The sequence below is a fragment of the Seonamhaeicola algicola genome, assembly GCF_007997385.1.
GTDB lineage: Bacteria > Bacteroidota > Bacteroidia > Flavobacteriales > Flavobacteriaceae > Seonamhaeicola > Seonamhaeicola algicola.
The window spans coordinates 2484-60154 of sequence record NZ_VOSC01000028.1; the positions used below are offsets into that span (position 1 = coordinate 2484).

The 57671-nt window shown below is 30.9% G+C and carries 50 protein-coding genes and 5 tRNA genes (1 of these 55 only partly in view); 16 read left to right on the top strand and 39 right to left on the bottom strand.

What is annotated here, in order from left to right; translation table 11 throughout:
• Nucleotides 1-2112: DUF11 domain-containing protein (locus FUA26_RS12015; RefSeq protein WP_186826915.1), on the bottom strand; the 2112-nt coding region annotated here is incomplete at its 3' end.
• Between the two features lie 593 nt (nt 2113-2705).
• Between FUA26_RS12015 and FUA26_RS12020 the strand changes: the two genes are divergently transcribed.
• Nucleotides 2706-4295, top strand: a complete 1590-nt coding sequence (locus FUA26_RS12020) for a peptide chain release factor 3 (RefSeq protein ID WP_147136379.1) — start codon at nt 2706-2708, stop codon at nt 4293-4295.
• A 102-nt stretch (nt 4296-4397) separates the two neighbouring features.
• Nucleotides 4398-4631 carry a (4Fe-4S)-binding protein gene (locus FUA26_RS12025; RefSeq protein ID WP_147136382.1) on the top strand — a complete coding sequence of 78 codons (234 nt, stop codon included), beginning with the start codon at nt 4398-4400 and terminating at the stop codon, nt 4629-4631.
• A 208-nt stretch (nt 4632-4839) separates the two neighbouring features.
• Here the strand turns inward: FUA26_RS12025 and FUA26_RS12030 are convergent, their stop codons facing one another.
• The 24 genes from FUA26_RS12030 to FUA26_RS12145 form a co-directional block, all read right to left on the bottom strand.
• On the bottom strand, nt 4840-5157 hold the full coding sequence (locus FUA26_RS12030) for a DUF3467 domain-containing protein (protein WP_147136385.1): 318 nt from the start codon (nt 5155-5157) through the stop codon (nt 4840-4842).
• Nucleotides 5158-5294: 137 nt separating this feature from the next.
• Nucleotides 5295-9596 (bottom strand): DNA-directed RNA polymerase subunit beta', encoded by a 4302-nt coding sequence (gene rpoC, locus FUA26_RS12035; RefSeq protein ID WP_147136388.1) that lies wholly within the window; start codon nt 9594-9596, stop codon nt 5295-5297.
• A gap of 84 nt (nt 9597-9680) precedes the next feature.
• Entirely contained in the window at nt 9681-13493 is a 3813-nt protein-coding gene (rpoB, locus tag FUA26_RS12040) for a DNA-directed RNA polymerase subunit beta (protein WP_147136391.1), read from the bottom strand.
• A 125-nt stretch (nt 13494-13618) separates the two neighbouring features.
• Nucleotides 13619-13999 (bottom strand): 50S ribosomal protein L7/L12, encoded by a 381-nt coding sequence (rplL, locus tag FUA26_RS12045; RefSeq protein WP_147136394.1) that lies wholly within the window; start codon nt 13997-13999, stop codon nt 13619-13621.
• 63 nt (nt 14000-14062) lie between these two features.
• On the bottom strand, nt 14063-14584 hold the full coding sequence (gene rplJ / locus FUA26_RS12050; protein ID WP_147136397.1) for a 50S ribosomal protein L10: 522 nt from the start codon (nt 14582-14584) through the stop codon (nt 14063-14065).
• 21 nt (nt 14585-14605) lie between these two features.
• Nucleotides 14606-15295 (bottom strand): 50S ribosomal protein L1, encoded by a 690-nt coding sequence (gene rplA / locus FUA26_RS12055; RefSeq protein WP_147136400.1) that lies wholly within the window; start codon nt 15293-15295, stop codon nt 14606-14608.
• 17 nt (nt 15296-15312) lie between these two features.
• Entirely contained in the window at nt 15313-15750 is a 438-nt protein-coding gene (gene rplK / locus FUA26_RS12060; protein ID WP_147136403.1) for a 50S ribosomal protein L11, read from the bottom strand.
• Between the two features lie 77 nt (nt 15751-15827).
• Entirely contained in the window at nt 15828-16382 is a 555-nt protein-coding gene (gene nusG, locus FUA26_RS12065) for a transcription termination/antitermination protein NusG (RefSeq protein WP_147136406.1), read from the bottom strand.
• A gap of 17 nt (nt 16383-16399) precedes the next feature.
• Entirely contained in the window at nt 16400-16594 is a 195-nt protein-coding gene (secE, locus tag FUA26_RS12070; protein WP_147136409.1) for a preprotein translocase subunit SecE, read from the bottom strand.
• A 15-nt stretch (nt 16595-16609) separates the two neighbouring features.
• A tRNA-Trp gene (locus FUA26_RS12075) sits at nt 16610-16682 on the bottom strand.
• 59 nt (nt 16683-16741) lie between these two features.
• Nucleotides 16742-17929 (bottom strand): elongation factor Tu, encoded by a 1188-nt coding sequence (tuf, locus tag FUA26_RS12080; protein WP_147136412.1) that lies wholly within the window; start codon nt 17927-17929, stop codon nt 16742-16744.
• 66 nt (nt 17930-17995) lie between these two features.
• Nucleotides 17996-18067, bottom strand: a tRNA-Thr gene (locus FUA26_RS12085).
• Between the two features lie 69 nt (nt 18068-18136).
• A tRNA-Gly gene (locus FUA26_RS12090) sits at nt 18137-18209 on the bottom strand.
• 88 nt (nt 18210-18297) lie between these two features.
• Nucleotides 18298-18380: transfer RNA gene (locus FUA26_RS12095), tRNA-Tyr, on the bottom strand.
• A 43-nt stretch (nt 18381-18423) separates the two neighbouring features.
• Nucleotides 18424-18497, bottom strand: a tRNA-Thr gene (locus FUA26_RS12100).
• Between the two features lie 114 nt (nt 18498-18611).
• Nucleotides 18612-18914: a ribosome hibernation-promoting factor, HPF/YfiA family gene (gene hpf, locus FUA26_RS12105; protein ID WP_147136415.1), complete on the bottom strand. Its 303-nt coding sequence runs from the start codon at nt 18912-18914 to the stop codon at nt 18612-18614.
• Nucleotides 18915-18950: 36 nt separating this feature from the next.
• Complete coding sequence (locus tag FUA26_RS12110) at nt 18951-19841, bottom strand: tyrosine-type recombinase/integrase (protein ID WP_147136418.1); 891 nt, start codon at nt 19839-19841, stop codon at nt 18951-18953.
• 103 nt (nt 19842-19944) lie between these two features.
• Nucleotides 19945-20139, bottom strand: coding sequence for a 30S ribosomal protein S21 (gene rpsU / locus FUA26_RS12115; RefSeq protein ID WP_147136421.1), 195 nt, complete (start codon nt 20137-20139; stop codon nt 19945-19947).
• Between the two features lie 99 nt (nt 20140-20238).
• Nucleotides 20239-21405 carry an acyl-CoA dehydrogenase family protein gene (locus FUA26_RS12120; RefSeq protein WP_147136424.1) on the bottom strand — a complete coding sequence of 389 codons (1167 nt, stop codon included), beginning with the start codon at nt 21403-21405 and terminating at the stop codon, nt 20239-20241.
• A gap of 11 nt (nt 21406-21416) precedes the next feature.
• The gene (locus FUA26_RS12125) at nt 21417-22283 is read right to left on the bottom strand and encodes a ComEA family DNA-binding protein (RefSeq protein WP_147136427.1); all 867 of its coding nucleotides are present in this window, start codon (nt 22281-22283) and stop codon (nt 21417-21419) included.
• A 21-nt stretch (nt 22284-22304) separates the two neighbouring features.
• On the bottom strand, nt 22305-23927 hold the full coding sequence (locus tag FUA26_RS12130) for an alanine/glycine:cation symporter family protein (protein ID WP_147136430.1): 1623 nt from the start codon (nt 23925-23927) through the stop codon (nt 22305-22307).
• Between the two features lie 95 nt (nt 23928-24022).
• The gene (locus FUA26_RS12135; protein ID WP_147136532.1) at nt 24023-25054 is read right to left on the bottom strand and encodes a potassium channel family protein; all 1032 of its coding nucleotides are present in this window, start codon (nt 25052-25054) and stop codon (nt 24023-24025) included.
• Nucleotides 25055-25058: 4 nt separating this feature from the next.
• Nucleotides 25059-25283, bottom strand: coding sequence for a PspC domain-containing protein (locus FUA26_RS12140; protein WP_147136433.1), 225 nt, complete (start codon nt 25281-25283; stop codon nt 25059-25061).
• Between the two features lie 36 nt (nt 25284-25319).
• Nucleotides 25320-26591 (bottom strand): DUF2851 family protein, encoded by a 1272-nt coding sequence (locus FUA26_RS12145; RefSeq protein ID WP_147136435.1) that lies wholly within the window; start codon nt 26589-26591, stop codon nt 25320-25322.
• A gap of 122 nt (nt 26592-26713) precedes the next feature.
• Here FUA26_RS12145 and FUA26_RS12150 point away from each other — a divergent pair, with 122 nt between their 5' ends.
• The 4 genes from FUA26_RS12150 to FUA26_RS12165 all read left to right on the top strand — a co-directional run bounded on the left by FUA26_RS12150 (nt 26714) and on the right by FUA26_RS12165 (nt 31887).
• Nucleotides 26714-27016, top strand: a complete 303-nt coding sequence (locus tag FUA26_RS12150) for a hypothetical protein (RefSeq protein WP_147136438.1) — start codon at nt 26714-26716, stop codon at nt 27014-27016.
• Between the two features lie 118 nt (nt 27017-27134).
• Complete coding sequence (locus FUA26_RS12155; RefSeq protein WP_147136441.1) at nt 27135-27530, top strand: DUF2721 domain-containing protein; 396 nt, start codon at nt 27135-27137, stop codon at nt 27528-27530.
• A gap of 12 nt (nt 27531-27542) precedes the next feature.
• The gene (locus tag FUA26_RS12160) at nt 27543-27905 is read left to right on the top strand and encodes a DUF2200 domain-containing protein (RefSeq protein ID WP_147136444.1); all 363 of its coding nucleotides are present in this window, start codon (nt 27543-27545) and stop codon (nt 27903-27905) included.
• A 112-nt stretch (nt 27906-28017) separates the two neighbouring features.
• A complete protein-coding gene (locus FUA26_RS12165; RefSeq protein WP_147136446.1) occupies nt 28018-31887 on the top strand; it encodes a PAS domain S-box protein in 3870 nt (1289 codons plus the stop codon).
• On the opposite strand, the gene FUA26_RS12170 is transcribed toward FUA26_RS12165, so the two are convergent.
• Nucleotides 31884-33119 carry an ABC transporter permease gene (locus tag FUA26_RS12170; RefSeq protein WP_147136449.1) on the bottom strand — a complete coding sequence of 412 codons (1236 nt, stop codon included), beginning with the start codon at nt 33117-33119 and terminating at the stop codon, nt 31884-31886. The two genes, FUA26_RS12165 and FUA26_RS12170, sit on opposite strands and share 4 nt — an antisense overlap.
• 6 nt (nt 33120-33125) lie before the next feature.
• Here FUA26_RS12170 and FUA26_RS12175 point away from each other — a divergent pair, with 6 nt between their 5' ends.
• On the top strand, nt 33126-34394 hold the full coding sequence (locus FUA26_RS12175) for an exo-beta-N-acetylmuramidase NamZ family protein (RefSeq protein WP_147136452.1): 1269 nt from the start codon (nt 33126-33128) through the stop codon (nt 34392-34394).
• 5 nt (nt 34395-34399) lie between these two features.
• Here FUA26_RS12175 and FUA26_RS12180 read toward each other — a convergent pair whose 3' ends face one another.
• Together FUA26_RS12180 and FUA26_RS12185 are read right to left on the bottom strand one after the other, a co-directional pair.
• Nucleotides 34400-35230 carry a sterol desaturase family protein gene (locus tag FUA26_RS12180; RefSeq protein ID WP_147136455.1) on the bottom strand — a complete coding sequence of 277 codons (831 nt, stop codon included), beginning with the start codon at nt 35228-35230 and terminating at the stop codon, nt 34400-34402.
• 56 nt (nt 35231-35286) lie between these two features.
• Complete coding sequence (locus FUA26_RS12185) at nt 35287-35778, bottom strand: YkgJ family cysteine cluster protein (protein WP_147136458.1); 492 nt, start codon at nt 35776-35778, stop codon at nt 35287-35289.
• A 163-nt stretch (nt 35779-35941) separates the two neighbouring features.
• Between FUA26_RS12185 and FUA26_RS12190 the strand changes: the two genes are divergently transcribed.
• A complete protein-coding gene (locus FUA26_RS12190; RefSeq protein ID WP_147136461.1) occupies nt 35942-36637 on the top strand; it encodes a class I SAM-dependent methyltransferase in 696 nt (231 codons plus the stop codon).
• 19 nt (nt 36638-36656) lie between these two features.
• Here the strand turns inward: FUA26_RS12190 and FUA26_RS12195 are convergent, their stop codons facing one another.
• The 4 genes from FUA26_RS12195 to FUA26_RS12210 all read right to left on the bottom strand — a co-directional run bounded on the left by FUA26_RS12195 (nt 36657) and on the right by FUA26_RS12210 (nt 42770).
• Complete coding sequence (locus FUA26_RS12195; RefSeq protein WP_147136464.1) at nt 36657-37238, bottom strand: DUF1287 domain-containing protein; 582 nt, start codon at nt 37236-37238, stop codon at nt 36657-36659.
• Nucleotides 37239-37263: 25 nt separating this feature from the next.
• Nucleotides 37264-37728: a hypothetical protein gene (locus FUA26_RS12200; protein ID WP_147136467.1), complete on the bottom strand. Its 465-nt coding sequence runs from the start codon at nt 37726-37728 to the stop codon at nt 37264-37266.
• A gap of 72 nt (nt 37729-37800) precedes the next feature.
• Nucleotides 37801-39531, bottom strand: coding sequence for a TonB-dependent receptor (locus tag FUA26_RS12205; RefSeq protein ID WP_147136470.1), 1731 nt, complete (start codon nt 39529-39531; stop codon nt 37801-37803).
• Nucleotides 39532-39740: 209 nt separating this feature from the next.
• Nucleotides 39741-42770 (bottom strand): tetratricopeptide repeat protein, encoded by a 3030-nt coding sequence (locus FUA26_RS12210; RefSeq protein ID WP_147136473.1) that lies wholly within the window; start codon nt 42768-42770, stop codon nt 39741-39743.
• A 267-nt stretch (nt 42771-43037) separates the two neighbouring features.
• On the opposite strand from FUA26_RS12210, the gene FUA26_RS12215 reads away from it, so the two are divergent.
• Entirely contained in the window at nt 43038-43721 is a 684-nt protein-coding gene (locus tag FUA26_RS12215; RefSeq protein WP_147136476.1) for a cell division ATP-binding protein FtsE, read from the top strand.
• Here the strand turns inward: FUA26_RS12215 and FUA26_RS12220 are convergent.
• Nucleotides 43718-44827, bottom strand: coding sequence for a glycosyltransferase (locus FUA26_RS12220; RefSeq protein WP_147136479.1), 1110 nt, complete (start codon nt 44825-44827; stop codon nt 43718-43720). The two genes, FUA26_RS12215 and FUA26_RS12220, sit on opposite strands and share 4 nt — an antisense overlap.
• Nucleotides 44828-44905: 78 nt before the next feature.
• Between FUA26_RS12220 and FUA26_RS12225 the strand changes: the two genes are divergently transcribed.
• Complete coding sequence (locus FUA26_RS12225) at nt 44906-45817, top strand: glycosyltransferase family 2 protein (protein ID WP_147136482.1); 912 nt, start codon at nt 44906-44908, stop codon at nt 45815-45817.
• On the opposite strand, the gene FUA26_RS12230 is transcribed toward FUA26_RS12225, so the two are convergent.
• From FUA26_RS12230 to FUA26_RS12245, 4 genes are read right to left on the bottom strand one after another with little or no spacing between them, the layout of a single operon-like run.
• Nucleotides 45787-46851 carry a glycosyltransferase gene (locus FUA26_RS12230; RefSeq protein WP_147136485.1) on the bottom strand — a complete coding sequence of 355 codons (1065 nt, stop codon included), beginning with the start codon at nt 46849-46851 and terminating at the stop codon, nt 45787-45789. The genes FUA26_RS12225 and FUA26_RS12230 overlap by 31 nt on opposite strands.
• Complete coding sequence (locus FUA26_RS12235) at nt 46848-48389, bottom strand: phosphoethanolamine transferase (RefSeq protein WP_147136487.1); 1542 nt, start codon at nt 48387-48389, stop codon at nt 46848-46850. Before FUA26_RS12235 ends, FUA26_RS12230 begins: the two co-directional genes overlap by 4 nt.
• Nucleotides 48382-49671, bottom strand: a complete 1290-nt coding sequence (locus tag FUA26_RS12240; protein ID WP_147136490.1) for an O-antigen translocase — start codon at nt 49669-49671, stop codon at nt 48382-48384. The genes FUA26_RS12235 and FUA26_RS12240 overlap by 8 nt, the downstream gene beginning before the upstream one ends.
• Nucleotides 49672-50970 (bottom strand): O-antigen translocase, encoded by a 1299-nt coding sequence (locus FUA26_RS12245; RefSeq protein WP_147136493.1) that lies wholly within the window; start codon nt 50968-50970, stop codon nt 49672-49674.
• A 178-nt stretch (nt 50971-51148) separates the two neighbouring features.
• Between FUA26_RS12245 and FUA26_RS15875 the strand changes: the two genes are divergently transcribed.
• Nucleotides 51149-51301 carry a hypothetical protein gene (locus tag FUA26_RS15875; RefSeq protein ID WP_186826916.1) on the top strand — a complete coding sequence of 51 codons (153 nt, stop codon included), beginning with the start codon at nt 51149-51151 and terminating at the stop codon, nt 51299-51301.
• A 37-nt stretch (nt 51302-51338) separates the two neighbouring features.
• Here the strand turns inward: FUA26_RS15875 and typA are convergent, their stop codons facing one another.
• A complete protein-coding gene (gene typA, locus FUA26_RS12255) occupies nt 51339-53138 on the bottom strand; it encodes a translational GTPase TypA (RefSeq protein WP_147136499.1) in 1800 nt (599 codons plus the stop codon).
• 222 nt (nt 53139-53360) lie between these two features.
• Here typA and kdsA point away from each other — a divergent pair, with 222 nt between their 5' ends.
• Nucleotides 53361-54179, top strand: coding sequence for a 3-deoxy-8-phosphooctulonate synthase (gene kdsA / locus FUA26_RS12260; RefSeq protein ID WP_147136502.1), 819 nt, complete (start codon nt 53361-53363; stop codon nt 54177-54179).
• Nucleotides 54180-54272: 93 nt separating this feature from the next.
• Nucleotides 54273-55118 carry a hypothetical protein gene (locus tag FUA26_RS12265; protein WP_147136505.1) on the top strand — a complete coding sequence of 282 codons (846 nt, stop codon included), beginning with the start codon at nt 54273-54275 and terminating at the stop codon, nt 55116-55118.
• Here FUA26_RS12265 and FUA26_RS12270 read toward each other — a convergent pair.
• Nucleotides 55111-55491, bottom strand: coding sequence for a DUF1801 domain-containing protein (locus tag FUA26_RS12270; RefSeq protein ID WP_147136508.1), 381 nt, complete (start codon nt 55489-55491; stop codon nt 55111-55113). The genes FUA26_RS12265 and FUA26_RS12270 overlap by 8 nt on opposite strands.
• Before the next feature lie 96 nt (nt 55492-55587).
• On the opposite strand from FUA26_RS12270, the gene FUA26_RS12275 reads away from it, so the two are divergent.
• The 3 genes from FUA26_RS12275 to creD all read left to right on the top strand — a co-directional run.
• Nucleotides 55588-56193 carry a hypothetical protein gene (locus FUA26_RS12275; RefSeq protein WP_147136510.1) on the top strand — a complete coding sequence of 202 codons (606 nt, stop codon included), beginning with the start codon at nt 55588-55590 and terminating at the stop codon, nt 56191-56193.
• A 275-nt stretch (nt 56194-56468) separates the two neighbouring features.
• Nucleotides 56469-56765, top strand: a complete 297-nt coding sequence (locus tag FUA26_RS12280) for a winged helix-turn-helix domain-containing protein (RefSeq protein WP_147136513.1) — start codon at nt 56469-56471, stop codon at nt 56763-56765.
• Between the two features lie 50 nt (nt 56766-56815).
• Nucleotides 56816-57671: the 5' portion of a cell envelope integrity protein CreD gene (creD, locus tag FUA26_RS12285; protein WP_147136517.1), read on the top strand. The gene runs 515 nt beyond the window's last position; only the first 856 of its 1371 coding nucleotides appear in the window; it begins with the start codon at nt 56816-56818; the stop codon falls past the right edge of the window.

Genomic DNA, 57671 nt, shown 5'->3' on the forward strand with positions numbered 1-57671 from the left:
TTCAAGAGCATCAAAACAACCATCTCCATCACTATCGTTATCAAGTTGATTTGATATTCCATCTCCATCTGTATCGGGACATATGGTTACTGAAAATAAATCTATAAAATTACCTGTGGCTATACCACCTCCTGCTGTAGATACGCTTTCAAAACCAAAACGCGTTGTTGTTTGTCCAGCTGGTACTGTGTAGGTTCCTGTATAATTTACCCATGCAGTATTGTCTGAACTCATTAATTGTTGAACTACAAGAGTACCTCCTGCAGGGCCAATTAATACGTTAGCTTCATCAGTACCTCTTCTTCCTCTATGCCATATAGACCATGTTATTATCGATCCTGGTGTAGTGGCTACATCTTGGTATAGTTGAGCATCACTAGTGGCATTAATCTCGGCATGCGAACCACCATCAAAAGAAGGTGTTGGAGCTGGGTCTCCTCCATTATGACCAGATTCCCATATTTCAATTCTACCATCGGCAGCAGTTGTACTCCAACCATTAACATTTGCTTGATCAAATTGAAATGATCGATTAGGCGCAATTCCATATGTAACAACAGCATCGGACACATTATAATCTTCAAAACTATCATTAATTAAAGCACTTTCAGTACATTCATCGGCATCTAAAATACCATCATTATCATCATCTAAATCACAAATATCACTCACACCATCACCATCAAAATCGGGATTGCCAGATGTTAATGGGTTACAAGGGTCTGGTAATACATTATTTGATACCGTATCACTTACTCCTCCAAAGTAATCTGCATCTAGATTAGCTGTATTAGTAATGGTTGTTCCAGCAGCTCCAGAATCAACAGAAATATCTAAAGTCACCGTCATCGTTTCTCCTGGTAGTAAATTGACGGCATCACTTTCAACTATCATATTAGCAGGAGCATTAACTGAATTTGTAACCTGTGACCTTGACGGTACCACATAATTAATTGTGAAAGTTGCGTTATTTACTGTATTTACTCCAAAATCATTTGGGTCGTCCCAAAAAAATGTATAATTACCTAAAGCAGAAGGGGATCCATTAATTGTTCCTGTACCGGTCTGGTTTACATTACTCCCTGACACATTACCTCCAAAGGGTGCTGCTGTGACCGAACCACCACCTGGATAATTTGCTATCATATATATTTCTGACAACCAATCTGTTGTACTAACAGTAACATCATAACTATAACCTGTTAAAATAGCGTTGGAAGGTATATCAGCATTTGTTACTACATAAGTTTGTGTTAAACCTGTACTATTAAATGTTTGATTTGAAGGTGTCATTGTATAACTAAAACTACCAGGTGTATATACATCTGTATAATATGTTGAATTTGCCGAACCAGGTATATAGGTAACACCTGAAGGTAAAATATCGGTTACTCTTATATTATTGGCTCTTACTGATCCTGTATTTTCAATTTCAATATCATATGAAATTGTTTGTCCGACAGATACATCATTATTAGTAGAAGATGTTTTGGTAACTTGTAAATTTGGATTAGAAGGAGAAATTCCTGTAAAAACAAATTCAATCGCATCTCCACCGTCTGGTCCTCCTGGGGCTTGAGATGCATCAATGATTATTGTAGTATAAGCTCCGTTTAGTTGAAAGCTTCCTGCGGCGGTTCCATTTGTAGACACACCACATTCTGTAGAAGGAGGTTCTGTTAATAGGGTACCAGTGGTTCTATAAAAAGTTGATGCTGTAGACTCTAAATGTACCCCATTCTGCGATAATTCAGACCATGTACCATTGGTTAATGTAAATAATCCAGAATTAGATAATGTATTCCCTGGACTTCCTAAACTTCCTCCGACCCTATCAACATGTATAATAGGAGTGTTTACAGGCACTAAAGTTGTTGATAAAGGGCCATCAAAAAAGGCAAACTGCAAATTGCCATCAATAACTCCAGAAGCATTTACATTAGCCGTTAAACGTAGTGACGGATTATTATCTACAGATGTATCAGAATAAGCACCAGCACATCCCATCGTCTCTGTTTGTATTTGTGTAATATTATCAATTGAAACCAACCTCACATAAACACTTCCGGCTTGTGCTTGCCACTCCCCACCTGGACCTGATTGAGACCACACTCCTGTCGTTTGAGAATAACTTTTTGTTAGAAAAACAAAAATTAATACCATAAAAAGAAAAAACACTTTTAAATTTTTTCTTTTTGTTAAATGATGAGTATTTGTTGTGATCATGGTAAATTAGTATTTAAAAATTTATTCTAGCTTATTAAATCAACTTTACAGATTAACTTTAGTTGAAATTGTAAATTTATAGTGATATTTATTTAATATTTTTCTTCTTGTTTTAACAGCAATTTTGTGGTGTTGAAAAGCAGTTTTCTTTCGATGAATGATTTCTTTATTTTTTTCATTTCCCAAATTCCCAATCACTTTCTATATTAACCACTATAGACACACTATTTTTAACCTAAGTCACATCATATTACATAAAAATAGTAAGAATTTTATAGCACACCAATAAAAATCTAAATTATAAATTCAATTATTCACAACTCAGCAAACACTTTTAAATGCAATTTAATTAAGACGAAACACCTAAAAGTGTAGATGAATGGTAAACCTCTCCAAAACATAAAGTAAATAGTATTTATACCGCTATTACTTAGTAAGTATCATACTTATTTATATTTTTGCATACCTTAAAATACAACATGGATTTTTTAAAAGAAATAAACCGCAGACGTACATTTGGTATCATTTCGCACCCCGATGCCGGTAAAACAACACTAACTGAAAAACTATTACTTTTTGGTGGCGCTATACAAGAAGCTGGAGCTGTAAAAAGTAATAAAATAAAAAAAGGAGCTACCAGTGACTTTATGGAAATAGAGCGCCAGCGTGGTATTTCGGTAGCTACTTCGGTTTTAGCTTTTGAATATAACAACATAAAAATAAATATTCTAGATACACCCGGGCATAAAGATTTTGCGGAAGACACTTTTAGAACTTTAACTGCTGTAGATAGTGTTATTGTGGTTATTGATGTTGCAAAAGGTGTTGAGGAACAAACTGAAAAACTTGTTGAAGTTTGTAGAATGCGTAACATACCTATGATTGTTTTTATAAACAAACTAGATAGAGAAGGTAAAGATGCTTTTGATTTGCTTGATGAAGTTGAACAAAAACTAGGTTTAAGAGTAACACCACTTAGTTTCCCTATTGGTATGGGTTATGAGTTTAAGGGTATTTATAATATTTGGGAAAAAAATGTAAACCTTTTTAGTGGAGATAGCCGAAAAAATATTGAAGAGACTATTAAAATATCAGATTTAGAATCTACTGAACTAGATAAATTAGTAGGTCAAAATTCTGCAAATACCTTAAGAGAAGAATTAGAATTAGTACAAGGTATTTATCCTGATTTTGATAAAGAAGCCTATAAAAAAGGCGAACTCCAACCAGTATTTTTTGGTTCGGCATTAAATAACTTTGGTGTTAGAGAGCTTTTAGATTGTTTTGTAAACATAGCTCCAACGCCTAGAGCTAAACAAAGTGATACACGTTTGGTAAAACCCGAAGAAAAAAACTTTACAGGTTTTGTTTTTAAAATACATGCCAATATGGACCCTAACCACCGTAACCGCTTAGCATTTGTTAAAATTGTATCTGGTGAGTTTAAACGTAACACACCCTATTTGCATGTTAGAAACAATAAAAAAGTAAAATTTTCTAGTCCGAACGCTTTTTTTGCTGAAAAAAAAGAAATAGTAGATATCTCTTATCCTGGTGATATTGTAGGTTTACAAGATACAGGAAGCTTTAAAATAGGAGATACATTAACTGAAGGCGAAATTTTAAATTACAAAGGTGTACCTAGTTTTTCACCAGAACATTTTAGGTATATAAATAATGCCGACCCATTAAAATCAAAACAATTATTTAAAGGAATTGATCAATTAATGGACGAAGGAGTAGCACAATTATTTACATTAGAATTAAACGGAAGAAAAGTTATTGGCACCGTTGGTGCTCTGCAATATGAAGTTATTCAGTACAGATTAGAACATGAATATGGTGCTAAATGTACTTATGAAAATTTAAATGTTGCAAAAGCATGTTGGGTTGAACCTGAAGATGAAAAAAATGCAGAGTTTAAAGAATTTAAACAGGTAAAACAACGCTTTTTAGCTAAAGATAAACAAGGGCAATTAGTATTTTTAGCCGATTCTTTATTTTCATTACAAATGACACAGCAAAAATACCCAAGTATTAAATTTCATTTTACCTCAGAATTTGATTAAACACAAATTGAAAAATTATCAAAATGTTAAAAATTTTGTTTTTAAACGATAAATTAATACATTTAATCGATATTCATTAATAATCACCCAAAAGATCTACCAATGAAAGTAAATGCTAAAGAGTTTAGTAACAAAGATATTACCGTTACTTATAATCCTCAAAAATGCACATTATCAGGCATTTGTGCTAAAGAACTTTCAGAAGTTTTTAGCGACTCTATAATACCTTGGGTAAATTTAGATAATACCGAAAGTAGCAAAATTATAGAGCAAATTGAACGCTGCCCATCGGGAGCACTGCAATATTTAAAAAAGAAGCAGGAAGCTTTAGTTTAAAATGAAAAATGCCCTTTATAAAATTTTATAAAGGGCATTTTTTCTTCAAAAATTCATAAAAGCTATTTTAAATACTTTTATTTGAAAAAACATTAAGTATTAAATATATTTAGTTATTCAAAACTTAAAACAGATTTAAATGCGTTAAAAAATATAACAAAAATCAATTTTTAAACGAAAATAAATAAATTTAACTTATACCTATTAATTAAGCTTCGCCAGTTGGCCCAAAATTTAATGGTATAGGTGGCTGTTCATAATCTTTTATCTCGCCATGGGCATTTTCAAACCTGTTAACATTATCAGCTAAAGCCTTTAATAAACGTTTTGCATGTTGTGGAGTTAATATAATTCTAGACTTCACTTTATTTTTTGGAACACCAGGCATAATATTAACAAAATCTACCACAAATTCAGATACTGAATGATTAATAATTGCTAAGTTAGAGTATGTACCTTCAGCAACTTTTTCATCTAACTCTATATTTATTTGCCCTTGTTTAGGCTTATTACTATCGTCTGCCATAGAAATTTTTATTTTTAATTTCCGCAAAAGCGGGAATCTAATTTATATAAATTCGTTTTAATAAAAAAGCCTTCAAGTAAATTACATGAAGGCCTTTAATTTTATATGTACTCCCACTTTCGCAGGAATTACAATTATTAGTTATAGTTAAGCTCTTGCTTTACTTGCATCATTTCATCAAATTCTTCTTTTGATCCTACAATGATGTTAGAATAGCGTCTCATACCTGTACCTGCTGGTATTCTATGACCAACAATTACATTTTCTTTTAAGCCTTCTAAAGTATCAACTTTACCAGCTACAGCTGCTTCGTTAAGTACTTTCGTAGTTTCTTGGAACGATGCTGCAGAAATGAATGATTTAGTTTGAAGCGAAGCTCTTGTAATACCTTGTAATATTGGCGTTGCCGTTGCAGGTTGTGCATCTCTTGCCACTACAAGTTGTTTGTCTTCTCTTCTTAAAATTGAATTTTCATCTCTTAATTGGCGTGGTGTTACTATTTGACCTGCTTTTAGGTTGGTAGAATCACCCGCTTCTTCAACAACTTTCATTCCGAAGATATCATCGTTTTCTTTTATGAAATCTGCTTTATGAACTAATTGATCTTCTAAGAAAATGGTATCGCCAGAATCTATAATTCTAACTTTACGCATCATCTGTCTTACAACAACTTCAAAGTGCTTATCGTTAATTTTTACACCTTGTAAACGATACACTTCTTGTACCTCGTTTACTAAATATTGTTGAACTGCTGAAGGTCCTTTGATATTTAAAATATCATTTGGAGTTATAGAACCATCAGATAATGGCATACCTGCTTTTACATAATCATTTTCTTGAACAAGAATTTGATTAGATAATTTCACTAAGTATTTCTTAATATCACCTGTTTTAGACTCTACAATAATTTCACGGTTACCACGCTTAATTTTACCAAATGACACAACACCATCTATTTCTGATACTACTGCTGGGTTTGATGGGTTACGAGCTTCAAATAACTCAGTAACACGTGGTAAACCACCTGTAATATCACCTGCTTTTGCAGATTTACGAGGTATTTTAACCAACACTTTACCTACATTAATTTTCTCTCCATCATCAATCATTAAGTGCGCACCAACTGGTAAGTTGTATGAGCGAATTGTTTCACCGTTACCATCTTCAATATGAATGGTTGGTATTAACTTTTTGTTTCTAGATTCTGAAATTACTTTTTCTTGGAAACCAGTTTGCTCATCAATTTCAACTTGGTATGTAATACCTTGTTCAATATTTTCATATTTAATTTTACCTGCAAACTCTGATATAATTACACCGTTGTATGGATCCCAAGTACAAACAACATCACCTTTTGTTAATTTTTGGCCGTTTTTAATTAATAAATTAGACCCATAAGGAATATTATTAGTACTTAAAGTAATGCCTGTTTTCTCGTCAATTAACTTAATTTCTGATGTTCTTGAAATAACAATATCAACTTCATTACCATCATTATCAGTACCTTTAACAGTTTTTAAATCTTCAATTTCAGCAACACCATCAAATTTAACTGCTAATTTATTTTCTTCAGAAATATTACCCGCAATACCACCTACGTGGAATGTACGTAATGTTAACTGTGTACCAGGTTCTCCAATTGATTGTGCTGCAACAACACCAACAGCTTCACCACGTTGTACCATTTTACCTGTTGCTAAGTTACGGCCGTAACATTTTGCACAGATACCTTGTAATGCTTCACAAGATAATGGCGAACGTACTTCAATACTTTCTATTGGTGTATCTCCAATAGCTTTTGCTATTTTATCATCAATTAAATCACCAGCTTTAACTAATAGTTCATCAGTTAATGGGTTGTGTACATCATTTAATGAAACACGTCCAACAATTCTATCTTCAAGTGTTTCAACAATTTCATCATTTTTCTTTAAAGGCTCAACTTCAACACCTCTTAAAGTACCACAATCTTCAGTGTTAATAATAACATCTTGTGATACGTCAACTAAACGACGTGTTAAGTAACCTGCATCGGCGGTTTTTAATGCCGTATCTGCAAGACCTTTACGAGCACCATGCGTTGAGATAAAATATTCTAAAATTGAAAGACCTTCTTTAAAGTTAGAAAGAATTGGATTTTCAATAATTTCACCACCACCAGCATTTGATTTTTTAGGCTTAGCCATTAATCCACGCATACCGGTTAACTGACGAATTTGTTCTTTAGAACCACGTGCTCCAGAATCAAGCATCATAAACACCGAGTTAAAACCTTGCTGATCTTCACGAATACGTTTCATAGAAAGCTCAGTTAATTCAGCGTTAGTAGATGTCCAAATATCAATTACCTGGTTATAACGTTCGTTGTTAGTAATAAGTCCCATGTTATAGTTACCCATAATACCATCAACTAAACCATTGGCTTTATCAATCATTGTTTGCTTTTCAGCAGGAATAATAATATCACCTAAACTGAATGATAAACCACCTTTAAATGCAAAGTTGAAACCTAAAGTTCTAATAGAATCTAGGAAATCAGCCGTTTCAGGTACCGATGTAACTTTAAGAATATTACCAATAATATCTCTTAATGATTTTTTAGTAAGAACCTGATTGATATAACCTGCTGCTTGTGGTACGTGCTGGTTAAATAAAACACGACCAACAGTAGTTGTAACAATCATTGGTGCTAACTTACCATCTTCATTAATATCAATAACTCTTACCTTAATACCAGCATTTAAATCTACACGCTTTTCGTTAAAAGCAATTTCTACCTCTTCTGGCGAATAGAATGTTAAACCTTCACCTTTAATTGGTACTTCAGGTGTAGATTTGCGTTCTTTAGTCATGTAATAAAGACCAAGAACCATATCTTGTGATGGTACTGTTACAGGCGAACCATTTGCTGGGTTTAAGATATTATGCGATGCCAACATTAATAACTGGCACTCTAAAATAGCTTCTGGCCCTAATGGTAAGTGCACCGCCATTTGGTCACCATCAAAATCGGCATTAAATGCTGTACACACTAATGGGTGTAATTGAATAGCTTTACCCTCAATTAATTTAGGTTGAAAAGCTTGAATACCCAAACGGTGTAATGTAGGAGCACGGTTTAGTAATACTGGATGTCCTTTAAGAACATTTTCCAAAATATCCCAAACCACTGGCTCTCTTTTATCTATAATTTTCTTTGCAGATTTTACAGTTTTTACAATACCTCTTTCAATTAATTTTCTAATCACAAAAGGTTTGTAAAGTTCTGCTGCCATATTTTTTGGCAATCCGCACTCAAATAATTTTAATTCTGGTCCAACAACAATTACAGAACGTGCTGAATAATCTACACGTTTACCAAGTAAGTTTTGACGGAAACGCCCTTGCTTACCTTTTAAACTATCTGATAATGATTTTAACGGACGGTTAGAATCTGTTTTTACTGCTGAAGATTTACGTGTGTTATCAAATAATGAATCTACAGATTCTTGTAACATACGTTTTTCATTACGTAAAATTACCTCTGGCGCTTTAATTTCAACTAAACGCTTTAAACGGTTATTACGTATAATGACACGACGGTAAAGATCATTTAAATCTGATGTTGCAAAACGTCCACCATCTAATGGTACTAACGGACGTAATTCTGGTGGAATTACAGGAATAACCTTCATAATCATCCATTCCGGACGGTTTTCACGGTTATTGTTAGACTCACGTAACGCTTCAACAACTTGTAAACGTTTTAACGCTTCGGTTTTACGTTGTTTAGATGTTTCAGTATTAGCTTTATGACGTAATTCGTATGATAAAGTTTCTAAATCAATTCTAGCTAAAAGTTCAATTAAACATTCAGCACCCATTTTAGCAATAAACTTTTCTGGGTCAGAATCATCTAAATATTGATTATCTTGAGGAAGAGATTCAAGAATATTTAAGTATTCTTCTTCTGTTAAGAAATCCATTTTTTGTAATGGCTCACCTTCTTCATTTTTAGCATTACCAGGTTGAATTACTACGTAACGTTCGTAGTAAATAATCATATCTAATTTCTTAGATGGTAACCCTAATAAGTAACCAATTTTATTTGGTAATGAACGGAAATACCAAATGTGCGCTACAGGTACTACTAAGTTAATATGACCAACTCTGTCTCTACGTACTTTCTTTTCAGTAACTTCAACACCACAACGGTCACAAACTATACCTTTATATCTAATACGCTTATACTTACCACAAGCACACTCATAATCTTTTACAGGACCAAAAATGCGCTCACAAAATAAACCATCGCGTTCTGGCTTATGTGTACGGTAATTAATAGTTTCTGGCTTTAAAACTTCACCTCTAGATTCTGCTAAAATAGATTCTGGAGAAGCTAAACCAATTGAGATTTTATTAAATCTCTTAACTGTATTTTTATCTTGTTTTCTTGCCATTTCTTTTGAATTAGTTGTTGGCTGTTGGTTGTTGGTTGCTGGTTTTAACAACTACCAACAAACAACTAACAACCGTTAAAAATTTTACTCTTCTAATCTGATGTCTAATCCTAAACCTTTTAATTCATGCATTAATACATTGAATGATTCTGGTAATCCAGGATCTGGCATTGGTTCACCTTTAACAATACTTTCGTATGTTTTAGCTCTACCAATAACATCATCAGATTTTACAGTTAATATTTCGCGTAAAGTACTTGATGCTCCATATGCTTCAAGTGCCCAAACTTCCATCTCACCAAAACGCTGACCACCAAATTGTGCTTTACCACCTAATGGTTGTTGTGTAATTAATGAGTAAGGTCCTATAGAACGAGCGTGCATTTTATCATCTACCATGTGGCCTAATTTAAGCATGTAAATTACACCAACTGTTGCAGGTTGATCAAAACGTTCACCTGTTCCACCATCATATAAATACGTATGACCAAAACGTGGTATTCCAGCTTCGTCAGTCAATTCATTAATTTGATCTAGTGTTGCGCCATCAAAAATTGGTGTTGCAAATTTGCGACCTAATTTTTGACCTGCCCAACCTAATACTGTTTCATAAATTTGACCAATGTTCATACGCGATGGTACACCTAATGGGTTTAGTACAATATCAACCGGTGTTCCATCTTCTAAGAATGGCATATCTTCTTGACGAACAATACGTGCAACAATACCTTTGTTACCGTGACGTCCTGCCATTTTATCACCTACTTTAAGTTTACGTTTTTTAGCTATATAAACTTTAGCAAGTTTTATAATACCTGCTGGTAACTCATCACCAACAGAAATGGTAAACTTCTCACGACGTAAAGCACCTTGTAAGTCGTTTTCTTTAATTTTATAATTATGAATTAAATCTGCTACTAACTGGTTTGTATGGTCATCTGTTGTCCATTTACCAGATACTAAATGTGCATAGTCATCAACAGCATTTAACATTTTTAAAGTGAATTTTTTACCTTTTGGTAATACTTCTTCACCTAAATCATTATAAATACCTTGAGCTGTTTTACCATTTACAATAGCAAATAGCTTATCAACTAATACATCTTTTAATTCATCAAACTTTCTATCGTATTGTGCTTCTAAAGCTAAGATATCATCTTTATCTTGTGCACGTTTACGTTTATCTTTTACAGCTCTTGCAAATAATTTTTTATCAATTACTACACCGTTTAATGATGGAGATGCTTTTAATGATGCATCTTTTACATCACCAGCTTTATCACCAAAAATAGCACGTAATAATTTTTCTTCTGGAGTAGGGTCAGATTCTCCTTTTGGTGTAATTTTTCCAATTAAAATGTCACCAGGTTTAACCTCTGCACCTACGCGAATCATTCCGTTTTCATCAAGATCTTTTGTAGCTTCTTCAGATACGTTAGGAATATCGTTAGTTAACTCTTCATTACCTAATTTTGTATCTCTAACTTCTAAAGAATATTCATCTATATGAATAGATGTGAAGATATCTTCACGAACAACTTTTTCTGAAATTACAATGGCATCCTCAAAGTTATAACCTTTCCAAGGCATGAAGGCTACTTTCATGTTTCTACCTAAAGCTAATTCACCTTGTTGGGTTGCATAACCTTCACATAAAACTTGCCCTTTAGTTACTTTATCACCTTTTACAACAATTGGTTTAAGGTTAATTGATGTACCTTGGTTAGTTTTTCTAAACTTAATTAATGGATATGTTTTAACATCAGAATCAAAACTTACTTTAGCTTCATCTTCTGTTCTGTCATATCTAATTTTTATTTCATTTGCATCAACATATAGAACTTCACCAGTTCCTTCAGCATTGATTAATACTCTAGAATCTTTGGCTACTTGACGCTCTAAACCAGTTCCTACAATTGGAGAATCTACTCTTAATAACGGTACTGCCTGACGCATCATGTTAGACCCCATTAATGCACGGTTTGCATCATCATGCTCTAAGAATGGGATTAACGATGCTGAAATTGACGAAATTTGGTTTGGTGCAACATCGGTATAATGTAATTCAGATGGGTCAATTACTGGGAAATCACCTTCCATTCTAGCAATTACCTTATCGTGTAATATTTTACCATCGTCATCTACATTTACAGTAGCTTGCGCAATTAATTTCTCTTCTTCTTCTTCAGCACTTAAATATGTTGGTTCATTTTTAATATCTACAACACCTTCAGATACTTTTCTATAAGGTGTTTCAATGAATCCCATTGAATTTACTTTAGCATATACCGAAAGTGACGAGATAAGACCAATGTTTGGTCCCTCTGGTGTTTCAATAGGACATAAACGCCCATAGTGTGTATAGTGAACGTCTCGAACCTCAAAACCAGCTCTTTCACGAGAAAGACCACCTGGACCTAAAGCTGATAAACGACGCTTGTGAGTAATCTCAGCTAATGGATTTGTTTGATCCATGAATTGAGATAACTGGTTTGTACCAAAAAATGAATTAATTACTGAAGATAATGTTTTCGCGTTAATTAAATCAATTGGTGTAAACACTTCATTATCACGAACGTTCATACGCTCACGAATGGTACGTGCCATACGTGCTAAACCAACACCAAACTGTTGTGATAATTGCTCACCAACTGTACGTACACGACGGTTAGATAAGTGATCAATATCATCAATTTCAGCTTTAGAATTGATTAGCTCTATTAAATATTTTATAATAGTTATGATATCTTCTTTGGTAAGTACTTGCTTATCCATACCGATATCTAACTGTAATTTTTTGTTCATTCTGTAACGACCAACTTCTCCTAAAGAGTAACGTTGATCTGAAAAGAATAGCTTGTCAATTATACCACGTGCAGTTTCCTCATCTGGCGGTTCAGCATTACGTAATTGACGGTAAATATGTTCAACAGCTTCTTTTTCAGAGTTTGTTGGATCTTTTTGAAGCGTATTGTGAATAATGGCATAATCACCTTGTTCAGAACTTTCTTTATGTAAAAGAATAGTTTTAACATCGGCTTCAATAATTTCTTCAATATTATCTTTATCTAAAATAGTATCGCGGTCAAGCACAATTTCATTACGCTCAATTGATACTACTTCACCTGTATCTTCATCAACAAAATCCTCGTGCCATGTATTAAGTACACGTGCTGCAAGTTTTCTGCCTAAGTATTTTTTTAATCCCGTTTTTGATACCTTAACTTCTTCAGCTAAATCAAAAATTTCTAGAATATCTTTATCGCGCTCAAAACCAATGGCACGGAAAAGGGTTGTAACAGGTAATTTTTTCTTTCTATCAATGTATGCATACATTACTTGATTGATGTCTGTAGCAAACTCAATCCAAGAACCTTTAAAAGGAATTACCCTTGCTGAATATAATTTAGTTCCGTTAGCGTGGAATGATTGTCCGAAAAAAACACCTGGAGATCTGTGTAACTGAGAAACAACAACACGTTCTGCACCGTTAATAACAAATGTACCACTAGGTGTCATGTAAGGAATAGTACCTAAGTACACATCTTGAACTATGGTTTCAAAATCTTCATGTTCAGGGTCTGTACAATATAACTTTAACCTTGCTTTTAAAGGCACACTGTAAGTTAGTCCTCTTTCAATACACTCATCAATAGCATACCTTGGTGGATCTATAAAGTAATCTAAAAATTCTAAAACAAATTGATTTCTGGAATCTGTGATTGGAAAATTTTCCATGAAGGTATTGTAAAGACCTTCATCACCGCGTTCTTCAGACTTTGTTTCTAATTGGAAAAAATCCTGGAAGGATTTGATTTGAATATCCAAGAAATCTGGATATTCTGTTCTATTTACAATAGACGAGAAATTTAATCTTTCAGCTTGTGTTGACAACATCAATGAACGGAATTTTGATTAAAAAAAAATAATAAAAACGTATATACTTTTATATACGCAAAATGGTTTAGGTCTTTGAGAGGTACTCTCTAGACCTAAACCTTTGTTCTGTTTGGTTGTTAAGCTTACTTAAGCTCAACCTCAGCTCCAGCCTCTTCTAAAGAAGATTTTAAGCCTTCAGCTTCATCTTTAGATACACCTTCTTTAATTGCGCTTGGTGCATCATCAACTAATCCTTTAGCCTCTTTTAAGCCTAAACCAGTTAATTCTTTAACTAATTTTACAACAGCTAATTTAGAACCACCTGCTGCTTTAAGGATTACGTCAAATTCAGTTTTTTCTTCAGCAGCTTCACCACCACCAGCAGCAGCTCCACCAGCAGCAACAGCTACAGCTGCAGCAGCAGGCTCAATACCGTACTCGTCTTTTAATATGGTAGCTAACTCATTAACTTCTTTTACTGTTAAGTTAACTAATTGTTCTGCGAAATCTTTTAAATCTGCCATTTTTCTATCGTTTTAATAATTTTTTAATTTAATATAATTGTAATAAGTGCGTACTGTTTAATACTATCCTTCTTTTTCAGATAGTGTTTTAATAATTCCAGCCAGTTTTCCACCACTTGATTGAAGTGCTGAAACAACGTTTTTAGCAGGAGATTGTAATAATGTAATGATATCTCCAATAAGCTCTTCTCTAGACTTAATATCTACTAATGCGTCTAACTGATCATCGCCAATGTAAATAGCTTCCTCAATAAAAGCACCTTTTAATAAAGGTTTGTCAGATTTTTTACGGAAGTTTTTAATTAACTTTGCTGGTGCATTACCTGTTTCAGAATACATCACAGATGTATTTCCTTTTAATACAGTAGGAAGGTCCCCAAAATCTTTATCTGAAGCTTCCATTGCTTTTTCAAGTAATGTATTTTTAACTACAGCCATTTTTACGTTTGCTTTAAAAGCAGCACGACGTAAATCTGAGGTTGTTCCTGCGTTTAATCCTGAAATATCAGTTAAATAGATATTTGCATTATTAGCTAATTCGCCAGTTAACTCCTCAATTACTTGTGATTTTTCTTCTCTTGTCATAATAAAAGTTTTAACTAGTTATTAACCAATTTTAGGATCTACAGCAACACTAGGACTCATTGTTGAAGACATAAAAATACTCTTAACATAAGTTCCTTTTGCAGCAGTTGGCTTAAGTTTAATTAATGTTTGTAATAATTCATTTGCATTACCTGCAATTTTATCAGCACTAAATGATGCTTTACCAATAGCAGCATGTACAATACCTGTTTTATCAACTTTAAAGTCAATTTTACCAGCTTTAACTTCTGTAACTGCTTTAGCAACATCCATAGTTACTGTTCCTGTTTTTGGGTTAGGCATTAAACCACGAGGACCTAATACACGGCCTAAAGGCCCTAATTTACCCATAACACTTGGCATAGTAATAATTACATCTACATCAGTCCATCCACCTTTAATTTTGTCAAGGTACTCGTCTAAACCAACATAATCTGCTCCAGCTTCTTTAGCTTCTGCTTCTTTATCTGGAGTAACTAATGCCAATACTTTCATATCTTTACCAGTACCGTGAGGTAATGAAACCACACCACGTACCATTTGATTTGCTTTTCTAGGATCTACGCCTAAACGAACAGCAATATCAACTGATGCGTCAAATTTAGTATTGGTAATTTCTTTTATTAATGCTGAAGCTTCATCAAGTGAATAAAGTCTTCCTTTTTCAATTTTCGCTACAGCTTCTTTTTGTTTTTTTGTTAATCTTGCCATTTTTAATGTTTTAAAGATTAATTAGGGAATTGCCCTGTTACAGTAATTCCCATAGATCTTGCTGTACCAGCTACCATTTTCATAGCAGATTCAATTGTAAATGCATTTAAATCTTGCATTTTATCTTCTGCAATGGTTTTAATTTGATCCCAAGAAACTTTCGCTACTTTTTTTCTGTTTGGTTCACCTGAACCCTTTTTCACCTTGGCCGCTTCTAATAATTGTACTGCAGCTGGAGGGGTTTTAATAACAAAATCAAAAGATTTGTCTTTATAAACCGATATAACAACTGGTAATACTTTACCAGCTTTATCTTGGGTTCTTGCATTAAACTGCTTACAGAACTCCATGATATTAACACCAGCAGCACCTAGAGCGGGTCCAACCGGTGGCGAAGGATTCGCTGCACCTCCCCTAACTTGTAGCTTAACTACTTTACTTAACTCTTTTGCCATTTTTAATAATTTATTTTGATACCAAATCTTAAAAGTTTGGAAGCTAAAGATTGTGTATCTATTTAGTGTAACAATTATTATACTTTTTCTACCTGCATATAACTTAATTCTAATGGTGTTTTTCTACCAAAAATTTTCACCATTACTTCAAGCTTACGCTTTTCTTCGTTAACTTTTTCAATGGTTCCATCAAAACCATTGAATGGCCCATCAATAACTTTAACTGTTTCGCCTTTTGTGTAAGGTATTGCTACGTTTGTTGTTTCTTCAACAGATAGCTCATCAACCTTACCTAACATTCTGTTTACTTCAGATTGTCTTAAAGGCACAGGGTCTCCTCCTTTTGTTTCTCCTAAAAAACCAATTACATTGGTAACAGATCTAATAATATGAGGAACTTCACCTGATAAATTGGCTTGTATCATTATATAACCAGGAAAATAAACTTTCTCTTTGCTTATTTTTTTTCCGTTACGTATCTGAATAACTTTTTCTGTAGGAACTAAAACTTGGTCAACATAATCTTGCATTCCTAATCGAGCAATTTCATTCTCAATATAGGTTTTGATTTTGTTTTCTTGACCACTTACAGCCCTAACTACATACCATTTTTTTTCACTTACTTCAGACATACTCACCTTACATTTAACTAGTTTATTAAATCAAAATAAGCCGAAATAACTTTGCTAAAAACTGTATCTACTCCCCATATAGCTAATGAAAAGATTATTGAAAAAACAGCTACAAGCACAGTTAGATTTTGAGCTTCTGCCCAAGTTGGCCAACTTACGTTTGCTTTGAGTTCGTTAAATGATTCTTTTATATAATTTACAAATCCTGCCATTTATATACTAATTTGCACGGGTTGCGAGACTCGAACTCACGACACCTGGTTTTGGAGACCAGTGCTCTACCAACTGAGCTAAACCCGTAAATATAAGTCAAGATATCCCAACATAAGGAATATCTTGACTTATTATATTTAACTGTATTAGTCTAAAATTTCTGTTACCTGACCAGCACCTACAGTTCTACCACCTTCACGGATTGCGAAACGTAAACCTACGTTCATTGCAATTGGTTGAATTAATTCAACAGTGATAGTTAAGTTATCTCCAGGCATTACCATTTCAACACCGTCTGGTAAAGAAATATTACCAGTTACGTCAGTTGTACGTACGTAGAACTGTGGACGGTAGTTGTTGTGGAATGGTGTGTGACGACCACCTTCTTCTTTTTTAAGGATATAAACCTCAGCTTTGAATTTTTTATGTGGAGTTACAGAACCTGGTTTAGTAATTACCATACCTCTTGAGATTTGAGTTTTCTCAATACCTCTTAATAAGATACCTGCATTATCACCAGCTTCACCTCTATCTAATATTTGACGGAACATTTCAATACCCGTAATAGTAGAAGTTAATTTTTCAGCACCCATACCAATAATCTCAACAGGATCACCAGTTTGAGCAATACCAGTTTCAATTCTACCTGTAGCAACAGTACCACGACCTGTAATAGAGAATACATCTTCAATTGGCATTAAGAAAGGCTTATCCATATCACGAACAGGCTCTTCAATCCAGTTATCACATGCTTCCATTAATTCTAATACTGTATCTACCCACTTTTGCTCACCGTTAAGTGCACCTAAAGCAGAACCAGAAACTACAGGACCATTATCTCCGTCATACTCATAGAAAGATAATAAGTCTCTAACTTCCATATCAACAAGCTCTAAAAGCTCTTCATCGTCAACCATATCAACTTTGTTTAAGAAAACAACGATACGAGGAATACCTACCTGACGACCTAATAAGATGTGCTCACGAGTTTGTGGCATTGGACCATCTGTTGCAGCAACAACTAAAATAGCACCATCCATTTGAGCAGCACCAGTTACCATGTTTTTTACGTAATCGGCGTGACCTGGACAGTCAACGTGCGCATAGTGACGGTTAGCTGTTTGATACTCTACGTGAGAAGTATTAATAGTAATACCTCTTTCTTTTTCTTCAGGAGCGTTATCAATTTGATCGAATGATCTTGCTTCAGAGAAACCTGCGTCAGCTAATACTTTAGTAATAGCAGCTGTTAAAGTTGTTTTACCGTGATCTACGTGTCCAATAGTACCTATATTTAAATGTGGTTTTGAACGATCAAAAGTTCCTTTTGCCATGTTAAAATAATTTAATCTTAGTTATATAATAATATTAGTGTATCCTAATTAATTTTTCTTTTTTTGAGCCAATGACGGGATTTGAACCCGTGACCTCTTCCTTACCAAGGAAACGCTCTACCCCTGAGCTACACCGGCCTTTCATTTACGAATGCCGATTTTAATTTTACGATTTTTGTAATTCTCGTAATTCGTAACTTTTTTTTGAGCGGGAGACCGGGTTCGAACCGGCGACATTCAGCTTGGAAGGCTGACGCTCTACCAACTGAGCTACTCCCGCTTTTTCACAAGTTTAAAACTTGTTTTTTTTCAGAATGCACTCACTTTTCTCGCGCATTCAGTTTCGAGTTACCTCGAATATATTTTTGTGGGAAGAGCAGGATTCGAACCTGCGAAGGTAAAAACCAACAGATTTACAGTCTGTCCTCGTTGGCCGCTTGAGTATCTTCCCAATTTTTCCAGTATTTTAAAGAACTTGCCTTCTTTTTATTTTGAGCCGATAGAGGGACTCGAACCCACGACCTGCTGATTACAAATCAGCTGCTCTAGCCAGCTGAGCTATATCGGCGTTTTTTATACATTTTTACGCATAAAAAAAGTCCGCTATTTCTAACGGACTGCAAATGTATTGATTTATTTCTTTATTCAAAACATTTTTTGAAAAATTTTACTTAATTATTTATTATAAATGTGCTCTTAATTTTTCTTTTCGTTTTTTTAATTGTCTTTCTAAAGATGATGCTGCCATATCTGCACCTTCTTCAAATGTTTTGCATTGCTTTTTTACAACAAAACTATCACCTGGTACGCTTACTCTAGCCTCAAAAACCTTATTGACTTTATCGCTAGTATTTTCTAATTTCAAATACACATCAGACTTAATGACTTTGTCATAAAACAAATCTAGTTTATCCATTCTTTTTTGAATGAAATCTAATAATTTTTTGTCTGCATTGAAGTTAACAGATTGCGTGTTTACTTTCATACTCTTTATTTTATGGTTAGACAATGTTTTTTGCTGTTATTTTTTACTTCTTGGGTGTGCTTTTATATGTACTTTTTTTAATTCAGCTATACTATTGTGTGTATAAACTTGTGTAGCAGCTAAACTAGAATGACCCAAAAGTTCTTTTACAGCATTAATGTTTGCACCTTGGTTAAGTAAATGTGTTGCAAAGGAGTGCCGCAGTATGTGAGGACTCTTTTTAACTTTAGAAGATGCTTTACTAAAATAACTATTTATTATTCTGTAAACAAGTGTTTCGTAAATTTTAACGCCTTTTTTTGTTAAAAAAAAACTATCAGCATCTTTAATTATATTTAATTGATTTCTTAAAGTTAAATACGTTTTTGCTGTTTGTTGTACAGGTTTTAATAACGGCACAAAACGTTCTTTATTTCTTTTACCTAATACTTTTAACGTTTTATTATTAAAATTGAAATTATGTAATTTAAGGTTTACTAGTTCTATTCTTCTTATACCTGTTGAATAGAATAGCTCTATGATAAGTTTATCTCTTACACTTTCAAAATCATTTTCATTATAAAAATCATCTAATACAGTTGTTATTTCTTTTTCTGAAAAAGGTATTTGAACTTTTTTTGTTGTTTTTAAAGCTTTATGTTTTGATAACGGATTATCACTAATACTTTCTGTTTTTAAAAGAAACTTATAATATGTGTTTAATGCAGATATTTTACGGTTAACTGTTTGGTTTGACATTCCGTTTTCAACCAACACAACTATCCAGCGTCTAATTTGAGCATAATTTACCGTATCTATGCTGGAGTTTTGATATTCGTTAGATACAAAGGCTGAAAAACTTTCAATATCATTATTATACGCATTGACTGTTAATTGCGAATAGTTTTTTTCTAATAATAAATAATCTGTAAATGCAGCTAAATTCATTTTAAAAATTAGTTGTAAACTATGAATATACAAATACTAGTTTAATTTGAAGCAAAAAAAATCCCGCTTTACTAAGCGGGATTTATTTTTACATTGTTTGCTGTTATATTTCTTCAGCATCTCTTAAGCCTTGAATGTATTGCGCTTTTTGTATTTGCGCTCTACGAGCTACAGAAGGTTTTGTAAACTGCTTACGAGATTGTAATGCACGTTTAGTACCTGTTCTGTCAAACTTACGTTTGTAACGTTTTAAAGCTCTATCTATATTTTCGCCTTCTTTTATTGGTATTATTAACATAGTATCTTAACCTCCTCTCTTTTAAAGATTTCCGTTTTTTATGAAACGGGCTGCAAATGTAAACATTATTTAATAAGTAGCAACTAAAAAAATAACTTTTTAAGTTGCTGGTTTATAATCTTTACCGTCAATAATAATTTTTGATAGTATTTCTCTTAAAATTTCTGAAGTACCACCGCCAATTGGCCCTAGCCTACTGTCTCTTGAAAGTCTTGCTAATGGATATTCTTCCATGTAACCATAACCACCTAAAAATTGTAAACATTGATAAATTACATCATCAGCCATTTGTGTAGATTTAAGTTTAGACATGGTAGCTTCTTTCACCACATACTCACCTCTATTTAACCTAAATGTAACTACATAATTAAACTGTTTACACACTTCCATTTCAGTATATAAATCTGCTAATTTATGTCTTAAAGCCTGAAACTTATCTATAGTTTTACCAAAAGCCATACGCTCTGCCATGTACTGTTGGGCATATTGCAGTGCAAATTCTGCACGTGCATGTGCATTAACCCCCATAATTAAGCGCTCTAAAGAAAAGTGTTGCATTATATAAGAGAACCCTTTATTTTCTTCTCCTAGCAAGTTATTTAAGGGAATTTTCACATTATCGAATGCAATTTCACCAGTATCAGATGCTCTCCACCCTAACTTATCTAATTTTGTAGCGTTAATTCCTGGAGTATCTCTATCTAAAACAAAAATACTTATGCCTTTGTTTCCTACTTCCGGGTTTGTTTTTGCTGCAACTATTAAATAATCACTATAAACACCATTTGTGATAAATGTTTTTGATCCATTTAGTACGTAAAAATCACCTTGTTTTATAGCTGTTGTACGCATGCCTGCCACATCACTTCCTCCAAAAGGTTCTGTAATGCAAAGGCACCCTACTTTATTGCCAGCAATACTTGGCGCTAGATATTGCTGCTTAATAGCCTCGCTTCCTTCGGCATTAAGATGTGTCATGGCTAGATATATATGTGCCCAAACGGCAGCAGCAAAGCCTCCTGAATTAACTTTTTGAAGTTCTTCAAGTAAAATGACCATATAAAACATGTCTAAATTTAGACCGCCATAAGCTTCGGGGTAGCTAATACCCAAAAAGCCCATATCTCCAAGTTTTTTCCAGATAGATGTATCAATAGTTCCATTTTTTTCCCATGTATTTACATGAGGTACTACTTCTTTTTGTAAAAAATCTTTTAAACTTTCGCGGAAGAGATTATGTTCTTCGGTGAAGTACATATTGTTCATTTGCAACTTTTTTAATAGAACGACAAATATAATTTAATTATATCTATTTTGTTTAATGGAATGCCTTTAACTTTCAACAATTGTTCAAAATTTTTATAGCCTTCAAGTAAAATTCTTTGTTCTATAATATTATGAGCTATTTCATAATCTATATACTGAATTGTAACTAACTCATTTACAGTTGCTGTATTTATGTTAATCTTTTTTATTTGCCTTGGTGTTTTAACTGTAAACTTATTTGTTATACGGTTAATAACATCTGGTGTTAAACCATACACATCTTGCAATTGTACATCTGCTATAAAACCACCCTCAAATTTGTTTCGGTATTTAATTATACGGTTTGAAAGCACAGCACCTACCCCATTTACTGCTTGTAGTTGTTTAGCTGTTGCCTTATTTAAATCTAGCTTTTGATTAAATGTTTTAGATACTTTAACTACATCTGTTCTTTTTGAGTTTGAAGTGGTGTTAATATGCCTTTTAGGAAATTTAAAATAGGGAGAAATAATGTTTAATAATGAATCTGAAACTTGTGTTACTTTTTGAAACTCTTCAGTTGAATTAACCCATTTATCTTGTTTTCTGTATGCCAATAACCTATCTATTTGTTCATTAGTCATTCCTAAAGTTTCTCCTTTAAAATCCGTTATAAAATTAGGGTTAAAAGGAAATATTTTAGGTTTTCTTGCTTCAAGTTCTATTAGTTTTAATGAATCAATTTCTTTTTGAAACGCATTATACATATTTTCATCAACCGTTATTTCTTTTGTGTTTGGTGGCACAAAAAAATAAACAGTTTGTAAAATAGCAATACTTAGTAACAATAAAAAAATCCCATTTCGTTGTTTTTTAGTAAACGTGAAGTGGGATTTCATAAAATGAGATAATTATATTAATTACATGTGTTTTGTGAGATCTTCAGCTCCTTCATCTAAAGCTTCTTCTTTTACATTAATAGCTCTCATATACTTTTTCAATTCTTTACTAATAATTGGTGAAAGCACAATTACACCTATAATGTTTGGAACAACCATAGCGAATATCATGGCGTCAGAGAAATCTACAACTGCGCCTAAACTTATTGATGCCCCAAGGACTACAAAGAATAAAAACAGTATTTTATAAACTAAATCACTAATTTTTCCTTTACCGAACAAAAATATCCAACCTTGCATACCGTAATATGACCAAGAAATCATAGTTGAAAAGGCAAACAATATAACAGCTATTGTTAATACAATTGAAAAGTGTGGTATTACAGTATCAAAAGCAGTTGCTGTAAGTTCAACACCTTCTTTAATTGGCACGCCGTACTCCATAAACTGTCCGTCAAAATTGGTAATTACAATAACTAAGGCCGTCATTGTACAGATTACTACTGTATCAACAAATGGCTCTAAAAGTGCCACTATACCTTCACTTGCTGGGTATTTTGTTCTTACAGCAGAATGCGCTATTGCAGCACTACCTACACCAGCTTCATTAGAGAAAGCACCACGCCTAATTCCTTGAATCATTACACCAATTAAACCACCGGCAATACCTAAACCAGAAAAAGCACCTTCAAAAATAAGTCCGAAAGCATCATCTATTAAATGCCAATTGGCTCCTAAAATTATTAATGCAGCCAACACATAAATTCCTGCCATAAATGGCACTACTTTTTCTGTTACTGAAGCTATACGTTTAATACCTCCAATAATTACTATGGCAACCAAAAATGCCATTACTATACCAAAATACATGCCTGCATTTGAGTTTTCAAAATTAAAAAGCTTTGTAAACTGAGCTGCCGCTTGGTTAGCTTGGAACATATTACCGCCACCAAAAGAGCCTCCTATAACAAAAATGGCAAATAATACGGCTAGTACTTTACCAAAACCTTTCATATCCTTTTCTCCAAAACCTTTAGTTAAGTAGTACATTGGACCTCCGTAAACAGTACCATCTTCACCTACATCTCTGTATTTAACACCTAATGTACATTCTGCAAATTTTGAGGCCATACCTAATAAACCAGCAAGTATCATCCAAAAAGTAGCTCCTGGACCACCAATTGACAATGCTACTGCTACACCAGCAATATTACCTAAGCCAACGGTAGCTGATAATGCTGCGGTAAGCGCCTGAAAGTGTGACACCTCACCATGTGCACTATCATCTCTTAGTGTTTCTATAATGTTTTGGTCTTCGTTTGGTGTTTGGTCACCATACAAAGTATCGGCTCCATGTTTTTCAATGTCTTCATATTTACCTTGAACCACCCTAATAGCGGTTCTAAAACCTGTTACATTAATAAACCTGAAGTATATTGTAAAAAAAAGGGCGCCACCTATTAAAACGATTAGCACCCACGGAATTTTATATGTTTCAGAAAACGGAATTTCATAAAAAATAGCATCAACAAACCAGCCTGTATAATCTTTAAAAACCTTATCGATTTTTTCTGAAGTGGTTTCTTGAGCAAATGTTAAAAATGGAAAAATAATTGAAGTTATTAATAGAAGATATTTCTTCATATGAATATTATAATTAGTAAGTTTTTGTTAATAAATTGTTATTAATGGTAGCAAGATGCTAAAAATTATTGAATTTTTAAAATAACTAGCGTTAATTATGGTATTTCAATTTCAATATCAAATATTGAATTAAGCTCATTAATTTGCTCTGGACGCCCTAAAACTATTATTTTAGAATTTGGTTCTAACACCATTTCAGCTTCAGGGTTTACAGTATAAACACCGTTTGAGTTTTTATAACCTATTATATTACAGCCTGTTCTTTTACGGAGGTCTAAATCTTTTATAGTTTTTGGTAGTTTAGATTTGTATAGCTTTTCTACACTAATTTCTTCAATATTAATATTTGCTTCACCTACAATAGATAGGTTATCAATAAATTCCATTAAACCAGGTACTACTACTAATGATGCCATGTGGTCTCCCCCAATCATATCTGGTAAAATAACATTATTAGCACCAGCTAACTTTAATTTATTGTATGATGATTCTTGTGATGCCCTACTAATAATATTTATATTTTTATTCATTTGACGTGCAGATAACACCACAAATAAGTTATCGGCATCATTTGGTAAAGCTGATATGAAATTTGATGCTCTATCTACTCCTGCTATTAATAGCACTTCATCTTCATTGGCATTACCAATTACGTATGGCACATTATCGGCTCTTAATTTATCTTCTACCTCTTTATCTTTTTCAATAACAACAAATGCTTTATTGTGTGCCATTAGTTTTCTGGCGGCTTGTTTACCATTTCTTCCGTATCCGCAAATAACAACATGGTTGTTAAAACTATCAATTTGTTTTTGCATTTTTTTATGTTTTAATTCTTCAACATCATTTTTGCTTAAAATATACTCTGTTATAATGGAAATAGCGTAACCAACAATAACTACGCTTGCTAAAATTAAAAATATGGTGAAAACTTTGGCCTGATCATCTAACGGTACAACTTCACCAAAACCAACAGTGGTCATGGTAATAACCGTCATGTAAAGCGCATCTACCCATGTGTAGCCAGAAATAAATTTATAGCCTACAACACCAACCAGCATTAAAATTAATAGCAATGTTAATGCTGTGTATATTTTAGATCTGAAAAGCCTTATTAACGGATTCATACACTTATAAATCAAAAACCGATGAGCGTTTGGTGTAAATTAAATCTTTAATTCGCATCCAAAAAGCTAAAAATAAGTATAATGCAAACCCAAAACCTACGGTAACAAAAGTTAAATACATAAACGACAACCTTACAACTTTTGCCCTAATACCCAACCTATCTGCAATACGTTGGCACACATAATACCCGTGTTTTTGAAAAAAATAAAGTGGTTTGTATTTATTCATGCCTGCAATTTAAACTTTAGTTTACTAATTGTGAAGTTATTTATTTAAAATTGAATTACCAATAGCACACTGTAAGCATTTATTTTTACTACAATACTCATTTTTAAGCTGAAGTAATGCTTGCGATTGTAATGAAGATTTTGATACTTTTTTTAATTTATTAAAGGCTGTAATTATACTATTTTTTTCGGAAGCAATTGCTAAAGCTAATTCAATAATTTCATCATTAACAACATTTCCTTTATGCTTAGCATAACAAAACTTTATTGGCAGAATGGTATTTATTAATAATAAATTTATAAATGATTTTGTTAGTGCTTTTTTAGTTTCTTTTGATGTTTTTTGAAATGTATAGTGTGTTTTCCAAAAGAGGCTAGTATCTATTGAAAAAAGATTATAAAAGCCCTCTAACGAGTTAGTTTCAATTATTTTAGAAAATAAATTTTGATGCTCATTATACAAACTTGCCAATTGCGCTAACCTAATAGTTGGAAAATTTAATGGACGTAGCCTAAAAAACTGAATAGGCGTAACACCTAATGTACTTAAACTAAACTTTTGCTTTAAAAAAACATACTCATTTTGCAAACTTATATAGTAAGGCTCTTGCACTGTATCTTGCAACAAACCTGCTTGCCCAAATAGTAATGCCTCTAAACTTAATTTGTTACTTTGTGTTTTTCTTATAACTGAAAAATTTACAGATTGTGAAATACTAAAAAAAGCATCGGCGTTTACTTTAAGTCCAAAATTTTTAGCCATTAACTTAAATAAAACAGCTTCCCAATTATTCATTGATGTTTTAAGCAATGTTTCAATAGCTTCTGTTTTTTGTTGTAAACGTTCAAAAAACAAGCGTTCTAACCAATTATTAATTAAAAAGGCATCAGTTTTTTCAAAATCATGTTGGCAATTTATCCATTTACCTTCTTTATTAAAAAGTGTTTTATAGTCGTTTATAATAGTTTCGCTTATATAATTTTTTAATTGAAGTGTAGGTATTGTGGTATTGCTGTTTCTAAAAACATCGGTATCATGCTCCCAAACCACATGCAAAATAACATTATCATAAGCGGTATCTTTTTCATGATTATGTAAAAACCAATCAGATGCATTTACATGAATTTCAACATTACCCGCCCATAATTGGTTATCAATAGTTATTTGCGCATTAAAAAAATCTGGTCCTGCATTGGTATTATGCTGCCCAACACTATTTATTACAATGGCTTCACCTTGCGTTGTTTGTAAATTGGCGGTGTTAATTTTTTTATGTTTCCAGAGGTAATGTAAAAAACTTTCTTGCATGCTTCAATATATAAAAAACTATACTAAATACTTTACAACCATTTGCTGTGTTTTTAAACTCATTTATATATTTTTAAAACGGGTTTTAAATTACATTAGCAACACATTAATAACTTTTAAATATGAAAAAAATACTTTTATTAGTTTTTGCACTGTTTATAACAGTTGCTGTAAGCGCACAAGAGAAAAAAACTTTTGAAGCCGCTGTTGAATACGCTAAGTTAGATAAAAACGAAGCCACTAAAGTACTAGCCATTCATAATGAACGAACAGCCAGTATTAAAGCTATTAAAAAACAAAAGTTAGACAAAGAAACAGAAAAGGAAAAAATTAAAGCAGTAAGACAAGAAGCATCTAAAAAAATTAAAGCCATAATTGGTAAAGAAAAGATGAAGGAACTGAATGCATACTGGAAAAAAAGTTAGTTTTATAGATTTTATGTTTAAGTTAAGTATTAAGGAGAAACCAGGTTGTTTCTCCTTTTTCGTTACATTAAAACACATTAGTAATAAGTTTGTAACTTTGTTGTAAAGTACATTTTTAATGGAAGCACTTACACTTACAACACCTGCACTATTATTTTCGGCAATATCATTAATTATGTTAGCATATACTAACAGATTTTTGGCCTATGCTTCAATAATTAGAAGTTTGCATGATAAATACACAGTAAACAAAAACAGCGTATTAAAAGCTCAAATACAAAACATAAAAAAAAGATTATACCTAACAAGATCTATGCAAATATTAGGTATTTCAAGTTTACTTTTATGCGTACTTACCATGTTTTTAATTTACATAAACCAACAAACTGTTGCCGTATGGATTTTTGGTTTAGCACTACTTTTACTTATTGGTTCATTAGCACTTTTAATTGTTGAAATTCAAATATCGGTTAAGGCCTTAGAGCATCATATTAGTGATATTGAAAAAAACTAAATAATAAAATTTATGAAAACAACACCAGAACACAATGCCCGCATTGCTAATTTAATTTTTGGGTCTGTATACCCGCATTATGTAAATAAAGTAGAAAAAAAAGGGCGCACTGTTGATGAACTTCTGCAAGTTATTGAATGGTTAACAGGCTTTAATAAAACTGATATTGATACACTTATTGAAAACAAAGCTACTTTTAAAACATTTTTTGAAAAAGCTACCATTAACCCAAATGCAAAATTAATTAAAGGGGTTATTTGCGGTTATAGAGTTGAAGATATAGACAATAAACTAACACAACAAACACGTTACCTTGACAAGTTAGTTGATGAGTTAGCTAAAGGGAAAAAAATGGAAAAAATTTTAAGAAGCTAATTACAAAACACATCAATAACATAAAAATAACCTTACGCAACTAGGTAGTTCATCGGTTATATTTCTTACATAACAAAAGTTTTTATATATTTAAGTAAGAAATGCAATTTTTATGAAATCCAACCAGAATAAAAAATTGTATGACTTAATTAAAGAAGACGAGTCCTTTTTTTCAACCATACAAGAAGGTTTGTTAGAAGGTTTACAAACATGGCGCATAGATAGCCCTATACACCAATGGATAAACCCACGCATCTTACTTTTTTTAGGTTATGCCCCATCACAAATATCATTTTTATCAAACGCTATACTTGATATCATAAACCCTCATGATTTACAGTTAGCCTTACAAAGTTTTAAAAAACATTTAGAAAACGAAACACACCCGTATGATCAAGAAATACGGTTTACACATAGTAATGGTAACATAGTTTGGATAAGAAGCCGAGGTTTTGCATCAAGAAATGCTAATGGTAAACCCGAAAAAATGTTTGGCTTTCACCAAGACATTACCGAGTTAAAAAAACTTCAACAAAAATTAGAACTAAAAGAAGAAGCTACAAACAAAAAAGAACAAATATTTATAAGCATATTTGAACAATCTCCTTTAGCCATTCAAATTTATGACCAAGATGGAAAATTAACAAATGCTAACAACCAAACTCTTACCCTTTTTGGCATAAAAAATAAAAGTGAAATTATTGGTTTTAACCTTTGGGATGACCCTAACTTAACAGCTGAATACCGTAAAGAATTAAAAGCAGGTAAAACAATAAAAGTTCCAGCCACTTTTAATCCAACACCCAAAAACCCTTCTAACGCAATTTATGTTGAAAATTTTGTACTTCCAATTTATAACAAAAATAAAGTTACAGGCTACTTAGTACAAGTAACAAATATTACTGAAAGTAAACTTGCACAAGACGAATTAATACATAATGAAAAAAAATTCAGAAGTATTTTTGATAACTCTAATATAGCAATGATGCTATGTACACCTTATGGTATTATTACTGAAATAAACAATCAATTTTTAAATCTTACTGGTTACACCCAAAAAGACTTAATAAATACAGCGTATAAAAATATTCCTTCTTTTAAAGTTTTTGAAAATGAAATTGAAAAACTTAAACAACTTATAAAAAAAGAAATTAATAATTACAGACTTGAAAAATGCCTAATAAAGAAAAATGGCAACCCCATATGGCTTGATATTGTAATTACAGCAAGACAAAATGATGAAGGAATAACAGACATGCTTATTATTATGGCTAGTGATATTTCTGAAAGCAAAAAAAGTGAAGCCATACTTAAAAATATGCTAAATGAACTCCAAGTTATTTATGATCATAACCCATCGTACACTTATCTTAAAGACACCAAAAACAATATTTTAAAAATAAGTAATACAGCAGCCCAAGCTATTGGATTAACAAAAGAACAAATAGAAGGTAAAAACGCTTCTGAAATTTACCCTATGATGGCTGATGAATATTACAAATCTGATTTAGAAGTTATAAATTCTGGTAAAGCCAAACTAAATTATTTAAACACTTTGCATAATAAATTTGGTGAAGTACGGTGGACTATTACTAACAAAATACCCATTAAAGAAAATGGTAAAGATGTTAGCGGTATTTTGGTTGTTTCAACAGATATTACTGAATTAAAACTTAACGAAGAAAAACTTAATGTTGCTATTGAAGGCGCTAACTTAGGCACTTGGGAGTTAAACTTAAAAACCAACGAAATTTACACCAATAAATACTGGCTAGACCATTTGGGCTATGAACAAGATGAAGTTACCTTAAAACTAGATTGGTGGTACAGCATAATGCACCCTGATGATGTTGAATATTGTAAAGATTTAATGATACAGCACTTAGAGGGCAAAACAGATATTTATAGAGCCGAAATACGTGTAAAAAACAAAGCAGGCCAATGGGTGTGGGTGCATGAAAGAGGCAAAGTTGTATCAAGAAATATTAAAAACAAACCCATTTTAGTTAGTGGTATACATGCCGATATTACTAAACGAAAAAATAATGAGCAAAAATTACTTAAACAAAATCACGACCTAAAAAAGGCTATTGAAAAAGCTGAAGCTGGCGAAAAAACATTTAAACAACTATTTTATGAGCACTCTGCAATAAAATTTATTATTTGTAAAGACTCTGGTAAAATATATGACGCAAACCCTGCTGCCGCAAACTTTTATGGCTGGAGTATAGATGAGCTTAAAAAAATGAAAATTTCAGATTTAAATCTATTATCTGCTTCTGAAATTAAAAATGTAATGGACAAAGTTTCTAACAAAGAAAAGTTGCATTTTGAGTTTAAACACAAAAAAGCCGATGGTAGTATTGCTGATATTGAAGTATACTCAAGCAACATTCTAATTGATAATAAATCATATTTTTATTCAATTGTTCATGATATAACCGAAAAGAAAAAACAAGAGCAACACATTAAACTACTAGGAAAATCTGTAGAGCAAAGCCCTGTAGCTATTTTCATTACTAACAAAAACGGTATTATAGAATATATTAATCCGGCATTTACAAAAATAACAGGCTACACGTACAGTGATATTGAAAATAGCTCACTAAATATTCTAAACTCTGGTTCGCATTCTCAAGCATTTTATAACAATTTATGGGACACTATTAAAAACAATAAAAAATGGACTGGTGAAATACAAAACAAAAGAAAAGACGGCACACTTTATTGGTGTAGTTTAGCCATTTCACCTATTGTGAATGAAAATAATGAAATAATAAACTTTGTTGCTGCTAGTGAAGACATTACCCATAAAAAAACAATGGTTGATGATTTAATTCTAGCTAAAGAAAAAGCTGAAGAAGCCAACAAACTAAAAACTGAATTTTTAAATAATATTTCTCACGAAATTAGAACTCCAGTTAATGGTATTGTTAACTTTTCTGAATTTTTAAATGAACCCGACTTAGACACTGAAAAACGCATACATTATGCTTCTATTTTAAAAAATAGTAGCAAACAATTACTAAATATAATTGATGATATTTTAGAAATTTCAACATTAAAAACTGAAAAAGTTAAAGTTGTAAACCAGCCTTTTAACTTAAATAGTTTTATGTTAGATATGTATGCTATATATAGTGTAAAATCAAAAGAAACTAACATACCTTTTAACCTAAATAAACCAAACTCAAAAGATATTATTTATATTAATTCTGATAAGTCTAGATTACAAAAAGCACTTAAGCACATATTAAACAATGCTTTTAAATTTACACACAATGGCTATATAGAGTTAAGTTATACTATTTCAAATAATGCGGTTTCTTTTTATATTAAAGACACAGGTATTGGTATAGAAGCAAAACACACCAATAGTATTTTTAATCGTTTTGTTCAAGAAAACAAAAGCATAGCGCAAAACTACGGCGGACTTGGTTTAGGGCTTTCAATAGCCAAAGAAAACGCCGAACTTGTGGGTGCTACAATATCTATAAAATCAGCTAAAGGTGCTGGAACTACTTTTTGTATAAACCTACCAACAAGCGTTGAAATTGATAAAAACCCCGATGATTCTTCAAAAAATATAATATCTCAAATTGAAAAAGATAATGTAAATATTTTAATAGTTGAAGATGAAAACTTAAACTTCATAATATTAAAAAAGCTTCTTTTAAAAACACATCAAAACTTTAATATAATGCATGCTTTAAATGGACAAGAGGCTGTTGACTTATGTAATAACCAAACTATTGATTTAATTTTTATGGATATGAATATGCCTGTAAAAAATGGTTATAATGCCACGAAAGAAATTAAATTAAACCATCCAAAAACACCTATAATTGCACAATCTGCCTATACTTTAGATAACGACATAAAAAAAGCTTTTGATGCGGGTGTTGATGATTTTTTAGCTAAACCAATTGATAAGAAACTACTCTTCAAAATTTTAAACAAGTATGTAAAAATTAAAAGCTAATCAAACCTAATAGCTTTTACTGGTGATATTTTTGTAATTAAGTATGAAGGTACTAAAAGCATAATTAAACACAGTAGCAAAGTGCCAATGTTTAAAGCTACTATATACCCTAAACTAATGTAAACAGGTGCTTCGGTAACATAATAAACACTTGGGTCTAGTGTAAAAATTTTAAAATACTTTTGGGTAAATAGTAAACCTAAACCTAAAACATTACCCCAAATTAACCCTAAAATAATTAAGTAAGACGCATTGTATAAAAATACTTTTCTAATGCTCCAATTACTTGAACCTAATGCTTTTAAAATACCTATCATTTGAGTACGCTCTAATATTAAAACTAAAAGCGCGGTAATCATATTAATACCAGCAACTAAAATCATTATACCAATTATACCATAAATGTTAGTATCAAAAATTTTAATCCATTCAAAAATAGAACTGTATTTATTGGTAATAGTTTGTGTGTTTAAAATTGATGGTGTGTTTTCATAAACCTGAGTTCCTTTTTGGTTTAATTCACTATAATCATTAATAAAAACCTCAAAATTACCAATTTGGTCATCATCCCATTTATTTATACGTTGTATGTGCCTAATATCGCCAATTATGTAATTTGCATCAAAATCTTGAAAACCTGAATTATAAATACCAACAATTTTATATGTTATTATATTAGGCAGTTTTTCTGGGTCTTCTTTAATAAAAACCATTTGAAATGTGTCATTCAATTTCAAATTAAGTCTGTTAGCTAAATATTGTGAAATTAAAACATCTTCATTTCTTTTATTAGTATAATCTGGCAATTTTCCTTCAACTAAAAACTCATTAAAATACTGCCAGTTATAATCTGCTCCTACGCCTTTTAAATAAGCAGCTTCAAAATACGCTTCTGTTCTTACAACACCATACTTTGAGGCCACAGCTTGTATGTGTTTTATGCCGTCAACTGTTTTAAATTCAGGATAAAACGCTTGTTTTTTTGAGATGGGTAAAATACTTTCTTCAGATGTGTTACTATCATAATTTGTAATAAGAATATGGCCATTAAAAGCCACTACTTTATCTCTAATTTTTTGCTGCAAGCCAATGCCTGTTGCAATAGTTATCATCATTACCAAAACCCCAATAGCAATTGCGGCAATACCAATTTTTATTATTGGTGCCGAAACACTACTTTTATACGATTTACTGCTAATAATACGTTTAGCTAAAAAATATTCAAAATTCAATATAATATGCGCTTTACCTTTGCCAAAAATACAGTTTTATTATTTGTTTTAATACTAATTTCTTGCGGAAACACAAATAAGGCAAAACACCAAATAGCTAGTGGTAATAAAACTAATACTGCAAATTTAAAAAAACATACAACAGAAAATATATTACCAATTGTTGGCGCAAACCAAACACAATTGTATTTACCGCTTTTAAAAACAAAACGCGTTGGTATTGTAGCTAACCAAACTAGTGTTATTTTTAAAAATAATACTAGTAGTTTGAAAAGTAATAACTATACACATGTAGTTGACTCTTTATTGGCTTTAAACATTAATGTAAAAAAAGTTTTTGCACCAGAACATGGTTTTAGAGGAAACGCCGATGCTGGCGAAATTGTAAAAGATGGTATAGACACCAAAACCAATTTACCCATTATATCTTTATACGGAAACAATAAAAAACCTAAACCGGAGCAATTAGCAAATTTAGATGTTGTTCTTTTTGATATTCAGGATGTTGGCGCACGTTTTTACACATATATTTCTACATTACACTATGTTATGGAAGCCTGTGCCGAGGCTAAAATTCCGGTTATTATTTTTGATAGACCAAACCCAAACGGACATTACATTGATGGACCAATTTTAGAAACCGAACATAAAAGTTTTGTTGGTATGCACCCAATTCCGGTGGTTCATGGTTTAACAATTGCTGAATATGCTAAAATGATTAATGGTGAAAAATGGCTAGCAAACGGTATAGCCTGCGAAATTAAAATTATACCTGTAAAACACTACACACACAAAACACCATACAATTTACCCATTAAACCAAGCCCAAATTTACCTAACCACATGGCTATAAATTTATACCCAAGTTTATGTTTTTTTGAAGGAACAAATGTTAGTGCCGGCCGTGGTACTAACCATCAATTTCAAATATTTGGTAGCCCGTTTTTAGATAAAACTATTTTCAATTTTCAATTTACACCGCAACCCAATGAAGGTGCTAAATACCCAAAACATCAAAATAAAATATGCTACGGAAACAACTTAACTAATACAAAAAAACTTGATAATTTAAATTTACAATGGCTTATTAAAGCTTACAAAAACACAGCTAACAACGCCAATTTTTTTAATAACTTTTTCACAAAACTTGCTGGTACAAAAAAGTTACAACACCAAATTGAATCTGGTTTAAATGACACTGATATTAGAGCCTCATGGCAAGAAGATTTGCGTGCTTTTAAAACCATTAGAGCTAAATACTTAATATATAATTAATAACATTAAGGTGTAATAGTTGGTTTTTCATAAGGTTGAAACGGTTGTTTTAAAAGCTCTGTTACACGTCCGTTTTTTTCTTCATCAGGAAACACATCAACCCCATAAATTAATTTATCTCTATCATATTCCATGTATGTTCCCAATAACCTGTCCCAAATTGAAAATATATTTCCGTAGTTAGAGTCTGTGTACGGTAACCTGTAATGGTGATGCACTTTATGCATATCGGGCGATACTAATAAATAACTCAATATTTTATCAATACGCTTTGGTAGTTTAATATTTGCATGATTAAATTGTGATGATACCAATGATAACGATTGATACAACATTACAATACCAATAGGTGCACCAACTAAAATAACACCAATAAGTGTAAATGTAAACCTTATTACACTTTCAATGGGGTGATGCCTGTTTGCTGTAGTGGTATCTACATTATGATCTGTGTGGTGTACTAAATGCACCATCCAAAGTATACTTACTTTATGCTCAACTAAATGGGCTAAATATGCGCCAAAAAAATCTAAAAGCAATATGCCTAAAAACACATATAGCCAAAGCGGTATTGCGGGTAGCCAATTAATAATGCCAAAATTATTAGCAGTTACCCAATCGGCAGATTTCAACAACAAAAAAGCCAACACAAAATTAATTACAACTGTGGTTAAGGTAAAAAATATGTTTGGCCATGCGTGTTTCCATTTTTTGTAATTGAATTTAAAAAGAGGTACAGCGCTTTCAATAAGCCAAAAAATTGTTAAACCACCTACTAAAATAAGGCTTCTGTGTAAAGACGGAATGGTTTCAAAATAATGTATTAGGTCTTGCATTTTTAATTTAGTTTTCACTAAATATACAATACAAAAATAAATTATGCACGCATAGTTTATTTTATATGTTGTTTCATAGCTTCAACAATATTAAAGGCCGCAGGACAAATAGCTACATTTTTTAATGTTAAGTTTGAAATTTGCTGAAACTTTTTTCTGTCTGTATGCGGAAACTCACGGCAAGCCTTTGGGCGTACATCATAAATTGAACAGTAATTATCTGCACCTAAAAACGTACAAGGCACGCTTTGCAATACATAATCATTCTCTTCATCAAGTCTTAAATACTGAGCAATAAACTGCTGCGGTTTTAATCTAAAAAACTTTGCAATACGTTCAATATCTTTATCTGTAAAAAGTGGCCCCGTAGTTTTACAACAATTTGCACAAGCTAAACAATTGGTTTTAGTAAATTCTTCATCGTGTAAATCTTGCATAATGTAGTCTAAATTTTTTGGCGGCTTTTTTTTTAACTTCTGAAAGAATTTCTTGTTTTCGTTATGCTTATCTTTGGCCTGCTTTGGAAGGTTATTTATAATGTCTTGCATGGTACAAAAATAATGGTTTTACTAATTACATAAGGCGCATTACAACGGTAATGTAACAAAATTTTTAACGAGTCTACAACGCATGTATTACTAACAATAATAAAAACTAAAAACTTTACTTAAACGCTACTTTGTAACAATTTCAAAATAACTTAAAAAAAAGATGAAAGACATTTTTGGAAAAGCATTACTTGATTTTTTTAACGGACATTATACAGAAGATATTATTACATCAACAAGTATTTCTGCAGAAGATGAGCTACCTCTTATCTATTTATTTAGAACGTTTTCTGAAATGCCTCCGTTAGAAAAAAAAGCTTTAAAATTAGCCAAAGGTACTGTTTTAGATGTTGGCTGTGGTGCTGGTAGCCATAGCTTATACTTACAAGAAAAAGGATTTGAAGTTAAAGCCATTGACATATCAAAAGGCGCAGTTGCTGTTGCCCAAAAACGCGGTATTATTAATGCTGAAGTTTTGAATATTTTAGATGAAACTAACGCTTTTGATACCATTTTATTACTAATGAATGGCACTGGTATTTTTCAAGAACTAAAACAGGTTGCTACGTATTTAAAACACTTAAAAACACTTTTAAAATCAAACGGACAAATACTTATTGATTCATCAGACATTAAATATATGTATGAAGATGATGATGGCGGTTTTTGGATGGATACCAACAGTAATTATTACGGTGAATTAGATTATTTTATTAGCTATAAAGGCGAAAAGGAAACACCTATGAAATGGTTGTATTTAGATTTTAACACCTTAAAATTAGCATGCGAAACCGTTGGTTTAAATTGTGAATTAATTGCTGAAGGTTCTCATTTTGATTATTTGGCTCGTTTAAGTTAAGTATGCGTTTTAAATGATGTTAAAACCTATAGTGTCCAATAATTTTATAATTAAACAAACAATCTTCTAAAACTTGGCCAGCTCCAATATTATGCACTATTAAGTAACGTTTACCATCATCAGATTTTTTATTTACAACAATACCAATGTGTGTTATTGCACCTCCTAAATTCCAACAAACTACGTCTCCAGGTTTATAGTCAGTGGCATTTTTAGTTATAGGTTTATTGTAGCCTTTTCTATTAAAATAAGTCATTAAATTAGGAACACGCCTGTGGTCTATATTTTTATCGGTGTGTTTAAGCCCCCAAATTTTAGGATAAACAGCAAAATTTAATAGCATATCTTCATGTACTTCCTTTTGCAAGTCTATTCCTAACATACGGTAAGCTCTTATAACAACATCAGTACAAACACCTTTATTTTTGGGTATATCGCCATTTGGGTAATCAATTAAAAAGTAACTAGGATCGTAAATTACCTTTTGCTTTGTTAATTCTAAAGCACAATCAGATAATGTTAGTTGACGTGTATTTACTTGAGCAGAAGAAGCAATACTAATAAATAGAATACTATAAATTAGTTTTTTAATTGCTTTCATACCTTACTTAATAGTTAATTAAAAATTACTTTTTTAAATAAATATCATCATCAGTGTTAAAAACACCATCATTTCCAGCAGATAAAACAACAAAATCTTTATTTATTACTTTATATTTATATTGGTTTTTCCATGCATCAGTAAACCATTGCTGTTTTATTGGGTCATTGCCAAAAGCTTCTTTTAAATCTTTAGGATATCTATTGTAATTGTTATGCCAATTATAAATCCAAGTAGTAATTTCAATTATTTCTTTTTTAGTTTTATTGGGGTATGCAACACGTTTTTGATATGTAAAAAACAAATAAAATGCTAAGCCAAAAACAACTATAGATACGTATAATGTTTTAGCACTTGGTTGCAAAAAATACTTTTCAAAAGAGCGTTTTTTTCCATCTTCTTGCTCTTTTTTTATTACCTTTTTTTTATGATTATAATCGCTTATTTGGAGCCAAAAATCTGCTATAATTTCTAGTATACCTTGTATCATAAATGTGCGTTTGGTTTGTTCTAAAAAAATAACATATATGATTCAAAAATAATTACAATTTCAAAACAAGTTTTAGAAATCAAACTTAAACGTAGCACCTGCTAAAAACTGAATACCCTGTACTGGGAAATTTTGCCAAAGTTGGTATTCATTATTAGCTATATTATTAGCTTTAGCAAATACTGATGTTTTATCATTTATATGGTAACCTACATGTGCATTAGCATCAAAAAAGCTATCTAAAGTTACAGTAAAAGGTGTAGTTGCTGTTACGCCATCATTTAAAAAGTATTGATCTTTACGCTCGCCAACATAGAAAATATTTGCGCCAGTAAACCAATGTTCATCAATTTGGTAATCAAAAAACAAAGAACCTTTTATGTCTGGTAAATTCCAAGCTTCATCTTGCGCATCGGTTGAGTAGTTAAAATATTCAGCTTTAATTCCTAATTTAAAATTTCGGCTAACATCAACGTTTATTTCACCCGAAACTCCAAATGTATCCATATCATCATAAACAATTCCGTATGAATTACCATAAGAATATGACTGATTTGGCATTAACGTTATGTCATTATTTTTAAATAAAGCCCTATTTCTATCAGCTTTATAATGTCCGCTAATGTTATAACTCATATTGCTAGACAATTTACCTTTTAAGCCTACATAAGCATTGTATTGTTGGTCTGTTGGTGTTATGAACAAGGTTGGAGATACAAACGGATTTTCAGAAGCAAAATCAAAATATGAATTCTGCAGCAGCTCACCCTCAATACCACCGTAAGCAATTAACACATCATTAACCAACCTGTAAGTAGCTGTAACGTTAGGATAAATGTAAAAGTTGCTTTCTTCATTTTCAGAATCTCTAGAAAAAGCTGCAGTTATGCCAAGATTAACGGTTAAATCATCTTGTTTTAATTGAAATTGAGGTGATGCACTTACAATAAAATTACCGTAGCCCAAAGCCTCTTCATTGTAATAACTTCTATCAAAATCGCCTTTTATATAATCAACTTTAAAGGTTGTTGAAATTTCTTCTCTATTCATAGGAATATCAATTTTTGCATTGGCTATAAAACGATTTTCGCCAGATCCTTGGTTATCACCAAAACGCCTAAAAATAAATCCGGCTGAATTTATGTATGTATCTTCAAAATTAATATCGCCACCAAAATATGCGTTATAAAAGGTATGTTTTTCATCAATACTATTATTAATAGCTGTTGTTGTAAATGTTGGTGCAACACCATACCAATTATACATTTGATGCTCAAAACCACCATTTACTTTCCATGATAAATCACGCAATTTGGTAGTATAGTTTACATTTAGTTTTGAAATGGAATAATTATCATCAAAATTAACACCATTTATACCGCCTTGTGATGAATTATGACTTAAATAACCGCCAACACTCTCAGTTCTATTAATAGCGTGGTTTAAATATACTTCACCTAAAATGGTTGTATATGAACCAAAGCCCAAAGTAGCATAATTATCATATAGTTTTATAGGTTTACGTTTTTCAACAACTGCTGCTTTTCCTTTGGCAGGTGTAAATGTTGATGCTACTGGAAACGAAAATATATTATACTTTACTTCTTTTTTTGTTTGTGTGGTTTCATCATTTAAAGTTGGTGTTTCTTTTACTTTAAAAGCATCAGAAATTGTAGGTGTATAGGGTTTTACAACATCAATAACACCTGTGTTTATAGTATCCTTATCTCTATTTTGTGAATGCATTACTATAACACTTAACAGTAATACAAAACTTAATATTTGTTTTATGTGCTTACGCATACTTTATAATTTTCTAATGATGATTTATAATTGTAATTAAGGCTATGATTTCACTTTTATGGTGCTTAGTAACATATTTTTGCAAAGGCGCTAAAACGCAAAGACTCCAAGCTTGAATAAGCTGAAAACGTCTATCTACAAATCTCAACGGTGTATTGGCTACTAAGAACTGTGTATTACTTTTTGAAAACTGCATACTGAACACTGATTTACTCTGGTTGAATAGAAGAATTGGTTTTAGCTTCTTCTGTTTTAATGTTGTTTAATGCTTCTTTTGCTTGGGTTACTACATCATCAAACTCAGCAAAATTTTCAATAACACTCTCTAAAATATAAGTGGCTTGAAATGCATCATTCAACGCATAAAAATTATTTGCCATTACCACTAAACCTTTGGCACTATAATATTTATAACCAGAAAAATCTTTTGCTAATTTTTGCACCGTTGTGTTAGATGCTTCATATTTACCTTCTTTATTTTTAAAGTAGGCATTGTAGTATAATGCTTCGGCAGCTGTTTCGCCAGTGGCAACCTTTTCAACATTGGTGTAGGCTGCTTTTGCTTTGGTTTCGTTACCTGTTTTTATTGCTGAACGGGCTATTATTATATAAGCATCACTTTTAATTTTATTATCAATAGTTGTATTTGCTAAAACTTTATCGGCATAAGTAACAGCAGCTTCATAATTTTCTAATTGATAATTAGCTTTCATTAAATTAGATTGTGCAAATATTACATTTTGCGGAAAATTTGCTTCAGCCTCCAAGCGTTTTAAAATTGGTATAGCTTGTTCCCATTTTTTTCCTTCTAAGTAATATTGTGATAATCTTGACAAAGCCTCTTCGGTATATTCATTTTGCGATGTTTCAACAATGTACTTATAATGTGGTGCAGCATTGGCCATTAAATCTTTTTTATAATACAACTGGCCTAAATAAAAATGCGCTTGTAAAATGTGAAGCCCGTTTGAAAATTCATTAACGTAACCATTAAATTGTTTAATGGCGCGGTCTGTATTACCATCTAAATACTGTTTTTCGGCAGCGGTGTAAGTGGCGTTATCTAAATCGGCATCAGTAACTTCAACAAAATCAAGTGTTTTAACCCACGCTGCATAATCATCAACACGCCCCATATCAATATAAATTAGTTTAGCAGTAGAAACAGCTTGAACCGCCTCTGGCGTACCAGGATAATTGCCCGCTACATTTTTAAATTTGTTTAAAGCTTTTTGGTTTTGGCTGCCATTATAATATACTAAACCTTGACGTAATAATGATTTTGGAACAAATGAACTCATTTTATACGCTGAGTTCAAGTTATCATACATAGCAATAGCTTTATCTATTTGGTTAGCTTTTACGTATGAATTACCAAGCTCATACATAGCGTCATCACGAAGTTTAGATGACTGATAGGTGTTTATAAACTGCTCTAATTCTTTAATTTTTTGCGAAGATTGCCCCATATAACCAGCACTTATAGCTTTTTGAAATGCGGGATAATCGGCGTTAATTTCTCCAATTTTTATGGCATTTTGGTAAGCCGTTATTGCTGCATTGTAGTTACTTGTTACAAAATAAGCATCGCCCAGACGTAAAAAGGCATCATTTTGCCTTACTTTATCATCGTTACTATTTTTTGTAAAAGCACTAAAATGCTCTGTAGCACTGTTGTAATTTTTTAATTTGAAATAGGTGTAAGCTAAATTATAATCTAAATTTTTAAACTCTGGTGCAGTAACATTCATTTGTTTAAACTGCTTAAAACCTACCAAGGCATCATCATAATTTGTTAGGTTATAATCGGCTTCAGCTTTCCAAAATGTGGCACGGGCCGTATAATTTTCATCTCTTGGTTCTTTTAATGAAGCATCAAATAATTTTTTAGCTTCTAAGTATTGATTATCATTATAAAGTTCTATACCTCTATAAAACGCAACTTTTTGGTAGGCTGCTTTATTATCAAAACTCTTCTTCCCTTCTAACAAAATTAGGGCCTCTTTGTAATTTTTTGATGTTATGTAAGAGTCTATTAACAGGGTTTCAATTTCATCTCTGTAACTTGTTTCAGGATATGTATCTAAATACCCCGCTAAAACTTGTGGTGCTGGTTGGTAAGGGTTACCAATTTCATAACTAATTTTAGCATAATTTAACCAAGCATCTTCTTGTATTTTTTTATTAAAACTCATTTGAGATGCATACCTAAAAGCATTTAAAGCTTCTTGTTTTTTATTTAAATGCACATAACTTTCGCCCAAATGATAATAGGCATTTTGCGCAATACTATTGTTACCGCCAATAATTTTATTGAATTCTGAAATGGCTTTTTCATAGTTACCTTGTTTGTAGTGTGCGTAACCCAATTGATAAAAATCGGTGTTATTCCATTTAGCGGTTTTATCGCGTTTTCCTTTTTTACCTTTATAGGCTGTTAAATACGGAATGGCAGCTTCGTATTCTTCTAAATTAAAATAACTTTCGCCTATTATTTTTGAAAGTTCAGATATTTCGTTTTCATCGCTATCTGGTAATCGTTGTTTTGCTAGTTCAATAGCTTTTTCAAAATTCCCTAATTTAAAATTTAAATCGGCTTGATAGTATGATAATTTTTCTTTGTAGCGTTCTTGATCACTTACTTGATCAAAATATTCGTTTGCTTCATCATAATCATCACCTTCATAAGCCATAAAACCAATATAGTATTTAGCTTGCGAACCATATTCTTGCGAGCTTTCTACTTTTGACAGGTATTTTTTTGCTTCTTTATATTGTTTGGTTGAAAAGGCTGTGTAACCATTATTGAAATAGAATGTTTCTTTATCGGCTTTACCTAAACTAGCTTCATCAACTTTGCTATACCATTTACGGGCATAGGCGTATTTTCCGTTTTCAAAATAATAATTGGCTACATCAACAAAAGCGGTATTACGCTTAGTACTTGTTGGGTATTCTTCAACAAAATCTTCAACCAAATCATCAGCATTTTGTTGATTGAGCCTTACTGCACAATTGGCTATATAGTAGGCGCAATCTGATTTTAAAACACCTTCTTTGGTTGTTTTTTTAACACTTTCAAATAAGGATTGTGCTGCTAAGTATTGATTGTTATTGTAAAGTGATAGTGCTTTTTGGTAATCTACCATATTGCTTGTGTATGCTGCAGATTGTTGCGCTAAAAGCGGTATGGTAAAACTTACGGCAAGTATAAAGGAGATAAAACTTTTTTTAGTCATTAACCAGTAGTTTTTAATTTTAATCAAAGATAAAAGTTTGGTTTTTAATCCTACAGAAACAGCTATAAATTTCTGTTAAAATAAAGACTAAAAACAGTATTTAGCAATGCTTTTGTTATAACGAAATAATCATGCCATAATTATAAAACACTTTATAATTTGTTAAAAAAGTTTGTAATTATTGCTGTTTTAACACAACAAAAAACATACATTTGGGTTTGTAATATGTAACATTACACGTAAACTTGTAATTTAAACGTAGTTTTTATGCCTAATACCATTTTACAATTAAAAGATGCTGCCATTTACCAAGGTGATAGCTTGGTTTTATCAAACGTTAATGTTGAAATTAATAAAGGCGAATTTGTATATTTAATTGGAAAAACGGGTACAGGAAAAAGTAGTTTTATGAAAACACTTTATGGCGATTTACCTTTAAAAGAAGGCAATGGCCATATTGTTGATTATAATTTAAAACAACTAAAAGAGAAGGATATTCCGTTTTTACGAAGAAAATTAGGGGTTGTTTTTCAAGATTTTAAATTACTTATTGACAGAACAGTTAATGACAATTTACTGTTTGTTTTAAAAGCTACAGGCTGGAAAGACAAAGATAAAATGAATGCACGTATTGAGGAAGTTTTAACTAAGGTTGACATGAAAACTAAAGGATTTAAATTTCCGCATGAATTATCGGGTGGAGAGCAACAACGCGTTGCTATTGCAAGAGCTCTACTTAATGACCCTGAACTTATTTTAGCTGATGAACCTACAGGAAACTTAGACCCACAAACAAGTGTTGAAGTTATGAAAGTATTGCAAGATATTAATAAAAATGGCAACACTATTTTAATGGCTACCCATGATTATGCTTTGCTTTTAAAATACCCTAGCAAAACACTTAAATGTGATGAAAACCAGGTTTATGAGGTTGTGCAACGTAAAGGTTAGTTTAAAAAATTATCTATGATTTTTTTACCAATTAAGTTTGCATTATAATTATTAAGAATATTTTGTCTTTTTTTGCAAAGCTTAAACTCTGTATTAAATAAAAGTTTTACTGCATTTATATAATCTGCTTTATTATTAATTACCGTACATATTTTTAAAATTTCAGGATCATCAACCATATTAGTATTTAAAATACAATGGCGCCCTTTAAACAATGCATTAAATATCTTAAGTTTAGTGCCTGATTTTTGAAAAGAATACAAAACATTAATATGTGCGTTTTCAATTAATAAATCTAGTTCTTCGCTAGTTTCAATTACCCTAAAAGATATATTATTATACTTATTTATTTCTTTAACTATATTATTTTGAACGGTAGAACTTGCTATTACTAATTTGTGATTTAATGACTTAAAAACATTAATTAAAAATAGTGCAGATTTTACATTATCTGAAACCGCTAAATCGCCATGATAAAGCGCATAATTTCCATAACCATTTTTACTTTTAATATTTATATTTTCCTGAAATACTGGTAAAAAAACAGTTTTGGGGCTGTAATTCTTTTTAAAATAAGCATACTCGTAATGTGATATTGGGAACAAAACATTTACATTATTTAGTATTTTTTCGTAATATTTAAGCTTATAGCCTTCAATAAGAAAGGCTATTTTTTTTAACCAATTATACTCACTATTACTTAAGCCCCAACTATAATTATGCTCTATATTATGGCACCTAACCGCTATAGGTTGGTTAAATGTTTCATTTAGCAAAACACCTGTTGTTCTAATAGACTCAAATAAAATAGGAGCATTTATACTCTTTAGGTTTTTTAATATGTCTTTTGAATATCTTGATTTAACACAAAAAGGGGTTATAGAAAAATGATTACTTAAGGTATTACTCTTATTATAAACAAAAACTTTATCACAATAAGGCTTAATGCCTGACAAATCATCTCTATCAAAACAATATACATGCAAATAAATTTTTACGCCTAAATTGTGCAACGCTTTAATTTTATAAAACATATCTATTGCGCCACCAAAGTTTGGCGGATAAGGATTATTAAATGTTACTATTTGCAGTTGTTTATTATGCATTAAACAAATCTAACTGTTTATTTAATATCTACCAGAACAGATTTAAAAAAACACTATTTTTGTTGAAAACAAACTTTAATGCTTCCCTTTTTTTCGGTAGTTATTCCTTTATACAATAAACAAGAGTATATACAAGAAACTATAAACAGTGTTTTAAATCAAACTTTTCAAGATTTTGAAATAATAGTTATTAATGATGGCTCTACAGATAATAGTTTGAAAATAATAGAGCAAATTCAAAATAATAGAGTTAAAATAATTAACCAAGAAAACAAAGGGCTATCTGCGGCCAGAAATGTAGGTATTAAAAACGCAAAAGCTAACTATATTGCTTTTTTAGATGCTGATGACTTATGGTGTAAAGATTTTTTAGAATCAATTTTTCATTTAATTGAAACTTACAATAATGAAAAGGTATTTGCTACTAATTTTAAATCTTTTAATAAAAAAAATATACCTTTTTTAAAACCGAATAATTGTAAAAAGTGTAGAAACTATTTAGTTACTAATTATTTTTCAACTAATAAAAACTTATATGCTTCAAGCTCCTTAGTTTGTAATAGAATTGTTTTTAATACCGTGGGTTATTTTGATGAAACGATTAATTATGGAGAAGAGGAAGACTTTGCTATAAGATGCTTTTTAAGATTTAATTTAGTATATAATCAAAATATTAAAGTTTACAGGTTAGACGGAATTAAGAACCAATTAACAGCACCACAAAAAAATAGTAATAGAATTATTCCTGATTATGAAAAATATTATAATAGTTATACAAACTACGATTTAAAAAAATATGTAGATTTTATTCATTTTAAACTTGTGGTTTTATATAAAATGGAATTAAACAACAAGTTAGTAAGCTTTTATAAGAAGAAAATAAACACCTCAAACTTAAATTTTACTCAAAAAATAAAATACTACTTACCAACAAAACTTTTTTATAGTATTAAAACATTTTACATCTGGGTAAAAAGCTTTTCCCATTGATTTATTATTGTTTCCTTTGAAAACGCTTCTAGCCCAACTGAAGTATTTAATTTTAAATGATTATAATAGTCTTCATCCAACAATTTATTTAAAGCACAAATTAATTTATCTTGATTTTGATCTTCAACTAAAATACCATTTACCTCATCTTTAATTATTTCATTTGGTCCACTTTTACAATTAAAAGAAATTACTGGGGTATTTAATTTTAGAGCTTCTAACAACACCATAGGAAACCCTTCTACTTTACTTGATAAAACTAATGCTTTAGCCTTTTTTATTAATGGATAGGGGTTATCTGTAAAGGGTAAAAGTTTTACATGCGCTTCTAAGTTTAGGTTAATTATAAGCTTGTGTAATTGGTTTTTACATGGGCCACTTCCTAAAATTAAAAGTTTAATATTTTTATATTTAAGATTAGAAGCTCCAAAACTTTCAATTAACACATCAAATTGTTTAATTTCAGTTAGCCTTCCAACTCCAATAATATAATTTTCATATTCATTATCATTATTACAAAGGCTTTTGTTAAGGTTAAAAAAATTGTATACCGTGGTGCTATCAATTTTTAATTTGCTCTTAACTTTATTTTCAATTGCTTTAGAAACAGACACGAAAGTTCTAAATTTTGAATGTGGTAATCTGGCTAATACTGGGTAATTAATAAATGAAAAATAATATTTTAACCTAAAGTTATGAATACAATAAATAACTTTACACTTGTTAAATACAAGTTTAGAAAATATTAGCTCTTTAAAGTATTTATCTCTAAGCCTATGATCAATAACATAATCAAAAGTATGCTGTTTAAAAAAAGTTCGAAATTTAAAAAAAGATTTAATTTTGCTAAATTTAACTTTATCTAGACCAAAATTATATAGTTCTCCTTTATACTCATAATCTACATCATTTTCCATTATAAATATGGTTACATTATATCCTTTATCGCTTAAAACAACAGACATATTAGCAACAAGTTTTTCTGCACCTCCAGAGCTTAGACTAGTAGTTAATAAACAAATTTTCTTACTCATTTGAAATTGTTTTCATCATCAAAATCTAGTCCATCTAAAACTAATCTTACTTCTTTTTTGTAAGAGGTACAAAAAATACTTTTATTAAAATCCATATCAATATACTTTATTCCCATAAGATGCCCTAAACTATCATAAGTATTGTCTGTAATAAACTGCCTATCGTAATCAAAATAAAAATCTTTTGGAAATTGAAAATCTTTAGATGTCCATAATAAAAATGGGATCTCAAACATGCTTTTTGTTATGGTATTTTCTGATCTTCCAAAGAAGTCTAAACCGTGATAAACGTTTTCTCCATGATCAGAAAAATACAACAATGCACTTTTACTATCTATATTTTTTAATTCTTCAATAAAAGAATAAACTACAAAATCATTATACGCTATAGCATTATCATATTGATTTATAATTTCTTGTTTTTTTGTTGAATTAGGTTGATTTCCAAATTTAGTGTATGATTTAGGATAACGCTTTTCATAATCAAAATGGGTTCCTATAAGATGTAGGAAAATAACTTTTTTACCTGTTTTTTTTAATACTTTTTTAAATTCTGGTATCAAAACTCCATCATAACTATTAGATTTTACTTCATTTTGATGATTGAAAAACTTTAAAAATTTAGATGCTGATGCTATTTCTGATATTCTATTGTCAAAAAAACCTATTGGTCTTTGATTTGACAACCAATATGTATCAAACTCAGCCTTACTAAAAACCTCTAAAATATTATTAACACTTGTACTTTTCAATTTACTAGTTAGTGATGTTAACACTTTAGGTATTACCTTCGTAGTAATAACACCTGAAGAAATAACACTCGTATAAATATAAAGTTCATCTTTTATTGAATTAAGTAATGGTGTTGTTTCTTTACTATAACCATATATTTGCATATTCTTTGAAGTTGTAGATTCTCCAATCACTACAACCAAAACTTCATTATCACTTGTTACCTCTATATCTTTTTTAGAAATATTAGTGTTAAATTTTATGTTCTTTCTGAGTTCATAATATCCATAAGTTCCTCTTACAATATTGTGGTAAGCATTACTTTCTATAAAACCTGTTACTTTTAAAACTATTATTATTACCGAGGCGCTAACCAAAGGCACTACCAAATGGTATTTTTTACTTGGTTTTATATTTTTAACAAGAATAAAATATGAAACTAAAACACTTATAAAAAACAATACTATTTTAATATTAATATAAGAGTTTGTAAACTCTGTTAATTCAGCTTTATTTGATTCTATTAACAAGTACATATATGACGATGTAAAATTTGAAGACACTGCCATATAGGATGTTGTTTCTAAAACCACATATATTAAGAATATAATTATTATAGCTTTTAAATAAAATCGTATTTTTAATAGTGGGAAATACACTAAAAAAAATATTATTGCAAAAAAGGCGATGTCTTCTATAACATCTTCAAAACTTACCAATTCAAATTGTATAGAAAACAATAAAAAAACATATTTAATAAGCATTGGAATACTTAATACTAGTAAAGTTTTTAAAATACTATGCATGCTTTTTTAAAAATTTATTATTACCTCTATACACACTTATTAAAACAGCTAAAAAATATAAAATTACACTAATAACATAAGCATAAAACACACCATACAAACTATAACTGGGTATTAGATAAACACTTATTAAATAGTATGAAGTGTACAAAATAAAATCTGACACAAAATAATATACTAGCATTTTTTTTGCATGAAATTGATATGCTAATGAGAATGCCATAACTTTTATAAAATCTCCAACAAACTGATAAGAAAAAAATAATTTTAAAGTTTTAAACTTATCTGTTAATATGAACTCTATAACAAATTCTCTAAAAGCATATAAAATTATAAACAATGTAATTATAAACGGAATTAAATACTTAAAATAAGTTTTCATTATCTTATTATAACCCCTTAAAGTTCTATTTAATACTAACTTTGGCAACAAATAAAGTGTAAAAAGCGAAGTAAAAAATACCATGTAAAACATTGAAATTTTATTCATAGCTTCCCATAACCCAGCATCAAAAACATTTAACACTTGTATTATATTATTTCTAATCAGTAAATAAGATATACTCATTAAGGCCGAAGAATAAATAGCCATAAACAAATAAGCTGAAATAGATTTTATAAATAAAACCGATACATGTTTTTTCCAGTTAAATGCTTCATAATAAATACGCCTTACATCTTTAAAAAGTAAACTTCCAAAAAAACTAAAAACTGGCACAAAAATACTAGCATAAAATGCACCATTTAATTTGTAATAATAAATTAAAACAAATGATATTAACGCATTTACAACATTTGCCAATGTTAAAATTATTGTGTAAAGTTTAAACCTTTCTAGTCCATTTATTATGTATACAGTTAAAAAATTAAGAGATATAACAGGCAATAAAAAGGCTAGCCATTTAAAAACATGAGAAAATAATTTATCCTTAAAAAGGTAAACACTTAAATTTTCTGACAGCAAAAAAAGAAAAACTGAAACAAATAATGATAATATAACAGCTAAAAAAGTAACTGTTGATAAAACTGTTTTTAAAACTTGTTTATTAGATTTATTTTCAGCAACATATTTTATAACACCACTTTGAAAACCTGTAGAAGTTACACCTAAAATACCCTGAAAAGCATTTTTTAAATTACCTACTAATGCATAACCGCTTGGTCCTAAAAAAATAGCACTTACTTTAGAAACTGTAAAAGAAGCTAACAACCTACCAATTACAACAATACCGTTGTAGGAGAAAACTTTTACAAAAAAATTGCTGAAAATTTTATTAAGCACTTATCTATGTTTTTTATACCCAAAAAGTGAGGTCCAAAAAATACATAAAATTAATATATAATACCCTAAATAGCTTACAAAATGTGCAACAACAGCACCTTTAACATCATCAAAATAATTTATAAAATAAACGCTGGTAAGGTATAGTGCGATTATTAAAAAAGCTTCAGTTAAAATGTAATACCAAAACATTTTTTTTGCTATAAATTGAAAAGCCACTACCATAGATAAAACCTTAATAAAATCACCCAAAAGCTGCCAAATAAATAAGTTTTCTACTGGTAAAAATTCTTCATTAAATATCAAAATTACAATAACATGTTTCAATACATATATTAATAATAACCCAAGCGCTAAAAATGGCATTACCGTTTTGTAAAACGCTAACACTTCTTTTTTAAAGTCTCTTTTGTTACTTATTTCTGTAAATCTTGGTAAGATATAAAGGGCCATTAAAGATGTAACAAACATTAAGTAGTATTTAGAAATACGCGTCATTGCTTCCCAAAAACCAGCATCTTTATAACCTATATTATCAATTATATAATTGCGTATTGCTATAGCAACCAAAGGCAACAAAACAGCCGAAAACATAGCCATTATAGAATAAGGTGTCAACTTTTTTAAAAATCGTAAACTTACATTATTGGCTTTAATTAAAGGTATTAAGCTTTTTCTATTTATAATACCAACTAAGGTTATTAAAAATATTAAAGATTCTGCTATGGCAACAGATATTAAGGCGCCTTTTAGTTTTTCCTGATAAATTAAAAGTAAGGCCACTGCTACACTTAAAATTTGCCCAATAATATTTATTATGATTAAGATTTTATACTTTGAAAATCCATTCATAATAGAAAACGAAAATAAGTTTAAAGCATAAAAAGGTAGTACAATGGCAAATACTTTAATTGCAAGTGTATAGTTATTATAACTAGGAAAAATTATATCTTTTATAAGCTCAGCATTATAATAACAAGCTGCAGATAGTAAAATAGTACAAATAAAACCACAATAAAAAACGGTTGAAATGGTTTTGCTTAGTTTAATTGCATCATCTTTAAACTTGCTTATATATTTTACAACGCCTTTGTATGACCCAACAATAGATAATGTTTGAAACGAACTAACAAAGTTTTGAAAATTACCTATTAATGCTAAACCTTCTGCACCTATAAAAACAGCAATGGCTTTTGAAGTTAACAAACCCGCTATAATTCTGGTAATTACAGAAACTATTTGCAAAGAAGCAACATTAACTAAAACGTGTTTGTTTATATAATCAATTAACTTTTTCAATTGATATTTTTTATCTCAAAGAAATGATGTTGGTTATTTTTTTGAGTGACTTTACCTATAAAACCAAATATACAAAATACATATACGTAAAAACTAGTATACTTGGTTTAATAGATAAAGTGTAGCACAATATCTTTATTTTACCTTTTTAAGTAAATAATACAAATTTATACAAAGTATGGCTGTATTAGTTATTATAATAGGTTTTGATATTGGCGATAATAATATACCGTATACCACAAAAAACAAACATCCTACTAGGTTTACTAACCTTAATTTAACAACAGATTTCATTAAAAATGATAATAATACTGTTGCCATGGCTAAATAACCTACCCATTCAGTTAAAGGAATTCCTAAAAAATCCATTAAAGAGATTTATTTCGTTTGCGGTCTACTTCTTTAAGTAAAATTTTTCTGATACGTAAATGATTTGGTGTAACCTCAACGTATTCATCTTTTTGAATATATTCTAGAGCTTCTTCTAATGAAAACTTAATAGCTGGTACAATTTTAGCTTTATCATCGGCTCCGGCAGAACGTACGTTACTTAACTTTTTAGTTTTAGTTACGTTAACTGTCATATCATCACCTCTTGAGTTTTCACCAATAACCTGCCCTTCATAAATATCTTCACCCGGATCAATAAAAAACTTACCACGATCTTGTAATTTATCAATAGAATACGGAATTGCTGTACCGTTTTCCATAGACACTAAAGATCCATTTTGTCTTTCAGGAATACCACCTTTTACTGGTTGATATTCTTTAAAACGGTGTGCCATAATAGCTTCACCTGCGGTAGCTGTTAATAATTGATTTCTTAAACCTATAATACCACGCGATGGTACAATAAATTCACAAACCATACGCTCACCTTTAGCTTCCATACTTAACATTTCACCTTTACGCATGGTTACCATTTCTATGGCTTTACCTGATACTTCTTCAGGTAAATCTATAGTCATTTCTTCAACAGGTTCGCATTTTACACCATCAATTTCTTTTATAATTACTTGTGGTTGGCCAATTTGTAATTCATATCCTTCACGACGCATGGTTTCAATTAAAACAGATAAGTGTAATACACCACGACCAAATACCATAAACTTATCGGCACTATCAGTATCTTGCACACGTAATGCTAAGTTTTTTTCTAATTCTTTGGTTAATCTATCTTTAATATGGCGTGAAGTTACGTATTTACCGTCTTTACCAAAGAATGGCGAATCGTTAATAGTAAATAACATACTCATTGTTGGCTCATCAATAGCAATAGTTTTTAAGCCTTCAGGGTTTTCAAAATCGGCTACAGTATCTCCTATCTCAAAACCTTCTAAACCTACTATAGCACAAATATCTCCAGCTTGTACTTCATCTACTTTTATACGCCCTAAGCCTTCAAAAACGTGTAATTCTTTAATTTTAGATTTAACAATACTACCATCGCGTTTAACTAATGATATGTTTTGTCCTGCTTTTAAAGTACCTCTTGTTAACCTACCTATGGCAATTCTTCCTGTAAAGCTAGAAAAATCTAATGATGTAATTAGCATTTGCGTAGAACCTTCAGCTATTTTTGGCTCAGGAATATGTTCAATTACCATTTCTAAAAGCGGTTCAATATTTTCAGTTGGATTTTTCCAATCATCACTCATCCAATTGTTTTTTGCAGAACCATAAACCGTTGGAAAATCTAACTGCCACTCTTCTGCACCCAATTCAAACATTAAATCAAACACCTTTTCATGCACCTCTTCTGGTGTACAGTTTTCTTTATCAACTTTATTAACAACCACACATGGTTTTAACCCCAAATCAATAGCTTTTTGTAATACAAAACGTGTTTGTGGCATAGGGCCTTCAAAAGCATCAACTAATAAAAGTACACCGTCGGCCATATTTAAAACACGTTCTACTTCGCCACCAAAATCGGCGTGACCTGGTGTATCAATAATGTTAATTTTAGTGTCTTTATAAGTAACCGAAACGTTTTTTGAGGTAATTGTAATACCTCGTTCACGCTCTAAATCGTTGTTATCAAGTATTAAATCGCCCGTATTTTCGTTTTCACGAAATAACTGACAGTGATACATAATTTTATCTACCAACGTAGTTTTCCCATGATCTACGTGAGCAATAATGGCAATATTTTTTATTTTTTTCATTTTAAGCCCTATTTTAAGCGTGCAAAGATACTCATAATTAATGGATATATAATATATTAAATGTATTTTGAATTTTCTTTTTTATGAAAAACGCCAACTGCTCTAAATATTTAAATATAGCCTCTTTTTAATAACTAGCAGCGCCTTTTATACAAAACAGAAAACCGCTAAATTATATAACTAAAGTAGTATATTTGTGGCCTAAAATTATCAAAAGCGTTTATGAAACTTCAAGATGTACCAAAACTAAAACACACCAATTCTAACAACTTTTTTTTACTATGTGGCCCTTGTGCTATTGAAGGCGAAGACATGGCACTTAAAATTGCCGAAAAAGTAGTTAAAATAACCGATAAGCTTGAAATTCCGTATGTTTTTAAAGGAAGTTTTAAAAAAGCAAACCGAAGCAGAATTGACAGTTTTACAGGTATTGGTAATGAAAAAGCTTTAAAAATACTTAAAAAAGTTTCTGATACGTTTGATATCCCTACGGTTACAGATATACATGAAGTTTCTGATGCTAATCTTGCTGCCCAATATGTTGATGTTTTGCAAATTCCTGCGTTTTTAGTACGCCAAACAGATTTGGTTGTTGCAGCGGCAAAAACAGGTAAAGTTGTTAACCTTAAAAAAGGACAATTTATGAGTCCGGAAGCCATGAAACACGCCGTACAAAAAGTTAAAGATTCAGGCAGCGATAATGCTTGGATAACAGACCGCGGCACAATGTTTGGTTACCAAGACATGATTGTAGATTTTAGAGGTATACCTACAATGCGCCAATATGCTCCAACTGTTTTAGATGTTACACACTCTTTACAACAACCTAACCAAAGTGCAGGTGTTACTGGTGGCAGACCAGATATGATTGAAACCATAGCACGCGCTGGTGTGGTTAACAATGTTGATGGTTTATTTATTGAAACGCATTTTGACCCCGCAAACGCAAAGAGTGATGGTGCAAACATGTTACATTTAAATAATTTAGAAAAACTACTTACAAACCTTGTAGCTATTAGAAAAACCATAATTAATCTTTAATTGTAGTTTTAATAACCAAAACTTAAAAACACAAATAAATATAGTAAACTATTTATTGCTTATTTCGTGTGCTACACTAGCATACAAATTTTCATGAATATTAAGCATATTTATTTGTTTACAACATTAGTTATTACCAGCACTTGCTTTTCACAAAAAAACAATAGTAATTTAGAATTTAACACCGCAAAAAAAGGGAAATTTTATGTGTATTGGGGCTGGAATAGAGCTAACTATACTAAAAGCGATATTTCTTTTGAAGGTCCAGACCATAAATTCACATTAAGTAAGGTAGTTGCACATGATAAACCACAAGATAAATTTGGTTTTAAGGAACATTTAAACCCAGCGCGTGTTACAATACCACAAACAAACTTTAGAATTGGTTACTTTTTAAATAATAAATATAGTATTTCATTTGGTTTTGACCACATGAAATATGTGGTTGACAACCAACAAAACGTTACAATTAACGGCTTTATTGATGATGATAGTGACTTTAAAGGCAACTACACTAATGAAACAATAACTATAAACGACAATTTTTTAAAGTTTGAATATACCGATGGTTTAAACTATATTAATTTTGAATTAAATAGGTTTGACCACTTAAGATTCATTAAAACAAATCCTGCAAAAATTTATTTTAATACAGTTGTTGGTATTGGCTCGGGCGTTATGTTTCCTAGAACAAATGCCACTTTTTTAGGCAGGCCAAAAAACGATAAGTTTTCAATATCAGGTTTTGGAGCATCTATTAAAACGGGTATAAATGTTACATTTTTAAAACACTTTTTTATACAAAGCGAGCTAAAAGGTGGCTATGTAAACATGCTAAATTCTAAAACCACCAACAGTTCTGTTAACAAGGCAAAACATCATTTTTTTTATTTACAACGTAATATAGTTTTTGGCGGCAGGTTTTCTCTTTTTAAGTAATATGCCAAGGCTTATTTTGTGCGTTAGCTATTTTGGCAGCAGCTAAAAGAAGTTGTTCAAAATTTTCTTGGTTTAAATCTTCTATGGTTTTTAATTGAACAGATCTTACTTGTTTTCGGTTACTATCATTTTTTAATACAGGAAAATCTTTTTCCAATAAAACACCATGTACAAAAGCAACATCTACATAATTTTTACCTTTTAAAACATTTAGGTAAAGCATTGGTTTTTTATTAATATTATAAAACGGTATTTTATAACTGTATCGCTCTGTAACATAGGGTAAAGTTTTCAAAATAACACTTCTAACATATAGCATTATTGATTGAAAGGGTTCTTTTTGATTAAAAAAATAAGTATCAACAGGTTTCAATTGTATTGTTTTAATGAGTTTAATTCAAACTTAACAAAAATTTATGATGCGCATATCAATTATATTTATTTACTTTGTAATTCAAAGTACTTTACCATGGATTCAAAAGATTATTTAAAAGATATTGGTGAAATTAAAGATTTAATGAATAAATCTTCAAGGTTTATATCATTAAGCGGCTTATCTGGTGTTTTAGCCGGTATGTATGCATTAATTGGTAGCGCCTTTGCATATTGGCTGGTAAACAATTATAGTAACGGTGTTTTAATTTTAAATGGTTGGGTGTTTAATTATTGTTTGCTAACACTTGCTTTAGTAGCTATTTTTAGTATAGTAACAGGTGTTTTATTAACCACCAAAAAAGCAAAAAAACAAAACGTTAGCACCTGGAATAGCACATCAAAACGATTAGTTATAAACTTTTTAATACCATTAGTAACTGGTGGTCTTTATATTTTAATAATTTTAAGTCAAGGCAAATATGGACAAGCAGGCGCTTTAATGTTAATATTTTATGGTTTAGCACTTATCAATGCATCAAAATACAGTGTTGGAGATATTCAGTTTCTTGGTTATATACAAGTTATATTAGGCCTAATTGGGGCCATAAAACCCGGATATGGTTTTTGGCTCTGGAGCATAGGTTTTGGTATAATGCACATTATTTATGGTACTTGGATGCTTTTTAAATATGATAAATAGACATAATGGAAACTGCATTCTACATATTTTATATTTTCGGTAGTCAATTTGTGTTGTTTTTTCCACCAACCTTATTATCTTATTTTTCTTTAAAGATTATAAAGCTATATAAAATTCCTTTGAAGTTTAATGTTCTAGCAATAGTACCTACACTTGTTCTTTCATCTTTTTTAGAAGCAAGAATTACATATTATTTGATTAATTTTTTACTGTTTTAATATTATTTTATTTTTCAAATTCAAAAACAATTAATTCTTGTATACACAGGAAATAATATGAGTATAATTAATAACATAAATAAACTATTTGATCATAGAATAAGGCTAGGTATTATGTCTATTTTAATGGTAAATGATTATGCCGATTTTAACATGCTTAAGGAGCTTTTAGGCGCTACCGATGGTAATTTAGCTAGCCACACAAAAGCCTTAGAAAAAGCTGAATATATAAAGATTGAAAAACAATTTATTGGCCGTAAACCCAATACACGCTATGCCACCACTGCCCTTGGTAAAACTGCTTTTAAAAAGCATATTGAAGCACTTGAAAAATTAATTAAAAATAAAACCTAAAATTTTTTACAAATACACTTTGAAATTCAAAGTACTTTAAAACAAATAATATGAATACATCAAAACAAGACCCGCAAAACAACAAATTTGTGTATTGGCTTAAAACATCAATTACTGCCCGCATGCTAATGATTGGCTTTTTAACACTATCATTATTGATTCCGCTTTCTTTTATTCAAAACTTAATACAAGAACGATCGCACAGGCAAAGTGAAGCTTTAACCGAAATAAACAACCAATGGGGAAAAGAAATTTTAATGTATGGTCCTATTTTAAAAATACCTTATAAGGTTTATAAAGAAAAATTAATTACTGATAAGAACACAAAACAAACGTATACAGAAACATATAGCGAAACTAAAATAGCCTACTTTTTTCCTGAGAATTTAAATGTAAATACTGTTATAAACCCTGAACAAAAAAAACGAGGCATTTACGCTACAGCCGTATACAATTCTAACCTAAAAATTGATGGAAACTTTACAAAACCAGATTTTTATGAAATGGGTATTGAATACAACAATATTTTATGGAATAAAGCTAAACTAATTATAAAAACATCAAACGTTAAAGGCATAAATACCGCAAATTTAAAGGTAAATAATACACCACAAAGTTTAACATCTAAATACAATGCTAAAAAAAATTATGGTACTAATATTTACAACTTACATAGCTTAGAAACCAAAAATATAGTTGTAAAAAATACAAATCCGCTAAATTTTACTTTAGAATTTAACATTAAGGGAAGTGAAAAAATTAGTTTTGTTCCTGTTGGAAAAACTACACAGGCAAACATAAAATCTAATTGGAAAGATGCTAGTTTTTTTGGTGAATTTTTACCCTATAATAATGATAAAATTACTAATAATGGTTTTAATGCAAAATGGAAAATTTTAGATATTA

What these genes read in the sequence shown, in the direction of transcription:
- rplJ (WP_147136397.1), bottom strand. Translation starts at nt 14,584, where the DNA reads ATGACAAGAGAAGAAAAATCACAAGTAATTGAGGAGTTAACTGGCGAA.
- FUA26_RS12275 (WP_147136510.1), top strand. Translation starts at nt 55,588, where the DNA reads ATGGATTCAAAAGATTATTTAAAAGATATTGGTGAAATTAAAGATTTA.
- rplA (WP_147136400.1), bottom strand. Translation starts at nt 15,295, where the DNA reads ATGGCAAGATTAACAAAAAAACAAAAAGAAGCTGTAGCGAAAATTGAA.
- FUA26_RS12155 (WP_147136441.1), top strand. Translation starts at nt 27,135, where the DNA reads ATGGAAGCACTTACACTTACAACACCTGCACTATTATTTTCGGCAATA.
- FUA26_RS12180 (WP_147136455.1), bottom strand. Translation starts at nt 35,230, where the DNA reads ATGCAAGACCTAATACATTATTTTGAAACCATTCCGTCTTTACACAGA.
- rplK (WP_147136403.1), bottom strand. Translation starts at nt 15,750, where the DNA reads ATGGCAAAAGAGTTAAGTAAAGTAGTTAAGCTACAAGTTAGGGGAGGT.
- FUA26_RS12235 (WP_147136487.1), bottom strand. Translation starts at nt 48,389, where the DNA reads ATGCATAGTATTTTAAAAACTTTACTAGTATTAAGTATTCCAATGCTT.
- FUA26_RS12225 (WP_147136482.1), top strand. Translation starts at nt 44,906, where the DNA reads ATGCTTCCCTTTTTTTCGGTAGTTATTCCTTTATACAATAAACAAGAG.
- rpoC (WP_147136388.1), bottom strand. Translation starts at nt 9,596, where the DNA reads ATGGCAAGAAAACAAGATAAAAATACAGTTAAGAGATTTAATAAAATC.
- FUA26_RS12140 (WP_147136433.1), bottom strand. Translation starts at nt 25,283, where the DNA reads ATGAATAAATACAAACCACTTTATTTTTTTCAAAAACACGGGTATTAT.
- rpoB (WP_147136391.1), bottom strand. Translation starts at nt 13,493, where the DNA reads ATGTTGTCAACACAAGCTGAAAGATTAAATTTCTCGTCTATTGTAAAT.
- FUA26_RS12150 (WP_147136438.1), top strand. Translation starts at nt 26,714, where the DNA reads ATGAAAAAAATACTTTTATTAGTTTTTGCACTGTTTATAACAGTTGCT.
- FUA26_RS12190 (WP_147136461.1), top strand. Translation starts at nt 35,942, where the DNA reads ATGAAAGACATTTTTGGAAAAGCATTACTTGATTTTTTTAACGGACAT.
- FUA26_RS12230 (WP_147136485.1), bottom strand. Translation starts at nt 46,851, where the DNA reads ATGAGTAAGAAAATTTGTTTATTAACTACTAGTCTAAGCTCTGGAGGT.
- FUA26_RS12030 (WP_147136385.1), bottom strand. Translation starts at nt 5,157, where the DNA reads ATGGCAGACGATAGTAATAAGCCTAAACAAGGGCAAATAAATATAGAG.
- FUA26_RS12265 (WP_147136505.1), top strand. Translation starts at nt 54,273, where the DNA reads ATGAATATTAAGCATATTTATTTGTTTACAACATTAGTTATTACCAGC.
- FUA26_RS15875 (WP_186826916.1), top strand. Translation starts at nt 51,149, where the DNA reads ATGGCTGTATTAGTTATTATAATAGGTTTTGATATTGGCGATAATAAT.
- FUA26_RS12210 (WP_147136473.1), bottom strand. Translation starts at nt 42,770, where the DNA reads ATGACTAAAAAAAGTTTTATCTCCTTTATACTTGCCGTAAGTTTTACC.
- FUA26_RS12205 (WP_147136470.1), bottom strand. Translation starts at nt 39,531, where the DNA reads ATGCGTAAGCACATAAAACAAATATTAAGTTTTGTATTACTGTTAAGT.
- typA (WP_147136499.1), bottom strand. Translation starts at nt 53,138, where the DNA reads ATGAAAAAAATAAAAAATATTGCCATTATTGCTCACGTAGATCATGGG.
- FUA26_RS12130 (WP_147136430.1), bottom strand. Translation starts at nt 23,927, where the DNA reads ATGAAGAAATATCTTCTATTAATAACTTCAATTATTTTTCCATTTTTA.
- rplL (WP_147136394.1), bottom strand. Translation starts at nt 13,999, where the DNA reads ATGGCAGATTTAAAAGATTTCGCAGAACAATTAGTTAACTTAACAGTA.
- FUA26_RS12220 (WP_147136479.1), bottom strand. Translation starts at nt 44,827, where the DNA reads ATGCATAATAAACAACTGCAAATAGTAACATTTAATAATCCTTATCCG.
- FUA26_RS12165 (WP_147136446.1), top strand. Translation starts at nt 28,018, where the DNA reads ATGAAATCCAACCAGAATAAAAAATTGTATGACTTAATTAAAGAAGAC.
- FUA26_RS12200 (WP_147136467.1), bottom strand. Translation starts at nt 37,728, where the DNA reads ATGATACAAGGTATACTAGAAATTATAGCAGATTTTTGGCTCCAAATA.
- FUA26_RS12195 (WP_147136464.1), bottom strand. Translation starts at nt 37,238, where the DNA reads ATGAAAGCAATTAAAAAACTAATTTATAGTATTCTATTTATTAGTATT.
- nusG (WP_147136406.1), bottom strand. Translation starts at nt 16,382, where the DNA reads ATGTCTGAAGTAAGTGAAAAAAAATGGTATGTAGTTAGGGCTGTAAGT.
- FUA26_RS12175 (WP_147136452.1), top strand. Translation starts at nt 33,126, where the DNA reads ATGCGCTTTACCTTTGCCAAAAATACAGTTTTATTATTTGTTTTAATA.
- tuf (WP_147136412.1), bottom strand. Translation starts at nt 17,929, where the DNA reads ATGGCAAAAGGAACTTTTGATCGTTCAAAACCACATTTAAATATAGGT.
- FUA26_RS12020 (WP_147136379.1), top strand. Translation starts at nt 2,706, where the DNA reads ATGGATTTTTTAAAAGAAATAAACCGCAGACGTACATTTGGTATCATT.
- FUA26_RS12125 (WP_147136427.1), bottom strand. Translation starts at nt 22,283, where the DNA reads ATGAAATCCCACTTCACGTTTACTAAAAAACAACGAAATGGGATTTTT.
- secE (WP_147136409.1), bottom strand. Translation starts at nt 16,594, where the DNA reads ATGGCAGGATTTGTAAATTATATAAAAGAATCATTTAACGAACTCAAA.
- FUA26_RS12025 (WP_147136382.1), top strand. Translation starts at nt 4,398, where the DNA reads ATGAAAGTAAATGCTAAAGAGTTTAGTAACAAAGATATTACCGTTACT.
- FUA26_RS12280 (WP_147136513.1), top strand. Translation starts at nt 56,469, where the DNA reads ATGAGTATAATTAATAACATAAATAAACTATTTGATCATAGAATAAGG.
- FUA26_RS12120 (WP_147136424.1), bottom strand. Translation starts at nt 21,405, where the DNA reads ATGAACAATATGTACTTCACCGAAGAACATAATCTCTTCCGCGAAAGT.
- rpsU (WP_147136421.1), bottom strand. Translation starts at nt 20,139, where the DNA reads ATGTTAATAATACCAATAAAAGAAGGCGAAAATATAGATAGAGCTTTA.
- hpf (WP_147136415.1), bottom strand. Translation starts at nt 18,914, where the DNA reads ATGAAAGTAAACACGCAATCTGTTAACTTCAATGCAGACAAAAAATTA.
- FUA26_RS12160 (WP_147136444.1), top strand. Translation starts at nt 27,543, where the DNA reads ATGAAAACAACACCAGAACACAATGCCCGCATTGCTAATTTAATTTTT.
- FUA26_RS12110 (WP_147136418.1), bottom strand. Translation starts at nt 19,841, where the DNA reads ATGAATTTAGCTGCATTTACAGATTATTTATTATTAGAAAAAAACTAT.
- FUA26_RS12145 (WP_147136435.1), bottom strand. Translation starts at nt 26,591, where the DNA reads ATGCAAGAAAGTTTTTTACATTACCTCTGGAAACATAAAAAAATTAAC.
- FUA26_RS12135 (WP_147136532.1), bottom strand. Translation starts at nt 25,054, where the DNA reads ATGAATCCGTTAATAAGGCTTTTCAGATCTAAAATATACACAGCATTA.
- kdsA (WP_147136502.1), top strand. Translation starts at nt 53,361, where the DNA reads ATGAAACTTCAAGATGTACCAAAACTAAAACACACCAATTCTAACAAC.
- FUA26_RS12215 (WP_147136476.1), top strand. Translation starts at nt 43,038, where the DNA reads ATGCCTAATACCATTTTACAATTAAAAGATGCTGCCATTTACCAAGGT.
- FUA26_RS12185 (WP_147136458.1), bottom strand. Translation starts at nt 35,778, where the DNA reads ATGCAAGACATTATAAATAACCTTCCAAAGCAGGCCAAAGATAAGCAT.